This window comes from Streptomyces sp. NBRC 110028 (genome assembly GCF_001417735.1).
Classification (GTDB): domain Bacteria; phylum Actinomycetota; class Actinomycetes; order Streptomycetales; family Streptomycetaceae; genus Streptomyces.
In genome coordinates this window covers 1-57,671 of the sequence record NZ_BBUZ01000050.1, presented here as the reverse complement: position 1 = coordinate 57,671, position 57,671 = coordinate 1, and the positions used below count along the sequence as shown (strand labels likewise).

Genomic DNA, 57,671 nt, shown 5'->3' with positions numbered 1-57,671 from the left:
GAGGTGGCCCGGCTGGCTTTCCTGGCGTGCCTGTCCGAGAGCCAGTTGAACGGGCTGTCGCCGACCGAGATGGAGGAGGCGGTGGCGCAGGTGAAGGCGTCGATGCCTCCCGGCATGCTCGACCACTTCGACCTTGTCTCCCGCGTGGACGTCCGCGGCGACCTCACCGGCGTGACGGCCCCCACCCTCGTGTTCGCGCCGACGGGAGACCGTCTGGTGCTTCCGGAGAGTTCCCGCCGCCTCGCTGCGGGAATCCAGGGGGCCACGCTGATCGAACTGCCCGGAGCGGGACACATCCTCGACGCGGACAACCGGGCGCTCTGGCTCGGCCACGTACGCCGTTTCGTGGCGTCTCTTGGCCCTATGTCCGCATGACCACCAAGGACGTGCAGGGCCAGGCCGTAGCTCCGCGTGTTCCCATGGGAGAGCACCGCGGCGGCCTGGCGGTCCTTGCCCTGGCCACCTTCATCGTGGTCACCACGGAGATGCTCCCTGTTGGGTTGCTGTCCGCGATCAGCACGAGTCTGGAGGTGTCCGAGTCCCGGACGGGGATGCTGCTCACGGCCTATGCCTTCACGGTGGCAATGACTGCGACAGCGTTGACCTCTTGGACCGCGAGCTGGCCGAGGAAGCGCCTCCTTCTCGCGGTCGTGGGGATCTTCGCCGTGGGTGCGGTCCTCTCCGGTGCGGCGACGAATTTTGCGCTGCTGGCTGTTGCCCGGCTCGTCTGCGGTGCCGCGCACGGCGTGTTCTGGTCCATCGTGGCCGGTTACGCCGCAGCCCTCGCCTCTACGGAGCGACCGGGCAGAGCAACGGCGGTCGTCTTCGCCGGGAACTCGGGAGCATTGGTCCTCGGCGTGCCCCTGACCGCTGCGCTGGGCGGCACTGTGGGCTGGCGAGCGGCCTTCTGGCTGGTGGCCTTCGCCGCGCTGCTGGTGCTGACAGTGGCCATGAGGGTGCTTCCGCCGGTTCCAGGAAATCCACAACAAGCCGGCCGAGGCCCTCATGCACTGCGCCTGCCCGGTCTCCTCCCGTTGGTGATGACCACGATGGTGCTCGTGCTTGGCCACTTCACGCTGTACAGCTATGTCACCCCACTGCTCCACAGCACGGGGATACCGGACGGCGCCGGAGTGAGCGCGCTCCTGGCGACGTACGGTGTGACAGGGCTCGGCGGCACGTGGCTTGCGGGTCTCTGGGTGGACCGCGCGCCGTCTGCCGCCATATTCGGGACCACTGGGGCGATGGCGCTGGCGATCGGCCTGTTGGCATTCGGAGCTTCGCTGATACCCGTCACCGTGGCGGCTGTCGCCGTCTGGGGGATGGCCTTCGCAGCCGCACCGGTGTGCTTGCAGGCGACAGTTCTGCGCATCGCCGGCACAGCTCACGACACAGCCTCGTCCTGGTACGTCGCCGCCTTCAATCTGGGAATCGGTGGAGGTGCCCTGGCTGGTGGCGCTGTGCTTGCCAGCGCCGGAGTTCGAGCGCTCGGCTGGGTGGCGCTCGCAGCGGTCTCCATAGCAGCGGCGATAGCGTGGGGCTCAAGCAGACACTGGTGCATGCAGGACCGGAAGGTCGCGCCCTGACGTCGACGGGACATAAGGTGCGCGGATAGGGGTGCTCATGGGCGGCGGTTCGGGCGTTCGTCCCGGCGGTGGGTGGTCCATGCCCCGTAGCGCTCCAAAATGGCTTCACCGGGTTTGACCTGAGGCAACGCAACTGACCAGCAGGTATCCGGCATGATCAGTCCTCGTGCTGGTTCGACTTGTCTACCTCATCGGCACGCGAATCTTCGCGTGGCTGTTCCTGATGTCTCGATCTTCTGCGGCCAAGAATGAGGAGATACTGATCCTTCGGCACGAGCTCGCGGTTCTGCGTCGACAGGTCACCGCGCCCAAGCCCGGCTGGCCGGACCGCGCGCTGCTCGCCGTTCTGACCCGGCTGATCCCTCAAGCCCTGCGCGAACGCCGGATCGTCTCCCCGCGCACCCTGCTGGCGTGGCACCGGCGTCTGGTGAAGCAGAAGTGGACGCAGCCTGTGCCGCTCGAAAAGTCATCGCCGCAGGCGGGCGAGGTGTGGCCAGACCGCTGGGACCATGTCCGCGTGATCGTTTCCTTGCTGTACAAGGTGACCCGGAAGCTGCTGACCGTTCCAGCGGTGCTCCTCCGTCGCGGGACGACCGCCCGCCCCGGCCGCCATCAAGGCGCTCGTCATGCGGCTGGCCCGAGAGAATCCGCGGTGGGGGCACCGACGGATCCAAGGGGAGTTGACCCGACTCGGGCATCGGATCGCCGCCTCGACGGTCTGGGAGATCCTGCACGCAGCGGGCTTCGATCCGGCGCCACGTCGTTCAGGTCCCACCTGGCGCGAGTTCTTGACCGCGCAAGCCGAGGGCATCGTCGCCGCAGACTTCTTCCACATCGACACCGCGCTCGGCAGACGGCTGTACGCGCTGGTGTTCCTCGAGCAGGGGACCCGGCGGCTGCACATCACCGGGGTCACCGCCCACCCGACCCGGGACCGGGCGGTGCAGCAGGCACGGAATCTTACCGCCGACCTGGGCATACGCATCGAGACACTGCGCCTCTTGTTACGCGATCGCGGTGGCAAGTACGGGGGGCCTTCGACGCTGTCTTCCAGGCCGAGGAGATGGAGATCCTCGAAAGTGCCCCCCGCGCTCCCCGCATGAACGCGCACTGCGAGCGCATCATCGGCAGCATCCGACGCGAAGCCCTCGACCAAACCAGCTACCACCCGGCGCCCACGAACACCCCGCCGCGGCGCCTGGCCTCAGCACCGGCAAAGTCCTGCGCACCCGGATCCTCGGCGGCCTCATCAACGAGTACAGATACGCGGCATGACATGCAGCGATGACTTTTCGAGCGGCACAGGCTCGACCGTCACGCGAACCAGACGCAGAGCTCCGGCTCCGCCCCGCGTGTCCGGCCGGTGCTCACCGTGCTCATCGGAATCCTCGGCGGCTTCGTCGTCGGACCGACCTCGGTCGGCTCGGGCTCGGTCATCATCGCCCTGCTGCTGCTGGTCTACCCGACACTGCGGCCGAACCACCTCATCGGCACCGCCATGGTGCAGGCCATTCCACTGGTGGGCGCCGCCACGGTTGGCCACCTGCTCTTCGGCGAGGTGCAGTTCGCGCTGACCGGTTCGGTGCTGGTCGGCGGGATTCCCGGGGTGCTGGTCGGCTCGGCCCTGTCCGCCCGGATCCCGGCGACCGTGATCCAGCCCGCGGTGACGGCGCTGCTGTCCGCCGTCGCGGTCAGCCTGATCCAACCCGCAGCCGCTGCTCATGCTCGTGGTGGCCATCGCCGGAGCGAGCGCATCCCACCTGCTTACCGCGCCGCGCGGGGCCCGGCGCACATCCGAACCCCAGCCCGGCGACCCCACCCCGGAAGGCGGTTCTCGCCATGAGCGGATATTCCATGCTTCCGAATGAGCCCTGAAGCACGTCAGCCGCCATACGGACACCTTGTCTCGCATAGTGAAACTATGTTGTCTCGTGCGGCCCGATCGTCCAGTCTTCTCCTCATGTCGAGTCACCGCGTCTCCGAACACGCCGGCTTCCGCCTGGCGCTCATCGGTGTGCACGCGCATGCGGTGTCCGACGTCGACTGTCGCTGAGCCACGGGCTCGAAAAAGGGGCTGCCCGCAGCTCCGTTGTCACCCGTCGAGGTTGTCACCCGTCGAGGTTGTCACCCGTCGAGCCCGGTCCGGCACACCACTTCTCCCGTGTCGTCGGTGCGGTTCGCGCGGCTCAGCGTCCTCCTCCAGCTGCTTTCGATGCCTTCCGACGCACCCTCCGCCTCGAAAGGCATCCACACACCATGCGTAAACGCAGACCGGTATTCCAGCGCGCCAGCGTGGCGACCATCAGCCTGGTCGTTCTCGGAGGGCTCGCGGCGTGCTCCGGGCCGAAGGACAACGGAGCGAGTTCCGCAGAGAGCGGTGGGAAGGCCACCAAGGGCGGCGAGCTCACCGTGCTCAACTCCGAGACCCAGGCGAACTTCGACCCGGCCCGCCTGTACACCTCCGGCGGGGGCAATGTTCCCTCGCTCGTCTTCCGTACGCTGACCACCCGCAAACGAGCAGCCGGTGCCGCCGGTACGAAAGTGGTCCCCGACCTCGCCACGGGCCTCGGCACCCCCAGCAAGAACGCCACGGTGTGGACGTACACACTGAAGAAGGGACTGAAGTACGAGGACGGGTCCGCCATCACGTCCGCCGACATCAAGTACGGCGTGGAGCGGTCCTTCGCCGCCGAACTGTCCGGCGGGGCACCGTACTTGCGCGACTGGCTGATAGGTGGCGACACGTATCAGGGCCCCTACAAGTCCGGCAAGGGCAAGAAGACGCTCGACTCCATCGAGACGCCGGACGAACGGACCATCGTCTTCAAGCTGAAGAAGCCAGTCGGCGACTTCCCCTACCTGGCGACCCAGACCCAGTTCGCGCCGGTGCCCAAGGACAAGGACACCGGCACCGCGTACGAGAAGCACCCGATCTCCTCCGGGCCGTACAAGGTCGTCAAGAACACCAACGATGGCGAACGGCTCCAGCTTGAGCGCAATCCGCACTGGTCGGAGAAGGTCGACGACCAGCGCAAGGCCTACCCGGACACCATCGACGTACGCTCCGGGCTCGACGCGGCGGTCATCAACCAGCGGCTGTCGACCAGCTCGGGCGATGACGCGAGAGCGATCACGACGGACACCAACCTCGGCCCCGCCGAGCTGGCCCAGATCGGCCAGAACAAGGCACTGAAGTCCCGGGTCGGCATCGGCCACTTCGGCTACACCGACTACCTGGCGTTCAACCCGAAGGTGAAGCCGTTCGACAAGCCAGGGGTACGGCAGGCGATCTCGTACGCGATCGGCCGCAGCAGCGTCGTCAACGCCGTGGGCGGCTCCTCGCTCGCCGAGCCGGCCACCACCTTCCTGCCGAACCAGAAGGCCTTCGGCTACACGCCGTACGACCACTTCCCGGCAGGTAAGAACGGCAATCCCGCGAAGGCCAGGGAGGTACTGAAGAAGGCCGGCTACGGCAACGGGCTCACCGTGACCCTCACCCACTCCACCGAGGAGGGCGAGATGGGTCCCAAGGTCGCCGCGGCCGTCCAGCAGTCCCTGGCGAAGGCCGGCATCACGGTGAAGCTCAAGGGCCTGGAGGGCAACGCCTACAACGAGAAGCGCTGGGACGCCAAGGGCAGCCCCGGGTTCTTCCTCTCCCGCTGGGGCGCCGACTGGCCCGCCGGCTACCCGTTCCTCGCCCCGATCTTCGACGGGCGGCAGATCGTCAAGGACGGCGCCAACTTCAACCACGCCCAGCTCGACGACCCCGCGGTCAACAAGGAGATCGACGAGATCAGCGGACTCACCGACCTGGACGCCGCGGCCAAGCGCTGGGGCGCGCTGGACAAGAAGATCGGTGAACAGGCCCTCACGGTGCCGCTCTACCACCCGGTCTACCAGCGACTGGTCGGCAAGGACATCCGACACGTCGTCATCAGCGACTGGACCGGCGTCCTCGACATCTCACAGGTGGCGGTCAAGTAATGGCCGTGCAGGACGCGTTGGTCACCGGGGCGGGCGAACCGGCCGCCCCGGGCCCGGCGGCCGGGGCCCGCGGTGTGTGGCGCAGGCTGCGCACCCGGCCCTCGGCCGTCATCGCGGGGGCGGTGCTCGCCACGCTGATCCTCGCCGCACTCGCCGCGCCGCTGCTCGCGGCGCTCAGCGGACAGGACCCGTACACCTACCACGACGAGCTGGTCGACTCCGCGAGCGGCGGAGCCCCGCAAGGCTCCTTCGGCGGCGTCAGCGGCGCCCACTGGCTGGGGGTCGAACCGGGCACCGGCCGCGATCTGTTCGCCCGGCTGCTGTACGGCGCCCGGGTTTCGCTGCTCGTGGCGGCGGGGGCGACGCTGCTGCAGGTGCTGATCGGTGTGAGCGTGGGCCTGGCCGCGGCGCTCGGCAGCAGATGGGCGGACCGGGTCCTCAGCCGGATCACCGATGTGATGGTGGCACTGCCGATGCTGGTCCTCGCGATCGCGCTGACCACCGTGGTGCCCGAGGACTTTCCGCGCCCGTTGCTGCTCGTCTTCGTCATGGGCGTCCTCAACTGGGGCGGCACCTCCCGCCTGGTACGGGCCCAGACCCTGGCCCTGCGTCGCCTCGACTTCGTCGCCGCGGCCCGGCTGGGCGGCTCGGGTCCCTTGCGCGTGGTGCGGCGGGAGCTGCTGCCGTCGCTCGCGGCGCCCGTCATCACCTACGCGGCCATCCTCCTTCCGTCCAACATCGTGCTGGAGGCCTCACTGTCGTTCCTCGGCATCGGCGTGAAGCCGCCCGCGCCCTCGTGGGGCCAGATGCTGTCGACGGCGACCACCTGGTTCCGCGCCGACCCGGCGTACGTCCTGCTGCCGTCCGGGCTGCTGTTCGTGACCGTCCTCGCCTTCACGGTCCTTGGCGACGCGGTACGCACCGCACTCGACCCTCGTGAGGCGAGCCGCCTTCGGGTGGGCACCCGCAAGGAGACGACCCGTGACTGACCGTTTTCCGGGCCTGCGCTTCGCGGCGAAACGCCTGCTGGGCGCCGTACTCGTACTGCTGGTGCTCTCCGTCGTCCTGTACGCGCTCTTCTATCTCGTCCCCGGCGACCCCGCCCAGCTCGCCTGCGGCGAGCGCTGCAACCCGGCCCAGGTGGCGCAGGTGCGCGAGCAACTGGGACTGGACGAGTCGGCGTACGCCCAGTATCTGCACTTCCTGCAGGGCATATTCGCGGGACGCGACTACTCGACGGGCACTTCTGTGCAGCACTGCGCCGCACCCTGCCTGGGCCTGTCCCACCAGAACGACCAGCAGGTCACCTCGCTGATCGTGGCGGGGCTTCCGGCCACCGCCTCGCTCGCCTTCGGCGCGATGACGGTGTGGCTCGTACTGGGTCTCGGCACGGGTCTGCTGTCCGCGCTGCGCCGTGGCGGGGCGACCGAGCGCGTGCTGACCGTCCTCACGCTGGCCGGAACCGGCACCCCGGTCTTCATCCTGGGCCTGCTGCTGCTCATGGCCGCGTGCGCCTATCTGCAATGGCTGCCGTTCCCGTCGTACGTTCCGCTGGCCCAGGATCCCGAGCAGTGGGCCTGGAACATGCTGCTGCCCTGGTTGACACTGGGCCTCTTCGAGAGCGCGAAGTACGCCCGTCTCACCCGCTCCTCCACCCTCGAGGTCCTCGCGGAGGACCACATCCGCACCTTCCGCGCCTACGGACTGAGTGAACGCGCCGTCGTCACCCGGCACGCGCTGCGCGGGGCGCTGCCCCCGGTGATCGCCCTGACCGCCGTGGACGTAGGGCAGATGATGGGCGGCGCGATGCTCACCGAGCAGCTCTTCGGTCTGCCCGGCCTGGGCCGGCTCCTCGTCGACAGCGTGCACTCCGTCGACCTGCCGGTGGTCGTCGGTGTGGTTCTCGTGATCGGGGCCGCGGTGGTCCTCGCCAACGCCGTCGCGGACATCCTCTACGCCCTGGCCGACCGAAGGGTGGTCCTGTCATGACCCCGGAGCAGCCGGCGGGTCCGGCCGCCGAGACCGCTGAACCGCTGGTCGACGTCCAAGGACTGACGGTCGGCTTCCCCACGGGTACGGAGTCCGTGCGCGCGGTCGACGGCATCTCCTTCCGGCTCGGCGCCGGGCAGGCGCTCGGCATCGTGGGCGAATCCGGGTCCGGGAAGAGCACGGTCGCCGCGGCGCTGCTGGGCCTCCACCGCGGCACCGGAGCACACCTGACCGGCACCGTACGGGTCGGCGGCATCGACGTAGGCACCGCGCCCGTGCGGGAGCTGCGACGGTTGCGCGGCTCCGTCGCAGCGATGGTCTTCCAGGACCCGCTGTCCTCCCTCGATCCCTATATGGCCATCGGCGACCAGATCGCCGAGGTCCACCGGACACACGCCCCGGGCGTCTCCCGGCGAGCCGCGCGGCATCGCGCGGTGACCGTCCTGGACAGGGTCGGCATCCCCGATGCGGCACGCCGCTCCCGCTCCCGGCCGCACGAGTTCAGCGGCGGCATGCGGCAGCGTGCCCTGATCGCGATGGCGCTCGCCTGCGAGCCACGGGTGCTGGTGGCCGACGAGCCGACCACCGCCCTGGACGTGACGGTCCAGGCCCAGATCCTCGACCTGCTGCACGACCTTCGCGCGGAGACCGGCATGGGCCTGGTCCTGGTCTCCCACGACCTGGGTGTGGTGGCGGGCAGTGTGGAGGAGATGCTGGTCATGAAGGACGGACGCGCCGTCGAGCGCGGCCCGGTCGGCACGGTCCTCACGTCCCCGCGGCAGTCGTACACCCGGGAACTGCTGGCCGCCGTCCCCCGCATGGAGACCCGGCGGGCGCCGATGGCCGCCCTCGCCACTGGTGGCCCCTCGGCTTCCGGCGAAGACACGCTGCTGGAAGCGGTGCGGGTGCGCAGGGAGTTCGGACGCCGGAAGGACCGAACGGTCGCTGTGGACGGTGTGTCGGTGACCGTGGCGCCCGGTGAGACCCTCGGCATCGTCGGCGAGTCCGGCAGCGGCAAGACCACACTGGGCCGGATGCTGGTCCGTCTGCTGGAGCCAAGTGATGGCATCGTCCGCTACCGGGGGCGCGAGCTGACCGGCGTCCACAGCGACCTGCAGATGGTGTTCCAGGACCCGGTCTCCTCGCTCAATCCGCGCCGCAGCATCGGCGAGTCCGTCGCCGACCCGCTGCGCGCCACCGGAACTCTCACCGACGCGGAGATCACCCGCCGCGCACGGGAACTCCTGGAACGCGTCGGGCTCGACCCACGGTGGTACCACCGCTATCCACACGAGTTCAGCGGCGGTCAGCGCCAGCGCGTCGGCATCGCCCGGGCACTCGCGCCCGGACCCAAGCTCATCGTGTGCGACGAGCCGGTTTCCGCGCTCGACGTCAGCACCCAGGCACAGGTCCTGGACCTCCTGGCACAGCTCCAGCGCGACCTCGGGCTCGCTCTGGTACTGATCGCCCATGATCTCGCGGTCGTGCGGCAGGCCAGCGACCGGGTCGCGGTCATGCGCCGGGGCGCCGTCGTCGAGGAGGGGCCGTCGGACACGGTCTACGACTCCCCCCAGGACCCGTACACCAAGGCCCTGCTGGCAGCCGTCCCCGTGCTCGACCCGGCGGAGGCCCGGCTGCGCCGCGCGGCCCGCGCAAACGGAGACGGCGAGGCGCTCAGGGCCGCCGCAGGGTAGTCGGTGTTCTTCCGGGATCAGGGCCTCCACCCCGCCGCGTCGAGCTGCCGGGGTGGTCCTGTTCCCCGGCGCCGACCCCCTGCCACAGCGTACGGAGGCCCCGGTCGCCCGGGCGATGACTGCCGCCACCTGGCCATCGCCCCTCGATGCCACGCGACTACCGTGATCCATGCAGATCGACCCGCGCGGCCCCCGGTCCGCCGCCGCGCTCACCACCATCGTCCTGTGCTCCGCACTGATCACCGGCAGCAGTGCGCTGCTCGCCCTGCAAACCGTGATTTTCGCGGTCGGTGCGTTCGCCGGCCTGCTGTACTCTCCGTACGGCTGGCTGTACCAAGTCGCCATTCGTCCCAGGCTCTCCCCGCCGAACGAGCTGGAGGGACGCCAGGCCACCCCGTTCCGCCCAGGGCGTCGGCTTCGCCTTCGGCCTCGTCGGCACCGTCGGCCACCTCGCCGATGATCACTGGCTGGGCATGGCCGCGACCGGGCTGGCCCTGGCAGCGGCCTTCCTCAACGCGGCCTTCGGCTACTGCCTCGGTTGCGAGATGTACCTCCTCATCCGCCGCGTCCGAAGCGCCTGAGCACACGCGCCGGTCCGCAACCGTCCCGCCGGACGACGAGACTGCCGATGCGGCGTCGGCTCACCCCGCGGTGTCCGCCTCGCGGGAGGTGAGCAGGGCGTGTACCGCCTCGATGGTGGCGCGGGTCAGGGAAGGGTCGAAGCCGCTGCGGGCCCGGGCGCTGAGGCGGACCGGGGGGACGGCGGGGAGGTCGTGGCGTGGCGTGAGGCCGTCGGGGTACGGGCTGCCGGGGATGGCGAGCAGCGCGGCGCCGAGTCCGGCGCGGGCCGCGTCCAGGACTCCGGCGAGGTACCCGGCCTCGGCGACCACGGTGGCGGGTGTGTGGTGGGAGGCGAGCGCGGTCAGTGCGCGGCGGCGGATCACGCACGGGTCGCTGATGGCGACCAGCGGCAAGGGGGCGGGGGCGGCGGGTGGTTTCCAGCCCGGGGCGGCGTACCAGCGCAGGGGGAGTTCGCCCACCGGGGTACCCGGGGCCTGTGCCGCCTCGGTGACGTAGACGGCGAGGTCGAGTTCGCCACGTGCGACGGCGTCCGTCAGCCGTGCCGAGCGGTCTATGCGCACGCGGACCTCGGCGCCGGGCCGGGTGTCGCGTACGGCCGCGGTGAGTACGGGAAGGATCTGGTCGGCGCCGTGCTCGGTGGCGCCGATGGCGACGGGCGCTTCGTCGGGCCGGTCCTCCCCCATCAGCCGGCGGAGGGCGGCGTCGTGTGCGCCGACGATCTGCTGGGCTTCTTCCAGCAGTCGGGTGCCGTGGGCGGTGAACCGGGTTTTCCTGCCGTCGCGTTCGACGATGGGGCGTCCGAGTGTTTTCTCCAGCCGCCGAATGTGCTGGCTGACGGTGGATTGGCTGAGGGCGAGTGCGCCGGCGGCGCGGTGGAACCCTCCGTATTCGGCGACGGCGATGAGGCTGCGCAACGCCACGATGTCCAGTACCGGCAGCATGTGTGCAGGCTAGCACCGATCGATCGCGAACCACGATCGGTTTTGATGGCAAATCATCGTTGGACGGCCGACTCCGGGCTCGTGCATTCTGAGGTCATGCCACGCACACCGCTCGTGGCGGCCCGTAGGCCGCGCACGCACCGCACCGGTTCCGGGCCTTCGGCCGCCGGACCGGTGGTGTGCCGCGCCACGTGCGCCTGGCTGACCCGGCGACGCGTGGTCGACTTCGGCCGTACCGGCGCCATGCGCTGTCGCTGACCGACGGCTTCCCGGGCGCTCGCCGCCAGGCCTTCGCCCGTTCGCCGCCGCACGTTCGCCGCCGCACGTTCGCCGTCGCACGTTCGCCGTCGCATGTGCGTCTCCTCGCGCGTCGGCATGTGCTTCCTGCCTTCGCCTCACCCTTTCCCATTCGCGCCTCCGCGCCTCCGCACCCGCACGGCCGCTCCGCCTCGCTCGTTGGGGCGGGCGTCGCTGTCGATGAATCGAGTTCTCATGTCCTCTGCTCAGCCTGTCCGCTCATGGGACGAACCAGCCGGAATCGCCCCGCGTGGCACGCTCGTGCTCCTTCCGGGGCGGGGCGAACACGGCGGTGTGTACGAGCGGTTCGGCCACCGGATCTCCGCCGACGGCTATCGCGTCCGTGCCCTGGGGGACGCCTCGTCCGACCCGGAGGCCATCACCGAGACGGCCATCAAGCTGTTGCGCGACGAGACACTCCCCGGCCCTCGGGTACTGGTCGGCTCCGACACCGGGGCGTCCCACGCGGCGCGGCTCGCCGCCCTCGAGCCGCCCGGGCTGGACGCGCTGATCCTCGCCGGACTGCCGACCCGGCCGCACTCCACCGAGGTGGCCGCTTCGGACTGGGAGGACGAACTGGAGCGACGCACCGCCTGCCCCACGCACCGGGGCAGGCTGACCGCCGACGCGGACTTTCGGCGCGGCGCCCTGGCGGGCTCGTCGGCACCGGAGTCGCCGGTGCTGGACGGGATCTCCGTTCCGGTGCTCGGGCTGCACGGTGCCGAGGACACCGTCAGCCCCCTCGGTGAGGTCCGCCATGTGTTCCGCGGCCAGCCCGGCGCGGAGCTGGTGAGCCTGGCCGGCACGCGGCACGACGTCCTCAACGACGTGACCCACCGCACCGCCGCCGCCACGGTGGTCCTCTTCCTGGAGCGGCTGCGGCTGGATTCCGGTCTGGCACCCATCGCCGTCACAAAGGACCTCGTATGAGCGCCCCCGTCCTCACCACTCCGGCCGAGCTGTACTCCCGGCTGTTCCACGGTGATCCGGCGCCCGTCGTCCTGGACGTACGGTGGCGGCTCGGCGATCCGCACGGCCATGACCGCTACCTCGCCGGGCACATCCCCGGCGCGGTGTACGTCGACCTGGATACCGAACTCGCCGCTCCTCCCACCCCGGAGAGCGGCCGCCATCCGCTGCCGGACCCCGTCGCCTTGCAGCGGGCCGCGCGCAGCTGGGGACTCACCACCGGCCGGCCGGTGGTGGTGTACGACGACAACGGCAACACCGCCGCCGCTCGCGCCTGGTGGCTGCTGCGGTGGGCCGGGGTCGAGCGGGTCTCGCTGCTGGACGGGGCGCTGGCCGCGTGGCGCGCGGCCGGACTGCCCGTCGAGACGGGCGAGCCCGCCCCGCCGGCCGAGGGGGATGTCGTGCTCATCACGGGGCAACTGCCGGTGCTCGATGCCGACGTGGCAGCCGAGGTGGCGCGCACCGGCGTACTGCTGGATGCGCGGGCAGCCGAACGGTACCGGGGCGAGACCGAGCCTGTCGATCCGCGCGCCGGGCACATTCCCGGCGCCCTGTCCGCACCGACGGGCGACAACCTGGCGCCGGACGGCACATTCCACAGCGCGGAGGAACTCGCGCGGCGCTTCGCCGCGCTGGGCGCCGACGACACGACGAAGGTCGGTGTCTACTGCGGCTCCGGCGTCACCGCGGCCCACACGGTCGCGGCCCTGGCCCGCGTCGGCATCACGGCCGCGCTCTACCCCGGCTCCTGGTCCGCTTGGTCCGCCGACACCGCGCGCCCCGCGGCCGTGGGCGCGACGCCGGGCTGATCCGCCGCCCGCACATCTCCTGTGAACACTTCCCGACCGAGAGGCCGCATCATGCCCTCCCCGCACTCCCCTGTGTCCGGGGCCTCACCGCCCCCGCACACCTCCGCACCCCCACCCCCCGGTGCGGCGGAGGACTCGACTCCGCCCGCCGAGCCCGCCGTTGCGCGGACATCCCGCCCCGCCGCCAGGCGCACCCGGTCCCGGCCCCGCTTGCGGGTGCCGCGCGGGATCCGGCGGGCCTCCGGGCCCCTCGGGCTGCTGCTGCTCTGGTTCCTGGCCGCCGCTACGGGCGTGCTCCCCGAGTCCGTGCTGGCCTCCCCCATCGACGTCGTGCGGCGTGGGGCGGACCTCATCGGCACCGGTGAGCTGCCGCAGGCCATCGCCGCCTCCGGCCGTCGCGCGGCCCTCGGCTTCCTCATCGGTGCGGCCGTGGCGCTCACCCTGTCACTCACCGCCGGGCTGTTCCGGCTGGGCGAGGACGTCATCGACGCCTCCATGGGCATGTTCCGGGCCATCCCCTGGGTGGGCCTGATCCCGTTGTTCATCGTCTGGTTCGGCATCGACGAAACACCGAAGATCGCGCTGGTGGCGCTCGGTGTCACCTACCCGCTGTACTTCAACATCTACGGCGGCATCCGCTCCGCCGACGCGCAGCTGATCGAGGCCGGGCGGATGGTGGGCCTGGGCCGCATCGGACTGATCCGGTACGTGATCCTGCCGTCCGCGCTGCCCGGCGCGCTGGTCGGGCTGCGATACGCGCTGTCCACCGCGTGGCTGGCCCTGGTCTTCGCCGAGCAGGTCAACGCGGACGCCGGTATCGGCTATCTGATGAGCAACGCCCAGCAGTACTTCCAAACCGACGTCATCGTCCTGTGCCTGGCCGTGTACGCGGTGCTCGGGCTGCTCTGCGACTTCGCGGTGCGGCTGCTGTCCCGGCGGCTGCTGGACTGGCGCGCCTCGTTCGAAGGGGAGGGAGCATGACCGCGGTGAACGGCACGAACAGCGTGAAGGTCCGCGGACTGACCCGCGCCTTCGGTGACAAGACGGTGCTCGACGGGCTCGACATCACCATCCGCGAGGGCGAATTCGTGGCCCTGCTCGGCCAGAGCGGCTGCGGGAAGTCGACACTGCTGCGGATCCTCGCCGGGCTGGACAGCGAGACCGAGGGCGAAGTGGACGTACCGGAGCGGCGCTCGGTGGCCTTCCAGTCGCCACGGCTGATGCCGTGGCTGCGGGTGTGGCACAACGTCGTGCTCGGTCTGCCGCGCGGGGACCGCGCGCTCGCCGAGCGGTATCTGGCCGAGGTCGGCATCGAGGAGTACGCGGGTGCCTGGCCCCGGACGCTCTCCGGCGGTCAGTCCCAGCGCGTGTCCTTGGCCCGTGCGCTGGTGCACGAACCCGAACTGCTGCTGCTGGACGAGCCGTTCGGCGCGCTGGACGCGCTCACCCGCGGCAAGGCGCAGCGGCTGGTGGCCGATCTGTGGCAGCGGCACCGCTGCTCGATCCTGCTGGTCACGCACGACGTCGAGGAGGCGCTGCTGCTGGCCGACCGGGTGCTGGTGATGGACGGCGGGCGCATCGCCTACGAGGCGCGGGTGGGCCTCGACCGCCCGCGCGACCTCGGCTCCCCCGACTTCGTGGCATTGCGCGGCGAACTCCTGCGACGGCTGGGCGTCGACGACGCCTCGGCGCTTTCGCACCATCGGGAAGAGGTGACCGCATGAACCGCTTGACCTGCTTGAACGTTGGGAACCGCAAGGCTTCGGTCGCGGCACGCGCGCTCGGCGCCGCGCTGTCGCTCACCGCCCTCCTCGCCACCAGCGCGTGCGCGGGCGACAGCCGGGCGGCGTCCGAGACCGATCCGTCGAAGGTGACACTGACCCTCGGTGACCAGGCCAAGAACCTGAAGACGCTCTTCGACGCCTCCGGCGCCCTCAAGGGAACGCCGTACAAGGTGAAGTGGGCCGAATTCGAGGGCGCCGCACCGCTGTTCCAGGCCGTGCAGGCCGGGGCCGCCGACACCTCGTACGCCGCCGATCTGCCCACCCTCCAGGCACTCGCCGGCGGGGTACGCGTCAAGGCCGTCGGGGCGCTGCACAACGACGGCACCCACACCGGGATCGTGGTCCGCGAGAACTCACCGGTGAAGAGCGTCAAGGACCTCAAGGGGAAGAAGGTCGTCGTCTCCTCGGCCAAGGGGTCCATCGCCGAGTATCTGCTGGCGCACGCGCTGGAGCAGGCGGGGCTGAGCTACTCGGACGTCCGTGTGCAGTACCTGCTACCCACCGACGCACAGGCCGCCTTCACCTCCGGCAAGGTCGAGGCGTGGGCCACGTTCGGCGTGTACAAGACGGTGGCCGAGCAGCACGGGGGCCGTCTCCTGGTCAACGGGGCGAACGGGCGGGTCAGCGGCTACGGCTTCATCGGGGCCTCGGAGCAGGCCCTTGAAGTCCCGGCGAAGAAGAAGGCCATCACCGACTATCTGCGCCGGCTCGACAAGGCGCTGGCCTGGTCCCGCCGGCACCCCGCGGAATACGCCAAGGCCATCCAGCACACCAACGGAGCCTCGGCCACGGTGGCCAAGGACTTGGTCGACCAGGCCAACAGCGAACTGCTGCCGGTGAGTGAGCCGGTGATCCGGTCCGTGCAGGAGGTCGGCGACACCATGCACGGCATCGGTGTGCTCACCCCCGAGCCGACCCTCGCCGACCACGTCGACACCAGCCTCGTCAAGGAGTGACCGCAGCCATGCCCGTCGAGTTCATCAGCGCCGTCCACCCCAACCCCGCCACCGAGGGCGACCCCACCGCGGGTTCCGGGATCGATGTGGACTACGCCCGCCGCTACGCCCGGGCTCTGGACGACTCCGGCTTCGACTACACCCTGGTCACCTACCACTCGGCCGCCCCGGACGCGCTGCAGCTGGCCCAGTTCGTCGCCCATCACACCGAGCGCGTCAAACCGGTGCTCGCCCACCGCCCCGGGGTGGTATTCCCCACCCACGCGGCCCGCGCACTGGCCACGTTGGACCAGATCAGCGCCGGGCGGCTGGTGGTGCACATCATCTCCGGCGGCAACGACGAGGAGCAGCACCGCGAGGGCGACTATCTGAGCAAGAGCGAGCGGTACGCCCGATCGGACGAGTACATCCGGATCCTGCGCAGGGTGTGGGAGGCCGACGGGCCGATCTCCCACGAGGGCCCGTACTACCGCTTCGAGGGCTTCCGCTCCGATGTCGCCCCGTACCACGGCACCATCCCCATCTCGGTGGGCGGCTCGTCGAGGGACGCGTACCGGGTGGGCGGGCAGCAGGGCGACATCTTCGGGCTGTGGGGCGAGCCGCTGAAGGAGACCGCCGAGCAGATCGCCTCGGTGAAGGCGTACGCGGACGCCGCGGGCCGGCCCCGGCCGCGCATCTGGGTGTCCTTCCGGCCGATCATCGTCCCCACCGACGAGCTGGCATGGGAGAAGGCGCACCGCACCCTGGGCGCCGTGAAGGCCAACCACGCCGAGCGGGCCAAGCGCAGGCACTACCCGGCGGTCGGCCAGGGCACCCCGTCCAACGTCGGATCGCAGCGGCTGCTGGCCGTCGCCGAGCGCGGCGAGGTGCACGACCGCTGCCTGTGGACCGCACCCGCCGCGGCCACCAACGCCGCCGGTGCCTCCACGGCACTGGTCGGCTCCCCGGAGACGGTCGCCAAGGCGCTGCTCGACTACGTCGACATCGGCTGTGAGCTGCTGTCCATCCGTGGCTACGACCCGCTCAACGACGCCATCGACTACGGGCGTCATGTACTGCCGCTGGTCCGTCAGGAGCTGGCGCACCGCGCCGCCACCTCGGCCGTCTGACGTCCGGCCACCGTCTTCACCCCCTTCACCCCTTCACCCCTTCTCCTCGTTCTCACCGTTCTCCTCATGAAAGGCATCACCCGGATGTCCAGGCCACCGGCCCGCTCCCGTCCCCGGCGCGCCCGCTCCCGTCCCCGGCGCGCTCGCGCCCGTACCGCTCTCGGCGCCGTCGTGGCGCTGGCCGCCGGTGCGCTGAGCGCCTGTGGCGGCACCGCGGGCGCGGACGGGGGCGGGAAGGGATCCTCCGTCACCCTCCGAGTCGGTGCGACCGGCTGGAAGGAGGAGGAGGCGCTGCTGAAGTTCGCGCACTTGGACGACACCCCTTACCAGGTGAAGTGGAGCCTGTTCCAGGGCGGCGACAGGCAACTGGAGGCGGTGCGCGCCGGCGCCCTGGACGTGGCGAGTTCCAGCGAGATCCCGCCGGTCTTCGCGGCGGGCGGCGGAAAGCCGAACTTCAAGGTCGTCGCCGTGGAGCGCGGCAACACCCTCAACCAGGAGGTCGTGGCCCCCAAGGGGTCCACGATCACCTCGATGTCGCAGCTGCGGGGCAAGAGGGTCGGCTACGTCAAGAACACCACCGCCCACTACTTCCTCTACGAGCTGCTGAAGCGGGCCGGGCTCGGCTGGGACGACATCGAGGCCGCCCCGCTGGATCCCGACAAGGGGATCGCCGCGTTGAACGGCGGTTCCGTCGACGCGTTCGCCGGATATGGCAACGCGGTCATCACCGCCCATCAGCGGGGTGCCCGCACCATCGGTTCCGGCAAGGACATCCTCTCCGGCAACTTCCTGTGGACGGCCTCGGACGACACCCTCGGCGGCGCGGCCCGGCGCGGAGCGCTGGCGGATCTGCTGGCCCGCCTCGACAAGGCGTACGCCTATGTGCGCGACGGGCGCCAGAAGGAATACGCGAAGGTCATCGCCGCCGCCACCCACCAGCCGGTGGATCAGGCGCTGGAGGAGTTCACGGCGGGACAGGCCCAGCGCGGGACCGGGATCCGGCCGGTGAGCCCTGGGGCCACCGCCTCCGAGCAGAAGGTGGCCGACGCCTTCGGTGACCTCGGCGCGGTGAAGCGGAAGCTGACGGTGAGCGAATTCTGGAGCGACCGTCTGACTCCGCTGCTGCGCCGGGAACTCGCCTCATGACCGGCGACTTTCCGTTTCCCGTCCCGGATCTCTCCTCGCTGGCCTCCGTGACGCGACGGCTCGCCGCGACCGCGGCCGCGTACGACCGCGACGGCACGTTTCCGGCCGAGGGGATCCGCGCAGCGCACGAGGCCGGGCTGCTCACCGCCACCGTCGGCGAGCGGTACGGGGGCCCCGCCCTCGGGGTGGCGGACACCGCGCGCATCCTGCACGCGCTCGGCGAAGGCGATCCGTCGGTGGCGCTGATCGCCGCCATGAGCCTCGCCGTCCACCGCCGCCAGGCCATGCGGCCGCACTGGCCGGAAGAGCTCTACGGGCAGGTGCTGGCCGAGGCCGCTTCGCGGCCGGTGCTGCTCAACCACGTCCGTGTCGAGCCCGAACTCGGCTCGCCCGCGCGCGGTGGACTGCCCTCGACGGTGGCCCGGCGCACCCCCGACGGCTGGTCGCTCAGCGGCCGCAAGCGCTTCGCGACCGGTGTGGAAGGGCTGGACTGGCTGCTGGTGTGGGCCACCACGGACGAGCCCACGCCACGGGTCGGCACCTTCGTGGTGCCCGGCACCGCCCCCGGGATCGAGATCACCCACCGCTGGGACCATCTGGGGCTGCGCGCCAGCGGAAGCCACGACATCGCGCTGCACGACGTCGAGATCCCCGAGGGCAACGTCATCGACCTGGCCGGGCACGGCGCCGAGGCGGAGCAGGACAACCGCGCGGGCGCGGCCCTCCACCTGCCGCTCGCCGCCCTCTACCTGGGTGTGGCGCGCGCCGCCCAGGGTTACGTCCACCGCTTCGCCCACGAGCGGATCCCCGCCAACCTCGGCCATCCGGTGGCCCGTACCGAGCGCTTCCGGCGCGTGGCCGGTGAGATCGCTCTGCGGCTGGACTTGGCCGAACATCTGGTGTTCACGGGTGCGGAGCGGGTCGACGGCGCCGACGGTTCGTACGCCCCCGAACACGCGCTGGGCGCCCGGGTCCTGGCGGACCGGCACGCCACCGAGGCGGTCGCCCTGGGGTTGCGGCTGCTGGGGAATCCGGGGCTGTCCCGCGACAACCCCCTGGAGCGCCACTTCCGGGACGTCCAGTGCGCCCCGGTACACGCCCCACAGGAAGACACGGCGCTGCTCGCCATCGGCGCGGCCGCGCTCGGCACAGGAAGTGAGAGGCCGACATGACCGTTCCGCTGTCCGATCCGGACACGGCCGACCGCGCGGGCGGCGCACCCACGCATGCCACCGATACGGATGCCTCCGCCGCGCTGCTGACGGCCCTGCGCCGCGACCTGCCGGACGAGGCGCTGGCCACCGGTTCCGAGGCCACCGGCCGTTACGCCACCGACCGCTCCGGCAGCAGGCCGGATGGCGTCCCGCTCGCGGTCGTCCACGCCACGCGCACCGAGCACATTCAGGCGACTCTGCGGCACGCCCACGACCTACGGGTACCGGTCGTGCCGCGCGGGGCGGGAACAGGGCTGTCCGGAGGGGCGAGCGCGGGGGCGGGCAGTGTCGTCCTCGATCTGTCACGCATGAACCGCATCCTGGAGCTGAGCCCCGAGGAGCAGATCGCCGTCGCCGAACCGGGCGTCATCACCGCCGAACTGGACCGCGCGGCAGGCGAGTTCGGGCTGCGCTACGCACCCGACCCGGCGAGCGCGGCGATCTCGACCATCGGCGGGAACATCGCGACCAACGCGGGCGGGCTACGCTGCGCCAAGTACGGGGTCACCAGGGACGCGCTCCTGGGCCTGGACGCGGTGCTCGCGGACGGGACACTCGTACGGACCGGACGGCGCACGGTCAAGGGCGTCACCGGCTATGACCTGACCGGCCTGCTCACCGGCTCCGAAGGCACCCTCGGGGTGATCACCGCCGCTACCCTGCGGCTGCGTCCAGTGCCCGAGGAGACGGTCACGGTCGCCGCGTACTTCGCCACGTTCGCTGAAGGCGCCGAGGCCGTCTCCGCGCTCACCGCCGCCCGTGTCGAGCCCGCCATGGCCGAGCTGCTCGACGGCCCGGTACTGGGCGCGGTGGACGATGCCCAGGGCACGGCTCTGCGGTCGCGCGGGGGCGCGCTGCTGCTCCTGCAGTGCGATGGGCGGGGCGCGGCGGCCGAGGCCGAGGCGGCCGTACGGTGCTTGCGCGGACGGGCGACTTCGGTCGAGGTCTCAGGGGATCCGGCCGAGGCGGATCGGCTGCTCGCCGCGCGGCGGCTCGCCCTGCCCTCGCTGGAGCGGCTGGGCCGGGTCCTGATCGAGGACATCGCCGTACCCCGGAACAGGCTGGCCACCGCCGTGCGCGAGATCGACGCCGCGGCCGACCGCCACGGGGTGCGGATCTTCACCTTCGCCCATGCCGCCGACGGCAACCTCCACCCCATTCTCGTTCTCGACCCGGCTCTCCCTGGCATCCCGGACGCCGTCTGGCGGGCCGCGGGTGACATCTTCAGCGCCGCCCTCCGCCTCGGCGGCACGCTCACCGGTGAACACGGCGTGGGCACCCTCAAACGGCGATGGCTCGCCGACGAGCTCGGACCGGACCAGCACCGGCTCCAGCACCGCATCAAGGCGGCCTTCGATCCGCACGGCATCCTCAACCCGGGCAAGGCGCTCTGACTGTTTCCCATACCCCGCACCGACGATTTCGAGGTGACCCTCCATGTCCACCGTCCTGTCCGTCTCCGGAAGCCCCTCCGCCACCTCCCGCACCGCCCGTCTCCTGCGCGGGCTGGACTCCCGGCTCGCCGCACAGGGGCACCAGGTGATTTCCTTGGACGTCCGCACGCTTCCGGCCGAGGCCCTGCTGCACGCGGACTTCGGGCATCCGGAGATCGTCCGCGCCACGCAGCTCGTCGCACGGGCCGACGCCGTCGTCATCGGCACCCCGGTCTACAAGGCCGCGTACTCGGGGCTGCTGAAGTCGCTGCTCGACCTGCTGCCGCAGTACGCGCTGGAAGGCAAGACCGTGCTGCCGCTGGCAACCGGCGGCAGCACCGCTCATGTGCTGGCCATCGACTACGGGCTGCGGCCGGTGCTCGCCTCCATGGGGGCGGCACACATCACGCCGGGCTGGTTCGTGCTGGACAAGCACATCGAAGCCCGGGACGAGGGAGCTGTCGTGGTGGACGCCGTCGCACGTGCAGGACTCGAACAGGTCGTCGACCAGTTCTCGGCGGTGCTGAGCGGCCCGGGTTCCGCCGACGCCGTCGCCGCGTGACCGTGGAACGGCGCGGCTCGTCGTACCCGGCTCAGCGGCGTCGCCACTCCTCGGCGAGCAGTTCGTAGGAGCGCACCCGGTCGGCGTGGCGGTGGGTGATGGTGGTGATGAGCAACTCGTCCGCGCCGGTGGCTTCCTGGAGTCGTTCGAGTTCGTCGGCGACGCGCGCGGGCGAGCCGACGAACTGGGTGTCCACGCGGTCGGCGACCAGCTCCCGGTCCGCTTCGGACCACACGTGGGCGCGGGCCTGTTCGGGGGTGGGAAAGGGAATGGCTCCCTCGGCGGTGCGGATGCTGCGGACCCACAACCCGTAGCCCGTGGCGAACTCGCGGGCGGTCGCGTCGTCCTCGGCCACCACGACATCGGCGGAGACGCTGACGTACAGCTTGTCGAGGACTTCGGACGGCTGGAACGCGGCGCGGTACGCCTCGACCGCCTCCAGGACGGTGGCCGGGCTGACGTGGTAGTTGGCGGCGAAGCGCAGGCCGCCCCGGCCCGCGACCAGCGCGCTCTGCCCGCCGCTGCTACCGAGGATCCACACCTGCACGTCGGCGCCTTCGCCGGGGATCGCGTGTGCTTCGACATCGTCGGCCGACCGGTAGTCGCCGCGCAGCAGGGCGAGGATGTCGTCGATCTGTTCGCCGTAGTCCTGGGCTTCGGCGCCCGGCTGCTGGAGGAGTTGCCGCTGGAGCGCGATACGCGGCGATCCGAGCAGTCGCTGGAAGGAGAACTTGGGCGGGATGCGCAGGCCGCCGGGGGTACGTCCGTCGACGACGGGTGTCGTGGTGGGCGGCGCGTCCGCGCTCCGGTCGACGGGGCGCCCGAAGGAGCGGCCGAGCCCCAGGTCGAGCCGTCCGGGGTGCAGGGCGTCGATCAGGCCGAACTCCTCCACGGTGGACAGAGCGGTGCGGTGGCCGAGCTGTACGGCTCCGGAGCCGAGGCGGATCGTGGAGGTGGCGGAAGCGGTCAGGGCCGGGCCGGGACTGTAAAACGTTCGGTGTAACTCCCGATCATGGAAGATGCATCGATGACCAGTGAGAACGTGTCCGGCTCCGAGGCTGTCGAGCCCGTGGAGGCTGTGCCGGCGAAGGCCGTGGACGACCAGTTGATCGACGAGCTGGTGGGCCGGGCTCAGGCCGAGGGTCTGCAGTTGACTGGTGAGGGCGGGTTGCTGCAGCAGCTGACCAAGCGGCTGCTGGAGTCCGCCCTGGAGGGCGAAATCACCGACCACCTCGGCTATGACAAGCACGACCCGGAGGGCAAGAACGGCGGCAACTCCCGCAACGGCAAACGCTCCAAGACAGTCCTGACCGACGTCGGACCTGTGGAGATAACCGTGCCCCGCGACCGCGACGGCTCCTTCGAGCCGAAGATTGTTTCAAGAAGCGGCAGAAGCGGCAGAAGCGTCTGACCGGCGTCGATGAGATGGTCATCTCGCTGGCTGCGAAGGGCCTGACCACCGGCGAGGTCCAGGCCCACCTGGCGGAGGTCTATGGTGCCGAGGTCTCCCGCCAGACCATCTCCACCATCACCGACAAGGTCCTGGAGGTCCTGGAGGGCATGGCCGAATGGCAGAGTCGCCCCCTCGACGCCGTCTATCCGGTGGTCTTCATCGACGCCATCCACGTGAAGATCCGCGATGGCGCGGTGGCCAACCGGCCCATCTACGTGGCCCTGGCCGTCACCGCCGAAGGCCGGCGGGAGATCTTGGGGCTATGGGCCGGCGACGGCGGCGAGGGCGCCAAGCACTGGCTGCACATTCTCACCGAAATCAAGAACCGCGGCGTCAGTGATGTGCTCATGCTCGTCTGCGACGGGCTCAAGGGCCTGCCCGAGGCAGTGGAGACCGTCTGGCCGCGGACGATCGTGCAGACCTGCGTGGTGCACCTGCTGCGGAACTCCTTCCGCTATGCCGCCCGCCAGGACTGGGACAAGATCGCCAAGCTTCTCAAGCCCGTCTACACCGCGCCGACCGAAGAGGCCGCCCTGGAGCGGTTCGCCGAGTTCGCCGACGCCTGGGGCCGGAAGTATCCGGCGATCGTGAAGCTGTGGGAGAACGCCAGGGAGGAGTTCATCCCGTTCCTGCGGTTCGACACCGAGATCCGCCGCATCGTCTGCACCACCAACGCGATCGAGTCGGTCAACGCCCGCATCCGCCGGGCGGTCAAGGCCCGCGGTCACTTCCCCAACGAGCAGGCCGCCCTGAAGTGCGTCTACATGGCGATCACGTCCCTCGACCCCACCGGCAAGGGCCAGGCACGCTGGACCATGCGTTGGAAGACCGCGCTGAACGCCTTCGACATCACCTTCGACGGCCGCCTCTCCGCAGCCCGTCAGTAACCCATCAGCCCCAGTTACACCACTCGTTTGACAGACCCAGTACCCGTTGAGTCCTGGCGACGTGGTTACGATGCGAGGTCAGCTTCCACCTTGCTCAAGGTGCAGGGGAGCGATGAACCGCATGGTCAGGGAACTGGGAGTGTCAGTTACATATGAATGGTCCGGGGCCAAAGGCGCTGGAACCTGGGCGGCACGAGGGGGCATGAGGAAATGAGATTGACCGCCACAAACGTCGGCTTCTTCGAGGACTACGAGGACGAGGAGGTTCTCGAGGTAGCGATCGCCGGGGTCGATGACGCGGGCTCCAGGAGGTCAATCTCAATCCAGCGATCCACCTACGAGCCTGACGAACAGGAAGTCCAGTCTGGAATGGACTCCTACAACATCTCGACAGAACGGGGCTTCACGGTTTATGGATGCCTGCACAGCGTACGGCTTACCGATTCACTACTCACCCTAGAATTCACAGCCGAGGATGCGGAAATTCTTGAAATCCCCACTCCCGTGGAAATAGATCTACGCGAATCAGGGACCACCAATGCAGATCTGCGTAACAAGCTTCGCGCAATCTTGGATTGGGGATCTCACGAGAAGCGGCCGCAGATGATTGGAATGAGCATTTCCGATCCACCACCTGGAGAGTGACTGACTGACCGCAGGCGTTCACCCCAGGAACTCTGCCTGCGGGGTTCCAGAACTCGGCCCGGCGCGATGACCAGCGGTAATGAGTGGAGTAGCACTCGCTGGGAAGGACTCGGATTGTGCCGCTTCGCCTGCTCTATTTGATCTTCACCCGGCTGCTCGGCTGGTGCGTGCTCCTCTGCCGTTCCTCCACATCCAAGGACATCGAGCTGCTCGTTCTGCGGCACGAGGTAGCGGTGCTGCGCCGCACGAACCCCAAGCCGCGCTTTACCTGGGCCGACCGCGCGTACCTCGCCGTGCTGATCCGACAGCTGCCGCGGCGACTGCGACGGCACCGTCTGGTCACACCCGACACGATTCTGCGGTGGCACCGCCGACTGGTGACGAAGAAGTGGACGTACCCGAACCGAACCGGCCGCCCGCCGATCGACCGGGCGATCGCCAGGCTCATCGAACAACTCGCCCGGGAGAACACCTCGTGGGGATACCAGCGCATCCAGGGCGAGCTGCTCAAGCTCGGCCACCGCGTGGGCGCCTCCACCATCCGCAGAGTCCTCAAACGCCGGAAGATACCCCCGGCACCTGAACGGCAGTCCGACACAACGTGGCGGCACTTCCTCCGCACCCAGGCCCAGGCCACACTCGCCGTCGACTTCTTCCACGTGGACTGCGCCGTCACCCTGCGGCGGCTGTATGTGCTCTTTGCGATGGAAGTCGGCACCCGGTACGTGCACGTCCTCGGAGTGACCGGCCATCCGGACGACCCCTGGACCACGCAACAGGCCCGCGAGCTCCTGATGGACCTCGGCCACCGCGCATCCGAGTTCGACTTCCTCATACGCGACCGGGCCAGCCAGTTCAGCAGGTCGTTCGACATGGTCCTCGCCAGCGAGGGCATCAAAGTCGTAAAGATCCCTCCGCGGTGCCCCCAAGCGAATGCGTACGCGGAGAGATTCGGACGCACCGTCCGTTCAGAGGTCACCGACCAGATCCTCATCTTCGGTCGACGCCACCTACGCACCGTGCTGAACGAGTACATCCAGCACTACAACGGACGAAGACCCCACTGCGGACAACAACTCCACCCGCCACGGCCCGACCACCCCATCGCCGACCCTTCTCACGAGCGGATCAAGCGCCGACAGCGTCTCGGCGGCCTCATCAACGAATACGAGCGAGCGGCGTAGAAACGCATGTCATCACAGGTGGCCGTGTTGTGGAACCCCGCAGGGCACGGTTCATGATCCGGGACAGGGACGGGAAGTTCCCCAGCCTCTTCGATGCCGTCCTCAAGGACGCGGGGATCGACGTCGTGCTCAGCGGCATCCAGATACCGAGGATGAATTCGATCATGGAGCGCTGGATACAGACCTGTCGCCGCGAGCTCCTGGACCGGACATTGATCTGGAACCAGCGACACCTTCTCCACGCCCTGCACGAGTTCGAACAGTTCTACAACGGACACCGACCACACCAGGGCATCGCGAACGCCACGCCGCTACAGACCTTGCCCCCGCCGATCGACGACCCGGACACATTAGTTAGCCCGCCTCAACATACGTCGACGCGATCGCCTCGGCGGCATCCTCCACGAGCACCGAAATGCTGCTTGACCTGCACGGATGAGGTTTCCGGCAAGGGCACGACGCCCCGCAGCAAACGAACCCTGTCGTGTTCGTTTATCGCCCCAAACTACCCCATCGATCTCGAAGCCGACGACCGAGACCAACGAACCGTCACCCCGAAGACCTCAGTCTCCGCAGTACGGAGACTTCTCGGGCCCCATGTTCCACGGCTCGCTACTCACCACGCGCAAGCCTTTGGGTGGTCGACCCCAGTCCCCTACTCGAGCGACAAGCCCTCCGCTGTCCCGGCGCCAGACTCTGCCATTCGGGTCTCGGAGCTCAAGCTGTAGTCTACTCAAGTCTCCGTCCGTAAGATGCTTCGCCACCCTTGGCTCTTTGGCCGACATCGCGCTCTTGAGCAGTCCAGTGGGAATGTCGAACTGCTGGCATGGCGGGAGGGCCTGAAGGTCCCACCACACGTCAGGCTTTCTCAGGACGAGGCGCATGTCCATGACCCGGGAACTACCGTTGATGATCGTCAGCGTTGACATGTGTTGATAGAAATCCACACGCCGCGCGTACGCCGACTTGTCACGCACGCTTGCTTCCTTTTCCTCGTTGACGGCTCGGCTTTCTTCCTTGGTGGCCCGTTGCTCAGCCCTGATACCGAGAATCAGGCCGCCGAGAGCTGCGAGGACGGTGATAAGTGTTCCCACGATTGTTCCCAATCGGGCAACGTCCATCACTGGTGGTTCAGAAGAGGCATCCGACTCCCCCGATTCTCCTCCGCCGCGTACGGGAGCAGAGCCCGCCGCGTCCCGTTCACCGCCTGAGCTCCGTCCTTGCTCGTCGGCATCGGCAGCTGGTCCGGATGGCCTGTCGCTGACATCCGCAGTGTCAGCGCGACGCCGACCTTCGTCATCGCCGGCCGGCCCCGCCGTGTTCGCGCCATCACCGGGCCTACCGCCCTCTGCCTCACTAAGTTCAGCCACAGCTCATGGTTTTCCTGAATCTCCATCCCCCAATCACCGGTGCAGGGGCGAAAGCGCCAATGTTGCCCGGGTACGGCACCGTGCTGTAGTGATGGGAAGTGCTGTCCGCTCGGATCCCCATCGTCACCGCAGGCTGCGGCGTTGCTGCAGCAACTATTCACGGCCCAGTGCTGGCACATTCGAATCAACTGTTCGATTCCACACGTTAACCGACGTCTGAAAATCAGCAGTCGCCCGCCAACTCGCAGATGGTTGAAGCCTTCATGTAGGAAACCAACGACAACGTGGACCGGCAGCCATGGTGAAGATTCGCCCGTCTATCGGACGCCTACTGGATGTTGCCCGACTCTGCGGGTGCCGATAAATCATCCACGCAGGTCGGGGGCCTGATCACGGATCTTCGGTTCTCCTCGACATTCGCCCAAGTGCCTTCACCCGCAAAGGGCCGGGGCGGCATCATGATCTGTCGTGCTGCTGCGCCTGGCCTACCTCGCCACGACCAACGCCCTGGCGTTCCTACGCCTCCTGCCGATGAGCGACCGAGACAAGGACATCGAGATCCTCGTCCTCCGGCACCAACTGCTGGTCCTGCAGCGTCAGGTCGGCAAGCCGACCTTCACCGACAGCGACCGTGCCATCCTCGCCGGCCTGCTCCACCACCTCCCCAAAGACAGACTGCGGCACCTTCTGCTGCTGGTCCGCCCCGATACCGTCTTGCGCTGGCATCGCGACCTGCTCAGGCGGCGCCATGCCGCAACCTGCGTACCCAGGCGACGCGGACACCCGCGCACCCTACGGTCGATCCGCGCCCTGGTCCTGCGCCTGGCCAGGGAGAATGCCTCGTGGGGGTATCGCCGGATCCACGGCGAACTCGCGGCGCTGGGGATCAAGGTCGCTGCCTCCACGGTCTGGGAGATCCTTCGCGATCACGGCATCCCACCCGCCCCCGAACGGCAGAGCACCACCTGGGCCGACTTTCTCCGCAGCCAGGCCAAGGCTCTTCTCGCCTGCGATCTTTTCGAAGTCCGCACGCTGACGGGGGCGCGCCTGTACGTCTTCGCCGTCATCGAGCACACCACCCGTCGTATCAGGGTCCTCGGCGCCACGGCACACCCCACCGCGGAGTGGATCGTGCAGCTCGGACACGACCTCCTCATGGACCTCGAAGACGCGGTCAGCAGGGCACGGTTCCTGATCCGCGACCGCGACTCGAAGTTCACAGCCGCCTTCGACGCCCTCATGACCGATGCCGGTCCCAAGGTCGTCACCACCGGCATTCGGATACCACGGATCAACTCACTCATGGAGCGCTGGATACAGACCTGCCGCAGGGAACTTCTGGACCGGACCTTGATCTGGAACCAGAACCACCTTCTCCACGCCCTGCGCGAGTAGGAGGCCTTCTACAACGAACACCGCCCGCACCGGGCACTGAAAAACGCCGCCCCATGCCTGTGCCGTTCGGAATCTCATCGCTGCTGCTCGGAGCGGGTCTGGCGTTCCATCACGGTCTGCTGGAACCCTGTCCGGGTGATCGTCTCTCTGGTGTACCAGGTGGCTCGGAAGCTGCTCGCGTTCACGGCGTTGCTGTTGCGTCGGGATGCGGCCAAGGATGCGGAACTGCTTGTGCTGCGACACGAGAACGCGGTGCTGCGCAGACAGCTCACGAGGCCTGTGCGATACGAGCCGGCGGATCGGCTGTGGTTCGCGGCGCTGTCGTCGCTGATCCCCCGGTGCCGGTGGGCGAACGCGTTCCCGGTGACGCCCGCGACGCTGCTCGCATGGCACCGCAGGCTGATCGCTCGGAAATGGGACAACAGCAAGCACCGGGCCAGGCCCGGGAGACCGCCGACCACGCGTGTGGTGAAGGCGCTGGTGCTGCGGCTGGCCAAGGAGAACCCGCGGTGGGGCTGCCGACGGATCCAGGGCGAACTCATCCGGCTCGGACACCCGGTCGGCTCGACGACAGTATGGGAAATCCTCACAGCGGCGGGCATCGATCCAGCCCCACGCCGGGGAGGCCCGACGTGGCGCGAGTTCCTGACCGCGCAAGCCGAGTCCATCATCGCCTGCGACTTCCTATACATCGACCTGATCGACCTGCGCCGCGTGTACGCGCTGGTGTTCCTTGAGCACGACACACGCCGACTGCACATCGCCGGCGTGACAGCCCATCCCACCGGCCCCTGGACGGTGCAACAGGCGAGAAACCTCGCCATCGAGTTGGGTGTGCGGGTGGACTCGCTGCGCTTCCTGATTCGCGACCGGGACGCGAAGCACACCGAGTCCTTCGACGCAGTCTTCGCAGCCGACGACATCGAGGTCGTGCCGACAGCGCCTCGAACGCCCCGGATGAACGCGCAACGCGAACGGGTCATCGGAACCCTGCGGCGCGAGGTCCGATACGCCGCCTGACCAGCAGCGACGAGTTTCCGAACGGCACAAGGATGAGAGCGAGGTAGGAACTGCCGGGCTCCATCAGCGTGCGGATCAGCATGCCGACGCCGGCCACCAGGAAGCCCGAGGTCATCAGCAGACGCGGCTGGACGCGGAACATCAGCCGTCCGCTGATCTGGGTGGAGCCGATGATCATGCAGGCCATCAAGGGCAGGAACGCCAGACCGGCCACGACCAGGCTGTATCCCTTGACGATCTGGAAATAGTACGTGAGGAAGAGGAACAGGCCGAACATGCCGACGACCGCGAGGCCGAACGACAGGTACGGACCGCCCCCCGAGCTCAAAACCCATGAGGGTCACGAGTGGCTGTACGTCCTGGCCGGCCGTCTGCGGCTGGTCCTGGCCGACCGCGACCTGGTACTCGCCGCAGGTGAGGCGGCGGAGTTCGACACGCGACTGCCCCACTGGTTCGGCAGCCCTGACGGAGCCCAAGCAGAGATCATCAGCCTTTTCGGCCACCAGGGAGAGCGCATGCATGTGCGAGCCAGGCTCAAGCGGTCACAGGACGGATGACATCGGCCGCGAGATGGCGCCGCGCAGAGGAGCAACCGAGGACTCCGCCAATGCGCCATGGCCCCGCTGCCGAATGGGTCGGGCGACCGCCGCACAAGACCGGACCCCCGACGCCTACCGCAGCCCATCCCTGTCAGGACTCCGCCAGCACCTCGACATTGGGCGGCACATTACCGATGCTTCGTCCCTCAGCATTCAGCAGTCGACCCATCTGCTTGACGGTGTGAAGGCAGGTGGCCCGATCGACGATGGTCACATGGGGGGAACGTTCGGCGATCAGCGCCTCCAGCCGCGGCAGATCGCCGAGCGTCCGCAACCAGACCATCAACAGCAGGTTCCGGCGCCCTGTCAAGCCGCAACATAGCCGGACGTCCTGGAGCGCGGTCAACGAGCGTGCCGCGGACTCCAGATGCTGCGGCGGGACGCTCGCCCAGCACACCGCGGTCACCGGCGAGCCCGATATGGACTGCGCCACCTCGCAGCGTAGCCGCAGCAGCCGACTCGCGAGCAGCCGTTTGACGCGGCGGCGCGCGGTGGGCTCGCTGATCCCGGCACGGTCGGCCAGCACGGTGAACGGCATGCGGCCGTCCTCGTGCAGCAGCCGGTACAGCTCCTGATCCGTGGCATCCACCCGCGCCCCGCCCGCTGCCGCGGGCAGCGTCCCGAGCGACTCGAGCACGTGCTGCTGCGACCGCTCCAGACTGCGCAGCCGCCACCGGCTCGCCTCGCTGTATCCCACGGTCCGCATCTCCATTCGGGACGACCGCACACCGGGCAGACGGTCGATCGTGTGGCGCAAGTAGGCGGACACCGCCGCGGGCGTCCGCAGCGCGATCACGACCAGTAGGCCGTACGCGCCCGTAATGTGGTGGACATAACGGACAGGATGCTCGGCACTGAGCGTCGCCGCCACTGCCTCCAGCTGCCCCGGACCGCACTCGATCTCGATGTAGGCCATGCAGAAATCACCGTGCAGTGCCGGCCCGGCGACACAGGTGACCCAGGCCAGTCCGGTGCCGCACAGGCGCCCCCAGCGGCGCGCGACCGTCATGGGGTCCAAGTCCAGGGCCTGCCCCAGTTGAGCCCAGGAGGCGCGAGGGGTGACCTGCAACGCGTTGACCAGCGCCAGGTCTCTTTCGTCGACGATATCCTGCACCACACCACGTCTCTACCACATGGATTCCTGGGCGCCTACCCACGTTCAACGTGCGGACGTGACGTTTTCCCGCGCATGTGACGACTTCTCGTGGATTTCCTCGACTCTGGTGCATGCCACGGGTGCTTCACAGGAGGTCGCGGTCGACATGTATGCGCACGACGACAAGAACAGCGGGAAAGGACGAGTCAGCAGCACGGGCGGGTCCGGGACGTACCGCCGGGTCGATCCCGGCCGGCGCGACGGGGTCGTCCGCGAAGCGGTCCGCGCAGGTCTGATCGGTGCCGATCACCTGGTCGCGGGCTTCTTCGACGCCGACGGCGTCCGGGAGTCCGTGCGTGATCTGCGGGAGGCGTTCGGTGATGCCCCCGTCCTGCACACCTTCGCCGCCAAGGCCGCGTCCTTGGTCCCCGTGCTGCGGCTGCTCGCTCGGTCCGGCATGGGATGCGAGGTCGCCAGCCCGGGTGAGCTGGCGCAAGCCCTTGCCGCGGGTTTCTCGCCGGAGCGGATCGTTCTGGACTCACCCGCCAAGACACAAGCCGAGCTGGCGCGCGCGCTCTCCCTGGGCGTAGCGGTCAACGCCGACAACTTCGCCGAGCTGGACCGGATCGGGACACTGCGCTCGGCAGGTGACAGCTCCTCGGTGTGCGGTTTGCGGATCAACCCGCAGGTCGGCGCCGGGTCGATCGACGCCATGAGCACCGCGTCGCTGAGCTCCAAGTTCGGTGTTCCGCTACAGGACACCGGAGCCCGGCGGCGCATCCTCGACGCGTTCGCCGCGCGCTCCTGGCTCACCCGAGTGCATGTGCACGTGGGATCACAGGGATGTTCCCTGGAACTGATCGGCGAAGGGGTGCGCGCTGGGTACGAACTCGCGGAGGAGATCAACACCGCTGCAGGTCGGCAGCAGGTCACCAGCCTGGACATCGGCGGCGGCCTGCCGGTCAACTTCGACGACGACGAGATCCGCCCTTCCTACGCGGACTATGTCGAGCAGCTGAGGACCAGTGTGCCGGGGCTCTTCGACGGACGGTATTCGCTGGTGACGGAGTTCGGGCGCTCGCTCGTGGCCAAGAATGGCTTCATCGCCGCGGTCGTGGAGTACACCAAGGACACCGGCGGCCGCCGGATCGCGTTGACGCACGCCGGAGCCCACGTCGCGACCCGCACCGTCTTCATGCCACAGGCATGGCCACTGCGGGTCGGGGTGTACGACGCCGAAGGGCGGCCCAAACGCGGGACGCCGCGTGCGCAGGACGTCGCGGGACCATGTTGCTTCGCCGGTGACCTCGTGGCCCGCGGAGTCGAACTGCCCGAGCTGGAACCGGGGGATCTCGTGGTGCTCCACGACACCGGCGGCTACTACTTCTCCACGCCATGGTCGTACAACAGCCTCGCCCGGCCCGCCGTGCACGGCTTCACCACTCAGGGACCGGCCATACGGTTCGCCACGGTCCGCCCGGAGCAGTCCCTCGAGGAGATCCTCGCCGAGAGCGGCGCCGACCAGGCGGACGCCCTCCTCTCCCTTGGTAGGCCGGACGCCACGACACCGGTCGCCGGCCCACCCGTCTCCTTGACCGCTCCCCCCAGCCCGCCAGGGCCCACGATCAACGACCGCGATGACCACGAGGTCCGGAGCGCACCATGTCGATGACCAAGAACCCCCTCGCTGCCGCGGCCGCGCCCCGGCGCGGACGCTCGCTGCTGACCGTCACGCAGTACGCCATCGCGGGAGCCGGCCTGATCGCCGCGCTCGTGCTCGGCTTCCTGGTGCACACCCCGACGATCTGGGGTCTGCTCCCGATCGTCCTTTACGCGGTGCTCTCGCTGTGCGGCATGAATCTCCTGCTGGCCACCGTGATCTCCCTGCTGGCCGGGGTCGTCCTCGCGCAGCGTCCGCCCACGGACGTCGGCATCCTCCTCGGCAGCGCGCTCGGTGACACGGTGACCGTCATCGGTGTCATCTGTCTGCTGGGCTCCGGCCTGGGGGAGGTACTGCGGCAGACAGGAGCCGCGGACCTCCTGGTCCGCGGCGTCATGCGCGTCGTACGGCGGGACAGCCAACTGGCGATCCAACTCGGCGTGATGATGTCCTGCCTGGTACTGGTCTTCGCGCTCGGCACGCTCGCCGGCGCGCTGGCGATCGCCGCACCGATCCTCATCCCCATCACAGCACGTGCCGGTTTCACACGCTCAGCGACGGCCAGCATGATGTTCCTGGGCGGCTGTGCGGGGCTGGCGCTGGCCCCCTTCGCCGGGGCGAACATCGCAATCCTGGACGCCTCCGGAGTGGAGTACGGGACCTATGTCCTCGTCGCCGCGGGTCCCCTCGCCCTGCTGTCCCTGCTGCTCTCCATAGTCGTCGTGCCGCGTGTGCAGCGCCGCTCGGCACCTGGCGGCGACGACTTCTACGAAGACGACCTGACCGAAGCGGACGAGCAAGCCCCTGGGCCCCGTACCGTGCGCGCCACCTGGGCATTCTCGGTAGTCCTCGTGGTCTCGGTGGCCTACGCCACGATGAGCAAGGGAGGCACCGCCTTCCCCCTGTTGGCCCTCCCAGTGATGGCCGTGGTCACCGCCATGGCCGGCGGGTTGTCCGTGAGGGACACCATCGACGCGCTATGCCGCGGCGCGGGACGGATGGTGGAGACCTTCCTGCTGTTCTGGATACTCGCCGCGTTCTTCCAGATGGTCAACGAACTCAAGCCGTACGACGTCCTCCTGGACTCGTTCGGCCCGCAGCTGCACGACCTGCCGGTGCTGTCGTTCGCCGTAGCGGTGGCGCTGCTCGGTTGGCTGGGCGTCCCGGGCGCTACCGCGGCACACGTGGTGCTGCTGAACAACGTGTTCGGTCCACTCGGCACCAGCATCGGGCTCACCCCCGCCACGTGGGCTGTGACCTATCTGTGGGGTTCCAAAGCCGACACCTACGGCCCTTTCCCCAACCCCAACATGATGTCCGCCCTCGGCTTCGCCGAAGCCACCCGCCTCAGGACACTGCTCTCGGTCGGCTGGCAGGTGCTCATCCCCGCCGCGGTCATGTACGGCCTGATCCTGACGTTGCTGGTCTGAGACGCACCTGCCCGAGTCCTGCATCACACGTCGCATATGGAGGAGAAGAGTTGCTCGAGCTCGATGTGCTCGCCGTCGGGGGAACCGTCGTGGACGGCACCGGAGCGCCCGGACGGCGCGCGGATGTCGGCGTCCGGGGCGGCAGGATTGTGTTCGTCGGCGACGCCCCGTCCGGCGCCACCGCCCGCGAGGTGATCGACTGTGCCGGCCAGGTGGTCACACCGGGCTTCATTGACCTGCACTCGCATGCCGACTTCACGATACGTGACGCGCCCGCTGCCGAATCCTGCATCCGGCAGGGCGTGACCACCATCGTCACCGGCAACTGCGGCACATCTCCCTTCCCGATCAACCCCGCGCGGCGCCACGAACACGACACGACGCTCGCCCGCGGAGGCAGCAGCAGCGCCGAGATGCCGTGGGAGGACTTCGACGGCTTCGCCCGCGAAGTGGAGGCGGCCGCCCCGCGCGTCAACCTCGCGGCGTTGGTCGGCCACGCGACCCTCCGCATCGCCGCCCTCGGTACGGAGCTGCGCCCCCCGACATCCGAAGAGACGGCCACCATGCACAAGCTGCTCGCCGAAGCCGCCGAGCAGGGCGTGTTCGGCCTCTCCACCGGACTGATATACGCCCCCGGATCGTTCGCCGACACCGACGAGATCGTGCTGCTCGCCACCGAGGCGCGACGGGCTGGACTGCTCTACAGCACCCACATGCGGGACGAGGGGGATCACCTCATCGAGGCCGTTGTCGAGGCCCTCGAGACCGCCCGCCGCAGCGGCGTTCGTCTGCAGATCTCACACCTCAAGGCGATGGGACCGGCCAATCACGGCAAGGTGCACGAAGCGCTCACCCTCATCGACTCCGCAGTCGCGGAAGGTCTGGACGTGGCGTGCGACGTCTACCCGTACGCGGCGTCCTCGACCCGGCTCACCTCCCGGCTGCCCGACTGGGCGCTGGATGGCGGCATGGAAGCGCTGCTCGCACGACTGGAGGACCGGGAAACACGCGAGGCGATCGCCGCGGAACTGCGCGCCAAGATCGGACGCACCTTCCTTCCCGAGGGCACCGTCCTCGCCGCCATGGTTCCGGGCCGCTACTCGGAGTGGGTGGGCTCCTCCATCCGGGAGATCGCCACCGCCGAGGGTCGTCACCCTGCTGAGGTCTCCCTCGACGTGCTGCGCGGCCACGGAGGGGAGGTGTGGATCGTCAACCACGCGATGTCCGAGGCCGACGTCGAGACCGTGCTGCGTCACCGGAACAGCGCTGTCGTCAGCGACGGATGGGAACTGGACCTGACTGGCGGCGGACACCCGCACCCGCGCCACTTCGGAGCTTTCGCCCGCGCCCTGGCGCGGTATGCGCGGGATCGCGGTATCCTCACTCTGTCACAGGCCGTGCGCAAGATGAGCGCACTCCCTGCCGCACGCCTCGGCCTCACCGACCGCGGCACACTGGCCGAGGGCATGGTCGCCGACATCACGGTCTTCGACCCCGCGACGATCACGGACACCGCCACCTACGAGGCACCGCTCTCCTACGCCCGCGGTGTGCGCCATGTCCTCGTCAATGGCAGTCCAGTGCTCCGTGACGGCGTGTTCTCGGTGAACCGGCCGGGGAAGGTGCTACGGAAGAAGCCCCCGGCCGCGCACGTGCCCTGAGGTGCGGCGCCGCAACGGGCGGCAGATCGGCCGACGGCCGGTACAGCCACTGCCCTTGCCGGAAATCTCATCCGCCCTGGTGGGGACCGCTTCTTCGGGTTCCCGAAATCTTGGCCGCGGTCGCTCGGTCCGACGCTCTGGCGCAGCTGCTGTCAGCGCGTCATGATGATTGATCGTGCTGCTGCGACTGGCTTACCTGGGTGTGTCGAACGCGTTCGCGATGCTTCGCCTGCTGCCGATGACCGACCGGGACAAGGACGCGGAGATCCTCGCCCTGCGCCACCAGATCACCGTGCTGGAACGCCAACTCGGCAAGGACAAGATCCGGTTCACACCCAGCGATCGGGCGTACCTGGCAGCGCTGCTGCACCGGCTGCCCCTGCACGTCCTGCGACGGTTACGGCTGCTCGTACGCCCCGACACGGTACTGCGTTGGCACCGCGACCTCGTCGCACGCCGCCATGCCTCCTCCTGCCGACCCAAACGCCCGGGACGACCGCGCACCGTGCGCTCGATCCGCATCCTGGTGCTGCGGCTGGCGAAGGAGAACCCGAGCTGGGGGGTACCGGCGCCTGCACAGTGAGCTGCTCGTGCTGGGGGTGGAAGTGGACGCGTCCACCGTCTGGGACATCTTGAAAGAGGCTGGCATCGCCCCAGCACCCGAGCGGAACTCCCGTACCTGGGCCACCTTCCTTCGCGCACAGGCTGATGCCCTGCTGGCCTGTGACTTCATGGAAACAGTCACGCTGTCGGGGATGCGGATGTACGTGCTCGTGGTGATCGAACACGGCAGTCGCCGGATCCGCGTCCTGGGCGCCACCGCGCATCCGAGCGCATCCTGGGTAGCGCAAACGGCGAAAAACCTCGCCATGGACCTCGAAGACCTCGGCCGCCGCGCACGGTTCATGATCCGGGACCGGGACAGGAAGTTCCCCGCCCTCTTCGATGCCGTCCTCAAGGACGCGGGGATCGACGTCGTCCTCAGCGGCATCCAGATGCCACGAATGAACTCGATCACGGAGCGCCGGATACAGACCTGTCGTCGCGAGCTCCTGGACCGGACATTGATCTGGAACCAGCGACACCTACTCCATACCCTGCGCGAGTTCGAGCAGTTCTACAACGGACACCGACCACACCAGGGCATCGCCAACGCCAGACCTCTGCACCCCCTGCCCCCCCCCACCGATCGACGACCCGGACACGTTAGCCCGCCTCGACATACGTCGACGCGATCGCCTCGGCGGCATCCTCCACGAATACCAGAATGCGGCTTGACCTGCACGGATGAGGTTTCCGGCAAGGGCAGCGTCATCGCTGGACAGGGATGACTGACAATCGCTCGCTATTTGCTCCCCGGTCTGCCTCATGGCCGTATCGCGTTGCCCTCAGGCTGTGGAGCCGTCCTCCGGGTGCACCGACGTCCATGGAGCGCCCTCGCCCGGCAACGGCCCCCATACCAGTGCGCCCCGGTGAAACCCGGGTGTAGCCTCGGCCATCAACGGGCCGGTGCCTTGAGTGAGGGCTTCAGCAACAATGTCCAGGAACTCGCTGAGGGATCCGTACCCAGGAGAGGTGAGCGGTGCCGACGGCGGCTCACCGCCGTCCTGGCTGAAGATGGCGAGGCGGCCTTCGACGTCGATTGCCAGGCCGCCCCACGGGGAAAGGGAGTAGTCGGTGACGGCGAACGGAACCCACAAGCCCCAGAACGGGTCGGTCTTCCCTCTGCGGCCCCGGACTTGCGCGATTTCCTCAAGCGGTAGCAGATGATGCTGGGCGAGGAACAAGCCCGGGTCGTACTCGTCGGGGTCTCGGTCAAGGGCTGAAGCATCCACCGTTCCGTCGCACACCATCAGCAGCGTCACCAGGTCGACGGGCAGGCCCATTCCCAATGCGTCCTCGGCGGATCGAACGTCTGCGACGGCAGCGCCCGGCCGTAAGGTGGCGTGCGAGGCGGGCGCGTGCACCGCCAGCCAGTCGGTGATGGCGGTCCAGGCGAGCAGAACGTCGCTCATCGTGTCCTCCATTGACGTAGGCGAGGGGAAAGAGGGGCACGCCTACCCGATGTCCACCAGGTGGGCGTGCCCCCGCGTTGCCGGACCGCACAGGTCAGGCCATCCGAACCTGCACGATGCAGCGACCGGTCACTTCATCGTGCACTTGATCTCGTCCTTGGACGGGTCGCAGTCCGCGAAACGGCCATTGGCCGGGTCGACCCAGTACTCGTCGTGGTCCAGCAGCCGAAACTGCTTGGCGAAGCTTACGCCGAATGGCTGCATCGACTGAGTATTGATGTAGTTCGACATCGACGACCGGCCGCACAGCGCGGGCCACTTGGGGTCGTCGTAGGTGGTGTCGTTGTACAGGTGCTCACGCGTTCCGTCGCCCTTCGCCACCACCGTCTGCACGCACTCCAGACCGGCGTAGTCGGAGTTCTTGGCCGGGTTCAGGCCGCCGTCGGCCGCAGGGAATCCGGGAGACTCGTATGTCGCCGCGAACGGGAACTCGTCACACGAGATCGGGTCGGGGTTGCCGTTGGGGGTCGCGATCGTGGCGGTGTCGTTGTGCTTGCGGAACGCGCGCCCGCACACCGCCTTACGGTTCCCCGGCTTGCCGTTGTCCAACTTGTTCTCCGGCTCTTGGCTGGGTGCGTTGCGCGCCTTGGACGGCAGATAGTGCAGCGGCGTCTGCGGGGATTTGCCCAGCTTCTTCGCGTGCTTGTTCTGGATCAGCCAGATGTGCGCCGCCGCGCCCGGGAACGCCTCGGAGTTGATGGTGTACCCCGGCTTGTACGACGGGAGCACACACCCCGGGTCCTTGCCAGATATCACCTTGTCGCAGCGGGCCACCGTTGGCGGCGACACTATCTCGTCCTCGCCAGTCGGATCAGGGACACCCGGAATAGTCGTACCCCAGTCCATCCACCACCGCAGTGGAAGTTTCCTGGAGAGGTCCTTGTCCTTGCTCCCAGAGGAGTTGTTGACGCTGCCGTTCCACTCGAAGTCGGCGACTCCGGTGATGATGTGCTGGTCCTGGTTGCCGCTCCACCTGGACCGACCTCCGTAGAAGTCCCAGTCCTGGGCCTGCTTGTCGCAGCCGTCGGACTGGCACCACGACTGGACGTCAAGCAGAATCATCCCGTTCGCTCCGCCGGGGAACGGCAGCTTGGGTGCAGGGATCGCCCAATCCCTCGGGTCGATCTGCATCCACGTCTTGATCTTGTTACTCTCCGGATCGGTCTTCAGCATGTACAGCACGTCGAACATCTGCTGGTACACCTTCGGCGGCTGGGACGCCAGATCCGTAACCTCAAAGGTCACCTGTGTCGGCAGACACGCCTCCGTCCGCGTCATCTGTGCCTTGATGTTCACCAGCGTCGGGTCACACCAACCGCCCGTGATGATCGGGTCCGGGTATTCGGGCAGTCGCAACTGCCGCCGTGCCCTCGCCGCATCCTCCGGACTGCGCTTCAACTCCGCCAGCGGCTTCAATGTCACCGTTGAACGGCTCTTCGGACCGGTACTGCGGTACACCTGCGGCTTGCCGCCCCTGACCATGCCGTTTTGCTGCACGGTGGCCCAATCCCACGCGGGCTGCGGCTCATCGTGATACCCGGGAGCGGTCGCGCCGATGTTCGGCTTGGGAAGGTTGATATCGATCTTCTTGGCGCGGCCCGTGTCGGTGCGTCTCGGCGACGCGAAGCCGTAGACGCGGGTCGCGCCCGTGTTGTCTGCCCGGTCTACTGACCGCACCTCCGCCTGATGGTTGCCGTCGTCGGCAGGGGCGGCGTAGAACGAGGCCTTGGCGGCGAAGCCGTTGTTGGTCGTCGGGGTGCGCTGCCATCCATCAGTGCTGGTGTTACCGCTGTTACCGTCGTCGTCAGTGTCGGCCGGCCCGATCCGGTACTCCACGTCGCGGGCGTCATCGACGCCGGTATCGATGTCGAACCGGCCCTGCTCCCCCACGGCACCGCCCGGCAGGTTCTCCGGGTACGTTTCCGACACGACGCTCTTCGGCACACCGGGGGCGGTAGTGTCCACGACGAACTCCCGCCACGGCGAAAAGTTCAGGTTGTAGTGGGTACCGTCGTAGGCGTTCGTCCGGAACTTGTACGTCTTGCCGTCGACCAGTTGCCCGGCCGGCACCTTCACGCTCGCCCACTCGCCGGGCTTGACGAACTCGGAGACGATCAAGCCCTCTCCGGCCGGGGTGGTGATGGGCTTGTTCGTCGCCGCGTCGTAGACCTGGAAGGTGCCATTGACGGTGTCACCGTCCGCATCCGAGAACTTGTCCCGCAGAGTGGGGGTGGTGGTGTTCACGGCCCACAACCCAGCGTAGGACTTGAAGGGCGGGCCGGCCCTGCTGCGCGGTGCCGTCCCCAGGGCGGTAGTTCCAGGTGACGTTCAGCTTCGGCGGGTTGGACGTGGCGTTAGCGGAGTTGACGCGCTTCCATGCCTTGACGTCGTCCGTGGCCGCGCGCAGCCCCATGTGGCCCTTGCCGTCCAGAGCAGAGGACCAACTCTGCACCAGAGTCGTGACGTCCGCGCTGATCCAGCCGTCTGGGGCGTTGGTGCAGGCAGAGTTGCCCTTGGTCTGGGTGGACGAGTGGTACTGCCGTTGCCATGTCGGCTGTTTCGTCCACCGCGAGGCGGTGGAGGAGGCGGTGGTGTCCCAGATGGTCCAATCGTACGCCTTGCAGTCGTCGTTGCCGGAGTGGAAGTTCCACAGGCTGACGTCCGCGTTCGTGACCAAGGCGTCCTTGAACGCCGCGGTGTTCCAGGTGATGAACGACCTGGCGGTACGCGGCGTGCCATCGCTGTTGGTGGTGCCGGGGTTGCCGAAGTCCAGCTCGACGTCGGTGGACAGGTCCCCGGTCTCGCCCTGCTGAACGTAGGTATCGAAGACGTTCGTCAGGTTTGCCGTCGAGGGGTCGACGGTGACCGGGTACTGGGTCGCCGGGTCTGCCAGCCAGGCCCTGTCGGGGGTGACAACAAGGTCGACGTCGCCGTTGCCCCTGTCGACCACCTTCATGTTCACCGGGTGCCGGTTTTCATGCTTGCCCGACACCTTGTCCACGGACGCGTCCCACATCACCGGAGCGGGCATTACGGCCCGCTCAGCGCCCGTCTTCGCGTCGGTGAAGAGAACAGAGCCGTCCGTCCGCGCAGCGGCTTTCAAGCCCTTGGCTTTCAGCGGCATCGTGTAGCTGTAGGCGTCGGTGGGGCGCTGGTCCAGCTTCACGTACTGTTCGAAGCCGGTGCGGGTGGCCTCGACGATCACATCGGTGCCGGGCAGCGCATCCCTGTAGGTGGCACGGGTGCCATCCAGGTCGGGTTTGGGCAGGCCGCCCTTCCACTGCAGGGTGACCTGCTCGGTGCCCTCACCGAGAGTGACCAGGGTCGCGGGCCGTGGCCTCATCGGCGGCCTTCAACGACTTCATGGGCGTGCCGCCCCCGCCACTGAGCTCCAGCCCATTCGGGTGCGCTTTCGCCTTCACTCTGCCGTCCGCGGCCGTCGTCAGCCTGGCATTCACGTCCACCCACCGGCCGTCCTGCTGAATGCGGGCCGGACCGGCGGTGAGCTCGGAGGTGAGCGTGCCGTCGGGGTTCGCATGGGTGATGGATGTCGCCGTGGTCTCGTCGGAGACGAGCTTCTTCTTCCCCGTGTTCTTCGCCTGAGTCAGGGCCCAGGGGATGCCGCTCTTACTGTGTTTGACCGCCCACTCGAAATCGGCTGCGCGGACCTTGGCCTCGCTCGGGTCCGCGGCGCGGGCAGATGCCCTGTCGGTTGCCGACGGGGCGGCGTCCGCCGTCGGGACGATCGCTATGGCCGTGCCGCTAGTGGTCAGCAGCACAGTGCCTAAAGCAATGGACAGTCTGCGTCTTGTTCTGGATAACCCAGACAACGTTATATGTCCCCCTCCGCCCGCCTCATGTCGCGGGGCGGGCTGATAGATCGAATTCATCGAACTATTACATCGGGAACATTTCTACGATGGTCGCTGACGGGCAAGGGCCGCGAACTGGGGCGATCTATCCTTAGGTCACAGGCCGGACGTGACTCTTGTGACGTTTATCCGGGGTTGCGGCGCAGATTCGACATGATCTGGCCCGATTGCAACCGTTCCTCTACGCACCGACAAAGCTGCAACTGAGCGGCGACATGGCGGGGCGATACCCGGGGCAATGGGTGGTATCGGCTGAATACCGCCACACAAGCCCTGCCCCTGTGGGTGCCGGAAAATAGGCATTGCAAGCTTTTCTGAGTCTGTCGCTGATCTGGGAGCCGTGGATCGGCAACCGAGGACCACCTGGTATGGACGAAACGGTACGTGTGGCTGATCTCCTCTTTGAGCGGTGCCCGGCCGACCGTCCCATCGCCAGCCGACGTGTGCCGATAAAGCTGCGGGCACGACGCCTCGTCTGAGAGAACGCCTCCTGCATCCACAGGATGTTTGTTGAACAGACACGGGCTGACTCGCCGCCACGTCCGCCGGACGCAGTCCCTCACCGTCCTACTCACCGAGGTGGCGCTATTCCTGGGCTGCCATCCAGAAAGCCGCCCGCCCAGGCGAGTGTCCATCTCGCCCTGCGAGGACACACTACTTCGGCTGATCCGCGCACTATCCGACCCGGAGCCGGTCCCCGTCCCGGTCCTCGGTGTCGACCGGTTCGTTATGCGGCGCCGCAGGACCTACGCGACGATCCGAGCACGGCACCCGGCAGCTACGCGACGGCCTCATCAACCAGTACGGACATATGGATGACCTGCGCAGTGATGACTTTTCAAGCGGCAGACGGGCTCGACCGGCCTGCCACATCGAGTCATGGGCAACTGCCCTCGCTCACGGAGGACGTGCAGGCAAGCCCACCCAGTCACCGGTGCCATCTCGACAGGCCGGACCGCTTCCGCTTGCCTCCAGAAGAGGAAACGGGAAACACCCGTGTTCGCCTTGTCCGTCCGATGAGCTCTGCCGCAGTCTGTGGTGCGGCATCCACGCTCGCCGGACGGACGGGTACGGAGGTGCGTGTGAAGATGCCGTCCATTCCGTTCGCTCAAGAACTCCGGCAGCGACGCCTCAATGCCGGCCTGACCCTCACGGAACTGGCCCTGAGGGTCCACTACAGCAAAGGGCAGCTGAGCAAGGTCGAGCGTGGGATCAAGGCTCCCAGTCGTGACCTTGCTCGTCTGTGCGATGCCGCCCTCGAGGCCGGAGGCGCACTTGTGGCACTACTGCCGGACCCGTCCACCGACGGCCTTAATGAGGAGCCAGATGGTTTCGATGAGGAGGTATGGCTGATGCAGCTGTCCACTGACGGCGGGAGCTGGTTCAAGCCCGTGCCCCGCAGGCAGGTGGTGAGCGCGGGCGCCGCCTCGCTGGTGAGTCTGGGTGCGGGCGGTTCGGAGGCCTTGGCCACACCGGGTGGCGCACAGGTGCTGGAGGTGTCCCGTTCGCTGTTCGACCACTATCGGCGCCTCGGCCAGACGGTCGGTCCGGGGTTCCTGCTCCCCGGTCTCATCGCGCAGACGCACACATTGCGGGAGACGTCCGCCCACGCCGACCCTCGGACCCGCCAGCAGCTGCTCGCGCTCGGCTCCCGGTATGCCGAGTACGTCGGTTGGCTGGTGCAGGAGTCCGGAAACGAACGGGCCGCGTTGTGGTGGACCCAGCGTGCCGTCGACCTGGCGGCCGCTGGTGGTGACCGGCATCTGGCCGGGTACGCCCTGGTGCGCCGGGCCCTGATCACGCTGTACCGCGAGGACGCGAAGGAGACCATCGCGCTGGCGCGGCAGGCCCAGAACAGCAGCCTTCCCCCACGCATTCGGGGGCTTGCCGCCCAACGTGAAGCCCAGGGACATGCGATCGCCGGCGACCGAGACGCTTGTCTGCGCGCCCTCGACCGAGCCCGCGAGCTGCTCGACCGCCATACCCCGGACTCCGGCACCCCCGTCATCGGAACCATGCATCTACCCGATCCGGTAGGCATGATCACAGGCTGGTGTCTTTACGACCTGGGGCGTCCACGCGAGGCAGCCGAGGCCCTGGACCAACAGCTGGCGCGAGTTCCCCCACACGCCTTGCGCACTCAGGTCCGCTACGGGGTGCGCCGCGCTCTCGCGCATGCGGCGGCTGGTGACATCGAGCATGCCTGTGACCTGGCAGCCCAACTGCTCGGTGGTGCCGTCGCGGTGAGTTCCGCGACCATCTCAGCCGATCTGCGCCGTCTCGCACACACTCTGGGCCGCCACCCACGCAATCCATCAGTCCGCGCACTGGCACCGCAGCTCGGCACTTCCTTACGTCTCATCACCCCATGAGAAAGGGGCCACCATGGCCGAGGTATTCATCAACTACCGTACGGGAGACGGGGAGAAAACGGCTGCCCTGATCAAGAGGGAGCTGTCATACCGCTTCGGGGAGAACAGTGCATTCCGTGCCTCGGAATCCATCCCACCCGGCGCGCGCTACCCCGAGGAGTTGCTCCGAAGCGTTCGACGCAGAGCGCTCTGTTGCTGGCTGTGGTCGGGTCCGCGTGGACACGTTTCGCCGAGCTGCGTAGGGCGGACGACTGGGTCCGCAGGGAAATCCTTGAGGCGTTCGAGTGCGGAGTGCCGGTCGTCCCCGTACTCGAGGGACGGAAGACGGAACGGCTGAATGGAGCCGATCTTCCACCCGAGCTGGAGCGGCTCGCTGAGGTGCAATCCGTCCGGCTGGACATGCAGAACGCGGTGGCAGATCTCAGGCGCCTCGGCGACGTGGTCGCCGACATGGTGCCATCACTCAAGGCACACGAGCGCCACGAACGGCTCTCCCCTGGCGCCGGCGCGGTGAGCAATGCGACGGGGGAGGTCAACGGCCCGGTGATACAGAGCCGGGACATCACCGGGGATGTGGGCACCGTGATCAAAGACAGCTCGGGCCCGGTTCACACGGGGAAAGGCGACATCTACAACAACTCACGCCACATCTCCGGCGGGCGGCACTTCTCCGGCGACGGTATGACGTATTTCGAAGGGGACAATCAGGGAGGCATTCACCAGCGCGTCGGTGATGGCTCCCGCCGCGAGGACGACGACCGGTGAGCGATTCCGCCGAATCACAGATCCACGACCCACGCGGCCCGGTCCAAAGTGGCCTCGGAGACCAGATCAACCTCATCTTCGAAGCGTTCGGGAAGGACCGCCAAGGCCGCAACCCACGGCGCCTCGCCGAAGACCAACTTCTCTGGCTCTGGCAGCGGTTCGTCTATCCGAACGGATTCGGCGAGGCACGCCACATGCTGGCCGAGACCAGCACCGTCCTGCTCGATGGCGCCCCCGGTAGCGGGAGAACGTCAGCGGCCCGCGTCCTTCTTCACGAGCTACGCCGCGATGTCGGCTCATTCCACGAGCTGCTGCCCGGTGAGGAAGGCGAATCCCTCCTCGACCCCGGCCTGGTCGGGGACGAGGACCGACTGCTGCTGGACCTGGCAGCCGCGGACGAATCGCAATGGACGGAAGTGCTAGAGGAGCTTCCGTCCTTCCGCAAGACGGTAGTCGACCACCGCGCTCACCTCGTGGTCGTCCTGCCCTTGGGTCGGACGGACCGCTTGCCGGTGGAGCTCGATCGGCACCGCGTAGAGATTTTTCGCCCGCGAGGCATGGAGGTGCTGCTGCGCCACCTACGCCAAGACGGCCTTCAGTATGCCGACCGGGCCCATTCGGCTCCGGCCGTGTCCGACTTCCTGAACACACCACGACCGATGAGGGAAATCGCCGAATTCGCCAGCTTGATCGTGCGGGCACGGGCAGCCGCTCCAGCCGGGGAAAGCTTCATCGACTGGTGTGAAATCGCCCGCGCAGCCATGGCCGACCGAGGTCCGCAGGTCGCGAAGCATGTCGCCGCCATGACCGGAGGACCGCAGCGGGCACTGCTGCTGACCACGGCCATGCTGCACGGAGCCCACGCCGATGCTGTACACAGCGCCACCACCCTCCTGCTGCGTGCCGTCGACCATCCCAAGGACGACCGCCCGCTGCTGGAACACGCGGACCTGGCCATGCGGCTGGAAGAAGTGTCCGCCGGACTCACCCAGCACGGGGCGGTGCGCTTCAAGGAACTCGAGTACGACACCGCGGTCCGAACCCATTTCTGGGACCACAGGCCCGACCTCCGCGAGCACCTGCGTACCTGGGTGGGACGGACCGTAGAACTCACCGACCCGGTGCTGTCCCCGGACGACCGCCGCCACGTGGTACAGCACCTGTCGGACCAATACTTGCGCACCGGCCGGTGTGAGGAGCTGGCGACACTCGCGGAGCAGTGGACCGCGGTGCCCACCACCGCGCGGCGGTTGCGGTCAGCCACACAGGCGCTGGAACGCGGTCTTCTCGACGAACGGCACGGCCGCTCCTTCCGGGACAAGATCTATGACTGGTCCAGAAACAGCCGACTGGGCGAACCACTCGCGCAGGTCCTCGTCGAGGTATGTGCCGAAGTGATCGCGGTACAACACCCAGACCAAGCGCTGGTCCGCCTCCATCACCTGGCCAGGCGGGAGCGCCGCACCACTCGCGCACGTGATGCTCTGTGCCGACTGATGCAGGAGGACCACCGCTTGCGCCGACGCATGCTGCACCGGCTCGTCAACAGGCCCACCTCCTGGTCGGCGGACATTGACCTCTTCCTGCAGACTTCTGATCCCGCAGCCCTGACGCACCTGGGCGGACGCGCCCACTCTCTCCTCGGTGAAACCGTCGTCCGTGATCAGCTGATCGCGGGATGGGGCACGGTGTTCGGCCAACTCCCGTTATCCACTTGGGAGAAGCATGTGCGGCACTGGCTGCACACCGCGTGCTCCGACGAACATCACACAGACCCACTCCTCGACATCCTGGTCAGCGGCGCAGCCGGTCGAGGAGAGGTGTTCGGAGCCCTGTACGCGACCGCACGAAGGGCAGAACTCACGGCTCCCGGTGGCAGAAAACACGGCTCTGCCCTCACCGATCTTCTCCTGCGGAAGATCTCCACAGCTCAGGGCATACGGCAGCAGCCACCACGACACAATCCCGAGGAACCAACATCATGACATCCGGCGCCAAGACAGTGACCGTCTTCCTCACCATCCTCTGCGGCCTGCTGCTCACCATCGTCGCCATATGCGGCAACTGGCCATGGTGGGCCTGGTCCGCACTGGTTGCCCTGCTCCTCAGTGTTCCTCTGCTGATCACAAAGATCGCAGGCATCCGCCGTCGGTCCTTACCCCCCGAGCTGACGCCCTACCTCCCGCCGGTGCCCGTAGAGCGCAGGGAGGAGCAGATCTCGCATGTCTCACTGCCGAGCGCTTGGGATGACTACGACTTCCTGTTCTCTGCCACCGCCCGCTGGTGCCCGACGGGCAAACCAGCGGAAGAACCGATCGTCAACCCTGCCGGGCTGGCGGTCGAAGCAGTCCTCAAGCGCGCCCGTGCGATAACCAAGGATCGTGAACCCGGTTGGGCCTCGTTCGTCCAGCACGAACTCAGCGGTGCGCTGAGCAGGATGCAACCGGAGCCCATGGGAAACCTCCAAGCCATGGCCGAGGCCATCACCCTCACTCTCTCCGAACACGATCAGGAACGTCTGAGCAGTCTTGCCTCGGTACGCAAGGACAAGGCCGTCTGGGAGCACCAGAGGAAGTACGAGCAGAGTAAACGCGAATACCTGGGCGACGACGTGCTCAAGGACACCGGCAGCGCCGTCGTGTGGTGGCTGGCCAAGAACGACGATCAGGTGCACAAGGCCGTGGAGGACCTTGGCCTTCTCGCCCAACTGACCTCAGCGGCCAATGACACCGACGTTCCTGAGCGCCTCCTGCATCTCCTCTCACCGCCGAATGCCGAAGACGCGGAACCTGAAGAAGCAGACGGCCTTGGAACAGCCGACCAGCCGCTGGGACATACAGGCTCCACGGCAGACCACTTCGACGCGTTTCTCCAGGGAATGGGGCTAGATGCTGGCGATGTCCGGCGCGGAATCCTCACTCGGCAGATCGCTGAAATCCTCGTCACCCAAGGTCGCAACGAAACGGCGGAAGAGTTATTACGTCGCTTCGACGCGCCCGCGACCCCCTTCAACGATGACTTCGACATGGACAGCGCAACAGAGGACGGTTCCGGGCCCTAAGTGTCGATTCGCGCAACGGGCCCCATTTGCATGACGATCCAGGCATACACGGAGGACTGCGGGTGCCGATAAATCATCCGTGCAGTTCACGCCGCGTGCTGGTATTCGTGGAGGGTTCCGCCGAGTCGGTCTCGTCTACGGACTGCCAGGTGGGCGAGTTGGGCTTGTTGGGCCATGGGTGGGGGTAGCGGGCGGCATGGGGCCGCCTGCTCCAGGGCCCTGTGCGGGCGGTGCTCGTTATAGAAGGATTCGTACTCGCGCAGGGCGTGGAGAAGGTGGCTCTGGTTCCAGATCAAGGTCCGGTCCAGCAGCTCCCTGCGGCAGGTCTGTATCCAGCGCTCCACGAGCGAGTTCATCCGCGGTATCCGAATGCCGGTGGTGACGACCTTGGGACCGGCGTCGGTCATGAGGGCGTCGAAGGCGGCTGTGAACTTCGAGTCGCGGTCGCGGATCAGGAACTGTGCCCTGCTGACCGCGTCTTCGAGGTCCATGAGGAGGTTGCGTCCGAGCTGCACGATCCAGTCCCCGGTGGGGTGTGCCGTGGCGCCGAGGACCCTGATACGACGGGTGGTGTGCTCGATGACGGCGAAGACGTACAGGCGCGCCCCCGTCAGCGTGCGGACTTCGAAAAGATCGCAGGCGAGAAGAGCCTTGGCCTGGCTGCGGAGAAAGTCGGCCCAGGTGGTGCTCTGCCGTTCGGGTGCGGGTGGGATGCCGTGCTCGCGGAGGATCTCCCAGACGGTGGAGGCGGCGACCTTGAACCCCAGTGCGGCGAGAGCGCCGTGGATCCGGCGATAGCCCCACGAGGCATTCTCCCTGGCCATGCGCAGGACCAGGGCGCGGATTGACCGTAGGGTGCGCGGGCGTCCGCGTCGCCTGGGTACGCAGGTTGCGGCATGGCGCCGCCTGAGCAGTTCGCGATGCCAGTGCAAGACGGTCTCGGGGCGGACCAGCAGCAGAAGGTGCCGCAGTCTGTCTTTGGGGAGGTGGTGGAGCAGGCCGGCGAGGACGGCACGGTCGCTGTCGGTGAAGCTCGGCTTGCCCACCTGACGCTGCAGAACCAGCAGTTGGTGCCGGAGCACCAGGATCTCGACGTCCTTTTCTCTGTCGCTCATCGGCAGGAGGCGTAGGAACGCCAGGGCGTTGGTCGCGGCGACGTAGGCCAGGCGCAGCAGCACGACAGATTATGATGCCGCCCCGGCCCTTGCGGGTGAATGCACTTGGGCGAATGTCGAGGAGAACCGAAGATCCGTGATCAGGCTCCCGACCTGCGTGGATGATTTATCGGCACCCGCAGGCGCCAGATACAGGCCCACCACGTCGCGGACCTTGTCGATCAGCAGTGGGTCCGGGGAAATCTTGAAGGTCTCCGTCCGCCAGGGCTGCAGGCCGAACGCGTGCCAGATGCGCAGCACGCTCGTGGGCGAGATACCCACCCGCCTGGCCAGTTCCCGCTTCGACCAGTGCGTGGCCCCCTCGGGTGTCTCCTCCAGGGTGCGCACCACCACCTCCTCCACCTGGGCGTCGGTGATGGTGCGCGGCACCCCCGGGCGCGGATCGTCGGACAGCCCGTCGAGGCAGTCCCGCAGGAATCTGGTCCGCCAGCGGCGCACTGTCCCCCGATCGGTGTCCAGGCGGGCCGCCACCGCGGTATTACCCAGTCCCTGGGCGCACATCAGCACGATCCGCGCCCGCTTCGCCAGACCCTGCGCGGTCGTCCGGCGCTTGGCCCACCCCTGCAATGTCAGCCGCTCGGCCTCGGACAACACCAGCGGCTCCAGCCTGCTGTCCCCCATACCGACCAGCAGACCGCACACCACCAGGCCCTGTCACCACCCAGACCCATGATCTGAAACAGAGCACCACTCACGCACGACCGGCTCACTAGGCGACGGCGCGCAGCTTCACGGGGAGTTCCTGGTGACCGTTGCTGATGAGGGTGGGTATCGGACGCAAACCGTCGGCCGGTACCGCGAGCGACATGGTCGGGAAACGCTCGAAGAGCTGTCGCAGGGCTTCTGCGACTTCGAGACGGGCCAGGGGAGCGCCGAGGCAGAAGTGCACGCCGTGGCCGAACGCCAGGTGGTCCTTGACCTTGCGGGTGGCGTCGAAGGTGTCGGCGTCGGGCCCGTGCCACTCCGGGTGACGGTTGGCGGCGGCGTACGCGGCGAGGATGGGGTCCCCCGCGGAGATGGTCTGCCCGTCGGGCAGGTCTACGTCGGTCACGGCGAAGCGCATCGGGAAGTACTTGATGGCGGGCTCGATGCGCAGGGTCTCCTCCACCACGTCATCCCAGGTGGCTTGGCCGGTGCGGACGAGGTGAAGCTGGCCGGGCGAGGTCAGCAAGGCGAAGACGGCCTGGTCGATGACGTTGACGGTCGTTTCGTACCCGGCGTTGATCATGAGAATCAGCGTGTCGCGCAGTTCCACATCGGTGAAGCCCGAGCCGTCCGATTCCTCGTCGCGGGCCGCGATGAGGAAAGAGGTCATGTCGTCACCGGGGTTGCTGCGCTTGGTGGCGATCAACTGGTCGGTACTCTCGAAAAGACGCGCGGTATTGGCCTGGGCCTGCTCAGCCGTGAGCGTACTGTCGAAGACGTTGTCGACGAGCTGTCGGAAATCGCCCCGCTGGTCTTCCGGCACGCCCATCAGGTGGACCATCACGTTGATGGGCAGCGGGTAGGCCAGTCGCTCGCGCAGATCTACCGCCTGGCCGGCGGGCACCGAGGCAAGGTCGTCGATCAGTTCGGTGACCATGGCCTCTATGGTCGGCTTCAGCTTGGCGATGCGACGTGCGCTGAAGGCGGGGGAGACCATCCGCCGTAACCTGCGGTGGTCCGCGCCGTACGCCGTGAGCATGCTCTGCACCTCGATCCACAAGGCGAGCGGCCACGTTTTGGTCGTCTCCTCGAAAGCTGGGTAGTGAGCGCGGCCGTCCTTGGAGACATCGGGGCTGGTGAGCAGGGTCTTGAGGAGGGCAGGGTCACTGACCGCCCAGGCGGACAGGCCGAGTATGTCCACGCGGGTGGCCGGACCACGAGCCCGCAGAGCCTGGTATTCCGCGTGCCGGTCGGCACCGTTGGGATCGATGACGAACGGGAGGGGCAGAGACATGTGTCTTCTCCTTCAGGCCGTGGTAGCGAGGTGGAGGGGGCCTAATGAGCACGCTCGCCCGCGCTGGCTGATGCGGAATGGCGGGCTCAGGGCCGCTTCCGGGTGATCTGGTTCCAGCCGGCCTGGCCGCGCTGGCAGGCCCCGGCAGGCTGCCGGTTGATGACGTCGATGCGGTTGCGGGTATTGATGAGGGAGATCAGGGCGATGAACTGGTCCTCGTCGGTCGGGTTGAGTCCGAACCTACCTTGTCTGCCGAGTTGATGTGCTTCACCACCTCTCTCCCGAAGGGGTGGCCGAAAGTGTTGGGACACGATTCTACGGTGATCTCCTCGCCGTGTTGGGGACACACAGTGATGACCGGGACAACCGGCTGTGTGTGACAGGAAGTCGGGCGTGACGTGTCTCTCATCCGGCCTGTCCCCGGCGGAAGGTGAAGCTCGGCATGAGTCAGGAAAAAGAGGCCTGATGGCCCGTAACGACTGGTCCTGACAGGTGCCCGCGCGTCGCGTGGTCGAACGCGACGACAAGGCACCATCCTTGGGTTGACCGGCCCTGACCGGCCCTGAGCGCCGAGGGAGCCCTCAAGGAGCGAACAGGCGGTCGGCCGCACCTGTCACAGATTCACAGTGCACTCGGTCATGACTGCGAAACGGTTGTGGAACCTGCGTGCCCGAACACGGCCTTCGCCGGATGGCGTGCCGGTCTCATGGCAGGACGGGCCTATGGAATGGACAGGGCGGGCGACTGCGTGGGACTCGATGACGTTGCACACGGCTGCCCTCTGCATGTGCCTCGCCGTGCGGTTCCAGCGCATGGGGCAATCAGACGAGGGAGAAACGATGAGGAGCGTCCTGGTGGTTGGCGGGGGCTTCGCAGGCGTGTGGGCTGCGGCGGGGGCAGTACGAGCCGCACGTGAGTCCGGCAAGGCCGGTGAGGAACTACAGGTGACCCTGATCAGCGGCGGTGACGACCTGGTGGTGCGTCCCCGTCTCTACGAGGACGACCCGGAGAGCAAGCGGGTGCCCTTGGACCGTGTCCTTGGCCCGATCGGCGTCCGTCGCGTCACCGCGACGGTGACGGACATCGACACCCAAGCCCATACCTGTGGGGCTCGAAAAGTCGTCGCTGCAGGTGACGTCAGGTATTCGGCCTCGGCTGAGAGCATGTCCGCGTGACCGTCTCACTGGTGTACAAGGTCGTGCGCAAGCTACTGTCCATCCCCCGGGTACTGCTGCGCAGCCAGGCCACGAAGGACGCGGAGTTGCTCGTGAAGAAGCTGCTGCCGGATCAGGGACCTTGCGTGTTTGCGGATTGGGTGGGATCGCCCGGTGATGGCCGGTCATGGCAGGCAGGTCCGGATGCAGGTGCAGGCACGGTCTCGTTGATCATGTGAGTGTCGAGTTCACGTGACCACAGCCGAAGACCGTGCCTGCTGTCTCATCCTCTCCCATGCCGTCGGGCCTGGAGGAACTGGCCCGTATCCCGTCGCCGCAGCCGTTGCCCGATGCGGTGTGCCTTGTCCGGTTTCTCGCCGGGCTGCCCGACCCGCGTGACCGTCGTGGCCGGCGCTTCCCGCTGACGGCGCTCGTTGCGGCCGCGGCCGCTGGTGTTCTGGCCGGCGCCCGGTCCCTGACCGCGATCGCCGAGTGGACCGCTGACGCGCCCCCGTGGGCCCTACGCGCCCTCGGGTTCACTGTCGACCCGTTCACCAGATCGGTCGCTGTCCCGCACGCCACCACGGTGATGCGGCTCCTCGGCCGTCTCTACGGCGACGCCTTCGACAACGTGATCTGCACATTCCTGCAGGCCAGAGCCCATAACCGGCAGAGCGGGGAATCCCGCCGGTGGCGGGCGGTGGCCGTCGACGGGAAGCAGCTGCGCGGATCGCGAGCGGGCGGCGGGAAAGCGGTGTGGCTGCTGGCCGCGATGGACCACGCCGGGACTAGGGCTGCAGCGGAGCGATCAGTCCCCGCATATAGGCCAGTGCCGACTCACGCGGCTCCGACCTGTTGAAACGGTGCACGAACCGCTCGTGCACAGCGTTCAGTTCACTCGCCCACAGCCTGACATCAGCAAGGTCCCCACCCATAACCACACCAACGACCGACCTGGTCAGCAGTCACGGCAAGCACCGTTGCAGTACTAAGACCGTCGCCTTCCGGCACCTCGACTACCCGGGCGCCCGCCAGGCCCTGCGCGTGATGCGCTGGCGCATGAACCTGACCAGCAAGAAGATCACGATCGAACGGCTCTACTTCGTCACCAGTCTCCCGTCCGGAGCCGCCACCGGCGAACAGATCGCCGACTGGATCCGAGGGCATTGGAAGATCGAGAACCAGCTCCACCACGTCCGCGACACGACCTTCGCCGAGGACGCCTCCACCACTCACACCGGCAGCCTGCCCCGCGTGATGGCAAGCCTCCGCAACCTCGCGATCAGTGTGTTCCGCCAGGACGACCACACCAACATCGCCGCCGCCTGCCGCCACACCGCACGCGACCCACAACGACCCCTGACAGCCCTCGGGATCAGGTGATCAACCAGACAGATCGACTACACGCAATGACCCTGATACATTGACGGATGGTCAAGCAGCCGGAAAAGGCACCATGACCATGTGTGCAGAAAACACGGCCACACGGAGAATCATGTCTGTAACCCAAGAAGCTGCTGGAGCACTGACCGCGCCCCCGGAAGAACCCCTGGCTCCCTGGCTTTTGGGCCTCTTCGGCCTGCCAGATGTCCAGGCGGCGTCACGCACACTGCTGGAGTCCGTTGAGGCTGAGGTGCCGCGGAGAAATCCGTTCACGCCGCCCCGGACGGTCAGCCTGGCACTGTCAGGCGATGAGGGTGCAAAGTTGGATGATGTTCTCGCTGAGGTGCGTGACACGTTCGTGCGGCATGCCGTAGATACGCGGCATCCTCTTTCGATGGCGCATATGGTCCCGCCGCCGCTCGGTATATCTGTGCTTGCGGACCTGTTGATCGGTGCCACGAATCAGTGCGCTTTCATCTACGAGGAAGCACCGCTTGCTGCCACGCTGGAAAGGCAGGTCGTGGACTGGCTCTGTGCCCGTGTCGGGTATGGGGCTGGTGCGGGCGGCATGCTCACCTCTGGCGGCACCATGAGCAACCTCCTTGCGTTGCACCTGGCTCGCGAGCGGGCCGTGCAAGAGGGCCGGGATCTGACGGCGCTGCGTATCGTGGCCAGTGACCAGGTTCATGTTTCGCTGGACAAGGCCGCTTCGCTGGCCGGACTGGGCCAGGACACGATTGTCCGGGTGCCTACGGATGTGACCGGCCGGCTGCGTGACGGCGCGGTCCGCAGGCTGGCCGACGAACTGGCGGGTGAGGGTCTGCATCCGTTCCTGTTTGTCTGCACTGCGGGTACCGCCAACGCCGGTGTGGTGGAGCCACTGCCTGAGTTCTTGGCCTCGGCCCGCAGCCACGGGGCGTGGTGTCACATGGACGCGGCCCTGGGAGGCATGCTGACACTGACCGATCCGGCTGCCACGTCTGACTGGTGCGAGGCAGATTCCGTTTCCTGGGACCCGCACAAAACGCTGTACGCGTCGTATGCGGTGGGTTCCCTGCTCCTGCGAAATGATCACGAATCCGACAGGCTGCGTTTCCATGCCGAGTACGCGCTCAAGCGAAACTCGGATCAAGACGCCGGCGACCGGCGGCTGGAAGGCTCGCGCAGGCTCGAAGCGCTGAAGCTGTGGATGTGCATCCGGCATCTCGGGACTGCCGGATACACCCAGATCCTGCGCCGGGTGCGTGAGCGCACCATGTCCTTTGCCGAACGCATCCACAAGACCCCGGGAGTGGAACTGGTCACGGAGCCGGACACCACCGTCGTGTGTTTCAGGCTGGTTCGGCCAGGTCTCTCACAGAAGGACGTGGATCTCTTGCACGAGCGGGTGCAGCAGGCTCTGTTCCAGTCCGGACGGCTTCTGCTGTCCACGACCCGGGTGGGCGGGAACACCGTTTTGCGCACCGTACTGCTCAACCCTTTGGTAGGGCCCGAGGACCTGGACCAGGCACTACGGTATGTCGCGCAGGAAACGGACCGTCAGGCCGCCTTGCTCTGAGGTTACTGAGCGTTTTCAGCGGTGCTTCTCCAGGGTGAGGACGGCCTTGGTGATGACGCTCATGCGGTTGGGGCTGATGCGGGATCTGCGGAAGATCTGCCAGGACTTCAGCCGTGCCATGCCTCGTTCGACAGGTGCCCGGGCCGCGGACAGGGCCCGGTTCTCGGTCCGCTCGGTGAGGGTGAGTTCACCTGTGCCTTTCAGAAATGCGTCGCTGCAGGTCGTAGGCGGTCTGGCGGGATCTGCGGGCTCGTTGGGACCATGTGCAGGTGATCGTCTCATTGGTGTATCAGGTCACGCGGAAGCTTCTGTCGGTCCCAGCGGTGCTGCTGCGTCGGCGGAGGCCACAGACGCTGTGTTGCTCGTGCTCCGGCATGAGAACGCGGTGCTGCGCAGGCAACTTTCGAGTCCGGTGCGGTATGAGTGGGCGGACCGGTTGTGGTTCGCGGCGTTGTCTTCGCTGATACCTCGGCGTCGCTGGGCGCAGGTGTTCCGCGTGACACCGGGGACCTTGCTCGGCTGGCATCGGCGTCTCGTTGCACGCAGATGGGACTACAGTGCGTGCCGGAGCAAGCCGGGCCGGCCAGCGACGGCGGAAGTTGTGAAGGAGTTGGTGCTGCGGCTGGCGCGGGAGAACCCGCGCTGGGGCTGCCGCAGGATCCAGGGAGAGCTCGCCCGGCTGGGCCACGGGATCGGCGCGTCTACGGTATGGAAGATCTTGACGGCAGCCGGGGTCGACCCGGCTCCCCGCCGCGGCGGGCCTACATGGCGTGAGTTCCTGACATCCCAGGCCGAGGCCATCATCTCCTGCGACTTCCTGCACATCGATCTGGTGGATCTTCGCCGCGTCTATGCACTGATCTTCCTCGAGCACGGCACACGCCGCCTCCACATCGCCGGGGTAACCGCGCATCCGACCGCACAGTGGACGACCCAACAGGCCCGCAACCTTGCGCTTGAAGTGGGCGTGCGCCTGGAGTCGTTGTGCTTTGTGATCCGCGACCGGGACGACAAGTACACCGACTCCTTCGACGCGGTTTTCGAAGCTGAGGGCATCAAAACCCTCAAGACCGCCCCGCAGTCCCCGCGGATGAACGCACACTGCGAGAGAGTTATCGGGACGCTACGGCGCGAGGCCCTCGACCACCTGTTGCTCTGGAGCGAGCGCCACGCTCTCCACGTTCTCAGCACCTACGCCGGACACTACAACGGGCATCGACCGCATCAGGCCCGAGAGCAACTACCTCCACTCGCCGATCACCACACTGCGCCGCTGAGCGACTTGAAAACCCCAGGACGGCTACTCCAGACCCGTATCCTCGGTGGCCTGATCAATGAGTACAGATACGCGGCATGACCAGCAGTGACGCGTTTCTGAACGGCACAGGTCCGGGAGCCATCAAGGGGTTCTTATGCCTCTCGATGGCGAGGACATCCATACCGGCGGGGTGACCTTGGCGGCCTATGGTTGACGACGGTGCACAGTGGCGCCATACCGCGCGGCAAGTCGACCGGATCGGGTGACGGACAAACCGGGCGGGATTGACACCGCGGGGAGTTGGGAGCACGAGGGCTCCCAGAGGGCTCCCCATCGCTCCCAGCCCAGACACGACAAAGGCCGCTTCCGCTACCCGCGGAAACGGCCTCCGACCTGCGAAAACGCTGGTCGGGACGACAGGATTTGAACCTGCGACCCCTTGACCCCCAGCAATGCCGCCGATCACCGCATCGAGGCTGCTCAGAAGCCCTGCAACGCCGATCACTAGCCGTACTGCGCTATTCAGCGCAGTACCAGACTGTTCAACCACACCAGAGTGTGGGCGCGTGTAGCGGCGAAGTCATCTATATCATTGGGGGGCGCAGCGACCAACTGGGAGGATGCCATGAGCACAGCACATGACCATCCCGTGGGACCTTCTTCCTCCGAGCCAGCCCATCCACTTCGTACCATCCGTGACATCAGAGAGGCTCTCCCCGCCGACCAGGTCGCCCACTTCGACGCCGAACTGGCCGTGACTGATCTTGACGACCTCCCCGCCATGCTCACCCGCTGGGCCACGACCGCACACGACGGCTTTGTAGACTTCCTCCAGCAGGCCCCCTTCGAAGATCTTGAGTTCGGCACTCGATCGTACGACGAGGCTCAGGGACCCGAATGATCTACCTGCTCGACACCAACGTCGTCGCTGAGCTCACCACCCGCCCCAAGCCAGATCCCCACGTCATCGCATGGTTCCACTCCACGCCCAGCCCGAACCTCTACCTCAGCGTGGTCACTGTGGCCGAGATCGAAGCCGGCGTCGCCGCTACCTCCGATCCACTCCGCCAAGCCCGCTACCGCCAAGCCCTGACCACGCTACGGAGCGAGTACCGCCACCGCATCGCCGCAATCGGCGAACCAGAGGCGACCGCCTACCTCACCCTCCACAAGGCCCTGAAGTCCACCGGCCAACCCATCGACCCACTCGACGCTCTCATCGCCGCCACAGCCCTGGCCAACCGCTGGACCCTCGCAAGCCGCAACACCAAACACCTGACCCGTACCGGCGTCGAACTGGTTAATCCTTGGCACTATCAGGGATAGGCAGGGGTCTATCAGGAATCAGGTCACCGCGAGCACATACCTCCGCGCGCCGGACAGGGTCCGCTCATTGCGCCTGCCGGAAAACCCATCCGCCCTGGTGAGAGGCGGTGTGGAGATTGCGGGTGCCGATAAATCATCCACGCAGGTCGAGGCCTGATCACGGATCTTCGGAGCCCCTCGACGTTCACCCCGGGGTCTTCACCTACGCAGGGCCCGGCGGCATCATGATCTGTCGTGCTGCTGCGTGTGGCCTGTGGGTGCCGGGAATTATGTCACCC

Annotated in this window: 45 protein-coding genes and 14 pseudogenes (1 of these 59 running past the window's edge); 43 read left to right on the top strand and 16 right to left on the bottom strand. The window is 67.7% G+C overall.

Annotation, left to right across the window (positions count from 1 at the left end; translation table 11 throughout):
• Window positions 1–375, top strand: partial view of an alpha/beta fold hydrolase gene (locus tag ASC60_RS35090; protein ID WP_055557767.1) — the end only. Its footprint begins 435 nt before the window's first position; the window shows 375 of its 810 coding nt (coding positions 436–810); its start codon lies off the left edge, out of view; it ends in the stop codon at window positions 373–375.
• Complete coding sequence (locus ASC60_RS35085; protein WP_199831132.1) at window positions 372–1,586, top strand: MFS transporter; 1,215 nt, start codon at window positions 372–374, stop codon at window positions 1,584–1,586. Before ASC60_RS35090 ends, ASC60_RS35085 begins: the two co-directional genes overlap by 4 nt.
• 157 nt (window positions 1,587–1,743) lie before the next feature.
• Here the strand turns inward: ASC60_RS35085 and ASC60_RS42430 are convergent, their stop codons facing one another.
• Window positions 1,744–2,004, bottom strand: coding sequence for a hypothetical protein (locus tag ASC60_RS42430; protein WP_199831134.1), 261 nt, complete (start codon window positions 2,002–2,004; stop codon window positions 1,744–1,746).
• Between ASC60_RS42430 and ASC60_RS35080 the strand changes: the two are divergent.
• From ASC60_RS35080 to ASC60_RS35050, 7 genes and pseudogenes are all read left to right on the top strand, one after another.
• A pseudogene (locus ASC60_RS35080) lies at window positions 1,921–2,861 on the top strand (integrase). The gene ASC60_RS42430 and the pseudogene ASC60_RS35080 overlap by 84 nt on opposite strands.
• A 70-nt stretch (window positions 2,862–2,931) precedes the next feature.
• Window positions 2,932–3,429 (top strand): annotated as a pseudogene (locus ASC60_RS35075) (sulfite exporter TauE/SafE family protein); the annotation flags it as partial.
• A 413-nt stretch (window positions 3,430–3,842) separates the two neighbouring features.
• Window positions 3,843–5,570: an ABC transporter substrate-binding protein gene (locus ASC60_RS35070; protein WP_055557748.1), complete on the top strand. Its 1,728-nt coding sequence runs from the start codon at window positions 3,843–3,845 to the stop codon at window positions 5,568–5,570.
• Entirely contained in the window at window positions 5,570–6,559 is a 990-nt protein-coding gene (locus ASC60_RS35065) for an ABC transporter permease (protein ID WP_079038826.1), read from the top strand. Before ASC60_RS35070 ends, ASC60_RS35065 begins: the two co-directional genes overlap by 1 nt.
• On the top strand, window positions 6,552–7,559 hold the full coding sequence (locus tag ASC60_RS35060; protein ID WP_234357261.1) for an ABC transporter permease: 1,008 nt from the start codon (window positions 6,552–6,554) through the stop codon (window positions 7,557–7,559). Before ASC60_RS35065 ends, ASC60_RS35060 begins: the two co-directional genes overlap by 8 nt.
• Window positions 7,556–9,253, top strand: coding sequence for an ABC transporter ATP-binding protein (locus ASC60_RS35055; RefSeq protein WP_055557747.1), 1,698 nt, complete (start codon window positions 7,556–7,558; stop codon window positions 9,251–9,253). The genes ASC60_RS35060 and ASC60_RS35055 overlap by 4 nt, the downstream gene beginning before the upstream one ends.
• A gap of 169 nt (window positions 9,254–9,422) precedes the next feature.
• Window positions 9,423–9,834 (top strand): annotated as a pseudogene (locus tag ASC60_RS35050) (DUF4395 domain-containing protein).
• A gap of 60 nt (window positions 9,835–9,894) precedes the next feature.
• Here the strand turns inward: ASC60_RS35050 and ASC60_RS35045 are convergent.
• Window positions 9,895–10,776, bottom strand: a complete 882-nt coding sequence (locus tag ASC60_RS35045; RefSeq protein WP_055557746.1) for a LysR family transcriptional regulator — start codon at window positions 10,774–10,776, stop codon at window positions 9,895–9,897.
• 492 nt (window positions 10,777–11,268) lie between these two features.
• Here ASC60_RS35045 and ASC60_RS35040 point away from each other — a divergent pair, with 492 nt between their 5' ends.
• The 10 genes from ASC60_RS35040 to ssuE all read left to right on the top strand — a co-directional run bounded on the left by ASC60_RS35040 (window position 11,269) and on the right by ssuE (window position 21,055).
• Window positions 11,269–12,003, top strand: a complete 735-nt coding sequence (locus ASC60_RS35040; protein ID WP_055557745.1) for an alpha/beta hydrolase — start codon at window positions 11,269–11,271, stop codon at window positions 12,001–12,003.
• Complete coding sequence (locus tag ASC60_RS35035) at window positions 12,000–12,851, top strand: sulfurtransferase (protein ID WP_055557744.1); 852 nt, start codon at window positions 12,000–12,002, stop codon at window positions 12,849–12,851. The genes ASC60_RS35040 and ASC60_RS35035 overlap by 4 nt, the downstream gene beginning before the upstream one ends.
• Before the next feature lie 51 nt (window positions 12,852–12,902).
• On the top strand, window positions 12,903–13,832 hold the full coding sequence (locus ASC60_RS35030) for an ABC transporter permease (protein WP_055557743.1): 930 nt from the start codon (window positions 12,903–12,905) through the stop codon (window positions 13,830–13,832).
• The gene (locus ASC60_RS35025; protein WP_055557742.1) at window positions 13,829–14,575 is read left to right on the top strand and encodes an ABC transporter ATP-binding protein; all 747 of its coding nucleotides are present in this window, start codon (window positions 13,829–13,831) and stop codon (window positions 14,573–14,575) included. Before ASC60_RS35030 ends, ASC60_RS35025 begins: the two co-directional genes overlap by 4 nt.
• Entirely contained in the window at window positions 14,572–15,591 is a 1,020-nt protein-coding gene (locus tag ASC60_RS35020; protein WP_079038825.1) for an ABC transporter substrate-binding protein, read from the top strand. The genes ASC60_RS35025 and ASC60_RS35020 overlap by 4 nt, the downstream gene beginning before the upstream one ends.
• Before the next feature lie 8 nt (window positions 15,592–15,599).
• On the top strand, window positions 15,600–16,700 hold the full coding sequence (locus ASC60_RS35015) for an LLM class flavin-dependent oxidoreductase (protein ID WP_055557740.1): 1,101 nt from the start codon (window positions 15,600–15,602) through the stop codon (window positions 16,698–16,700).
• Between the two features lie 66 nt (window positions 16,701–16,766).
• Complete coding sequence (locus ASC60_RS35010; RefSeq protein WP_079038824.1) at window positions 16,767–17,846, top strand: ABC transporter substrate-binding protein; 1,080 nt, start codon at window positions 16,767–16,769, stop codon at window positions 17,844–17,846.
• The gene (locus ASC60_RS35005; protein ID WP_234357260.1) at window positions 17,843–19,018 is read left to right on the top strand and encodes an acyl-CoA dehydrogenase family protein; all 1,176 of its coding nucleotides are present in this window, start codon (window positions 17,843–17,845) and stop codon (window positions 19,016–19,018) included. Before ASC60_RS35010 ends, ASC60_RS35005 begins: the two co-directional genes overlap by 4 nt.
• The gene (locus ASC60_RS35000) at window positions 19,015–20,454 is read left to right on the top strand and encodes an FAD-binding oxidoreductase (protein ID WP_079038823.1); all 1,440 of its coding nucleotides are present in this window, start codon (window positions 19,015–19,017) and stop codon (window positions 20,452–20,454) included. Before ASC60_RS35005 ends, ASC60_RS35000 begins: the two co-directional genes overlap by 4 nt.
• 43 nt (window positions 20,455–20,497) lie before the next feature.
• On the top strand, window positions 20,498–21,055 hold the full coding sequence (ssuE, locus tag ASC60_RS34995) for an NADPH-dependent FMN reductase (RefSeq protein WP_055557738.1): 558 nt from the start codon (window positions 20,498–20,500) through the stop codon (window positions 21,053–21,055).
• A gap of 31 nt (window positions 21,056–21,086) precedes the next feature.
• On the opposite strand, the pseudogene ASC60_RS34990 reads toward ssuE, so the two are convergent.
• A pseudogene (locus ASC60_RS34990) lies at window positions 21,087–22,028 on the bottom strand (LLM class flavin-dependent oxidoreductase); the annotation flags it as partial.
• A 54-nt stretch (window positions 22,029–22,082) separates the two neighbouring features.
• On the opposite strand from ASC60_RS34990, the pseudogene ASC60_RS34985 reads away from it, so the two are divergent.
• From ASC60_RS34985 to ASC60_RS44260, 5 genes and pseudogenes are all read left to right on the top strand, one after another.
• Window positions 22,083–23,395, top strand: a pseudogene (locus ASC60_RS34985) (IS256 family transposase).
• Between the two features lie 61 nt (window positions 23,396–23,456).
• Complete coding sequence (locus ASC60_RS44265; RefSeq protein WP_107097248.1) at window positions 23,457–23,609, top strand: hypothetical protein; 153 nt, start codon at window positions 23,457–23,459, stop codon at window positions 23,607–23,609.
• Window positions 23,606–24,040: an Imm10 family immunity protein gene (locus ASC60_RS40215; protein ID WP_079038828.1), complete on the top strand. Its 435-nt coding sequence runs from the start codon at window positions 23,606–23,608 to the stop codon at window positions 24,038–24,040. Before ASC60_RS44265 ends, ASC60_RS40215 begins: the two co-directional genes overlap by 4 nt.
• A gap of 116 nt (window positions 24,041–24,156) precedes the next feature.
• Entirely contained in the window at window positions 24,157–25,224 is a 1,068-nt protein-coding gene (locus tag ASC60_RS34980; RefSeq protein ID WP_055557737.1) for an integrase core domain-containing protein, read from the top strand.
• Window positions 25,225–25,277: 53 nt separating this feature from the next.
• Window positions 25,278–25,475, top strand: a pseudogene (locus tag ASC60_RS44260) (integrase); the annotation flags it as partial.
• A gap of 312 nt (window positions 25,476–25,787) precedes the next feature.
• On the opposite strand, the gene ASC60_RS41910 reads toward ASC60_RS44260, so the two are convergent.
• Window positions 25,788–26,318, bottom strand: a complete 531-nt coding sequence (locus ASC60_RS41910) for a hypothetical protein (protein WP_159043378.1) — start codon at window positions 26,316–26,318, stop codon at window positions 25,788–25,790.
• 744 nt (window positions 26,319–27,062) lie between these two features.
• Here ASC60_RS41910 and ASC60_RS34970 point away from each other — a divergent pair.
• A pseudogene (locus tag ASC60_RS34970) lies at window positions 27,063–27,986 on the top strand (integrase); the annotation flags it as partial.
• A gap of 138 nt (window positions 27,987–28,124) precedes the next feature.
• Window positions 28,125–28,994, top strand: a pseudogene (locus tag ASC60_RS34965) (integrase); the annotation flags it as partial.
• A 43-nt stretch (window positions 28,995–29,037) separates the two neighbouring features.
• On the opposite strand, the pseudogene ASC60_RS34960 reads toward ASC60_RS34965, so the two are convergent.
• Window positions 29,038–29,325 (bottom strand): annotated as a pseudogene (locus tag ASC60_RS34960) (MFS transporter); the annotation flags it as partial.
• Between ASC60_RS34960 and ASC60_RS34955 the strand changes: the two are divergent.
• Window positions 29,318–29,566: pseudogene (locus ASC60_RS34955) on the top strand (cupin domain-containing protein); the annotation flags it as partial. The pseudogenes ASC60_RS34960 and ASC60_RS34955 sit on opposite strands and share 8 nt — an antisense overlap.
• 133 nt (window positions 29,567–29,699) lie before the next feature.
• On the opposite strand, the gene ASC60_RS34950 reads toward ASC60_RS34955, so the two are convergent.
• Window positions 29,700–30,725, bottom strand: a complete 1,026-nt coding sequence (locus ASC60_RS34950) for an Lrp/AsnC family transcriptional regulator (RefSeq protein WP_107097247.1) — start codon at window positions 30,723–30,725, stop codon at window positions 29,700–29,702.
• Between the two features lie 145 nt (window positions 30,726–30,870).
• Between ASC60_RS34950 and ASC60_RS34945 the strand changes: the two genes are divergently transcribed.
• The 4 genes and pseudogenes from ASC60_RS34945 (at window position 30,871) to ASC60_RS34930 (ending at window position 36,733) form a co-directional block, all read left to right on the top strand.
• Window positions 30,871–32,376, top strand: coding sequence for a diaminopimelate decarboxylase (locus tag ASC60_RS34945; RefSeq protein ID WP_079038821.1), 1,506 nt, complete (start codon window positions 30,871–30,873; stop codon window positions 32,374–32,376).
• Window positions 32,367–33,794, top strand: coding sequence for a Na+/H+ antiporter NhaC family protein (locus ASC60_RS34940; protein ID WP_055557734.1), 1,428 nt, complete (start codon window positions 32,367–32,369; stop codon window positions 33,792–33,794). The genes ASC60_RS34945 and ASC60_RS34940 overlap by 10 nt, the downstream gene beginning before the upstream one ends.
• A gap of 50 nt (window positions 33,795–33,844) precedes the next feature.
• Entirely contained in the window at window positions 33,845–35,455 is a 1,611-nt protein-coding gene (locus ASC60_RS34935; protein ID WP_055557733.1) for an amidohydrolase family protein, read from the top strand.
• Between the two features lie 175 nt (window positions 35,456–35,630).
• Window positions 35,631–36,733, top strand: a pseudogene (locus tag ASC60_RS34930) (integrase core domain-containing protein).
• Between the two features lie 110 nt (window positions 36,734–36,843).
• Here the strand turns inward: ASC60_RS34930 and ASC60_RS34925 are convergent.
• From ASC60_RS34925 to ASC60_RS43485, 4 genes are all read right to left on the bottom strand, one after another.
• Window positions 36,844–37,470 (bottom strand): hypothetical protein, encoded by a 627-nt coding sequence (locus ASC60_RS34925; protein ID WP_159043377.1) that lies wholly within the window; start codon window positions 37,468–37,470, stop codon window positions 36,844–36,846.
• A 129-nt stretch (window positions 37,471–37,599) separates the two neighbouring features.
• Window positions 37,600–39,774 (bottom strand): hypothetical protein, encoded by a 2,175-nt coding sequence (locus ASC60_RS43495; protein ID WP_234357258.1) that lies wholly within the window; start codon window positions 39,772–39,774, stop codon window positions 37,600–37,602.
• Complete coding sequence (locus ASC60_RS43490) at window positions 39,722–40,873, bottom strand: DNRLRE domain-containing protein (protein WP_055557731.1); 1,152 nt, start codon at window positions 40,871–40,873, stop codon at window positions 39,722–39,724. The genes ASC60_RS43495 and ASC60_RS43490 overlap by 53 nt, the downstream gene beginning before the upstream one ends.
• Complete coding sequence (locus ASC60_RS43485) at window positions 40,836–41,309, bottom strand: hypothetical protein (RefSeq protein WP_055557730.1); 474 nt, start codon at window positions 41,307–41,309, stop codon at window positions 40,836–40,838. The genes ASC60_RS43490 and ASC60_RS43485 overlap by 38 nt, the downstream gene beginning before the upstream one ends.
• A 1,181-nt stretch (window positions 41,310–42,490) precedes the next feature.
• Between ASC60_RS43485 and ASC60_RS34905 the strand changes: the two genes are divergently transcribed.
• From ASC60_RS34905 to ASC60_RS43480, 4 genes are all read left to right on the top strand, one after another.
• On the top strand, window positions 42,491–43,774 hold the full coding sequence (locus tag ASC60_RS34905; protein WP_055557759.1) for a helix-turn-helix domain-containing protein: 1,284 nt from the start codon (window positions 42,491–42,493) through the stop codon (window positions 43,772–43,774).
• Window positions 43,775–43,966: 192 nt separating this feature from the next.
• The gene (locus ASC60_RS34900; protein WP_234357257.1) at window positions 43,967–44,539 is read left to right on the top strand and encodes a toll/interleukin-1 receptor domain-containing protein; all 573 of its coding nucleotides are present in this window, start codon (window positions 43,967–43,969) and stop codon (window positions 44,537–44,539) included.
• Window positions 44,536–46,524: a hypothetical protein gene (locus tag ASC60_RS34890; protein WP_063787269.1), complete on the top strand. Its 1,989-nt coding sequence runs from the start codon at window positions 44,536–44,538 to the stop codon at window positions 46,522–46,524. The genes ASC60_RS34900 and ASC60_RS34890 overlap by 4 nt, the downstream gene beginning before the upstream one ends.
• Complete coding sequence (locus ASC60_RS43480) at window positions 46,521–47,600, top strand: hypothetical protein (protein WP_234357256.1); 1,080 nt, start codon at window positions 46,521–46,523, stop codon at window positions 47,598–47,600. Before ASC60_RS34890 ends, ASC60_RS43480 begins: the two co-directional genes overlap by 4 nt.
• Before the next feature lie 86 nt (window positions 47,601–47,686).
• On the opposite strand, the gene ASC60_RS34880 is transcribed toward ASC60_RS43480, so the two are convergent.
• The 4 genes from ASC60_RS34880 to ASC60_RS41285 form a co-directional block, all read right to left on the bottom strand.
• A complete protein-coding gene (locus tag ASC60_RS34880; RefSeq protein ID WP_055557727.1) occupies window positions 47,687–48,778 on the bottom strand; it encodes an integrase core domain-containing protein in 1,092 nt (363 codons plus the stop codon).
• 6 nt (window positions 48,779–48,784) lie between these two features.
• Window positions 48,785–49,396, bottom strand: coding sequence for an IS630 family transposase (locus tag ASC60_RS34875; RefSeq protein ID WP_234357255.1), 612 nt, complete (start codon window positions 49,394–49,396; stop codon window positions 48,785–48,787).
• An 88-nt stretch (window positions 49,397–49,484) separates the two neighbouring features.
• On the bottom strand, window positions 49,485–50,714 hold the full coding sequence (locus ASC60_RS34870) for a cytochrome P450 (protein WP_055557726.1): 1,230 nt from the start codon (window positions 50,712–50,714) through the stop codon (window positions 49,485–49,487).
• A gap of 86 nt (window positions 50,715–50,800) precedes the next feature.
• Window positions 50,801–51,025, bottom strand: a complete 225-nt coding sequence (locus tag ASC60_RS41285; protein ID WP_107097246.1) for a hypothetical protein — start codon at window positions 51,023–51,025, stop codon at window positions 50,801–50,803.
• Between the two features lie 633 nt (window positions 51,026–51,658).
• Between ASC60_RS41285 and ASC60_RS41905 the strand changes: the two genes are divergently transcribed.
• The 3 genes from ASC60_RS41905 to ASC60_RS34860 are packed head-to-tail and all read left to right on the top strand — an operon-like array spanning window position 51,659 to window position 52,727.
• The gene (locus tag ASC60_RS41905; protein ID WP_159043376.1) at window positions 51,659–51,889 is read left to right on the top strand and encodes a hypothetical protein; all 231 of its coding nucleotides are present in this window, start codon (window positions 51,659–51,661) and stop codon (window positions 51,887–51,889) included.
• Window positions 51,886–52,107 (top strand): hypothetical protein, encoded by a 222-nt coding sequence (locus ASC60_RS42425; protein WP_199831131.1) that lies wholly within the window; start codon window positions 51,886–51,888, stop codon window positions 52,105–52,107. The genes ASC60_RS41905 and ASC60_RS42425 overlap by 4 nt, the downstream gene beginning before the upstream one ends.
• A 56-nt stretch (window positions 52,108–52,163) precedes the next feature.
• Window positions 52,164–52,727 (top strand): transposase family protein, encoded by a 564-nt coding sequence (locus tag ASC60_RS34860; protein ID WP_055557724.1) that lies wholly within the window; start codon window positions 52,164–52,166, stop codon window positions 52,725–52,727.
• On the opposite strand, the pseudogene ASC60_RS41280 reads toward ASC60_RS34860, so the two are convergent.
• A pseudogene (locus ASC60_RS41280) lies at window positions 52,663–52,803 on the bottom strand (IS701 family transposase); the annotation flags it as partial. The gene ASC60_RS34860 and the pseudogene ASC60_RS41280 overlap by 65 nt on opposite strands.
• Window positions 52,804–52,927: 124 nt before the next feature.
• Between ASC60_RS41280 and ASC60_RS34855 the strand changes: the two are divergent.
• Together ASC60_RS34855 and ASC60_RS34850 are read left to right on the top strand one after the other, a co-directional pair.
• Entirely contained in the window at window positions 52,928–53,251 is a 324-nt protein-coding gene (locus tag ASC60_RS34855) for a hypothetical protein (protein WP_055557723.1), read from the top strand.
• Window positions 53,252–53,363: 112 nt separating this feature from the next.
• Window positions 53,364–54,809, top strand: a complete 1,446-nt coding sequence (locus ASC60_RS34850; protein WP_159043375.1) for an aminotransferase class V-fold PLP-dependent enzyme — start codon at window positions 53,364–53,366, stop codon at window positions 54,807–54,809.
• Window positions 54,810–54,824: 15 nt separating this feature from the next.
• Here the strand turns inward: ASC60_RS34850 and ASC60_RS40190 are convergent.
• Window positions 54,825–55,001, bottom strand: a pseudogene (locus tag ASC60_RS40190) (transposase family protein); the annotation flags it as partial.
• A gap of 77 nt (window positions 55,002–55,078) precedes the next feature.
• On the opposite strand from ASC60_RS40190, the pseudogene ASC60_RS34845 reads away from it, so the two are divergent.
• The 3 genes and pseudogenes from ASC60_RS34845 (at window position 55,079) to ASC60_RS34835 (ending at window position 57,393) form a co-directional block, all read left to right on the top strand.
• Window positions 55,079–56,166, top strand: a pseudogene (locus tag ASC60_RS34845) (integrase core domain-containing protein).
• Window positions 56,167–56,692: 526 nt separating this feature from the next.
• Window positions 56,693–56,968 carry a hypothetical protein gene (locus ASC60_RS34840; RefSeq protein WP_055557721.1) on the top strand — a complete coding sequence of 92 codons (276 nt, stop codon included), beginning with the start codon at window positions 56,693–56,695 and terminating at the stop codon, window positions 56,966–56,968.
• Window positions 56,965–57,393: a PIN domain-containing protein gene (locus ASC60_RS34835; RefSeq protein ID WP_055557720.1), complete on the top strand. Its 429-nt coding sequence runs from the start codon at window positions 56,965–56,967 to the stop codon at window positions 57,391–57,393. Before ASC60_RS34840 ends, ASC60_RS34835 begins: the two co-directional genes overlap by 4 nt.
• Window positions 57,394–57,671: the final 278 nt, after the last annotated feature.

Excerpts from the sequence above, each read along its gene's own strand:
- ASC60_RS35085 (WP_199831132.1), top strand. The coding sequence starts at position 372 with ATGACCACCAAGGACGTGCAGGGCCAGGCCGTAGCTCCGCGTGTTCCC.
- ssuE (WP_055557738.1), top strand. The coding sequence starts at position 20,498 with ATGTCCACCGTCCTGTCCGTCTCCGGAAGCCCCTCCGCCACCTCCCGC.
- ASC60_RS34860 (WP_055557724.1), top strand. The coding sequence starts at position 52,164 with ATGCCGTCGGGCCTGGAGGAACTGGCCCGTATCCCGTCGCCGCAGCCG.
- ASC60_RS35000 (WP_079038823.1), top strand. The coding sequence starts at position 19,015 with ATGACCGTTCCGCTGTCCGATCCGGACACGGCCGACCGCGCGGGCGGC.
- ASC60_RS35070 (WP_055557748.1), top strand. The coding sequence starts at position 3,843 with ATGCGTAAACGCAGACCGGTATTCCAGCGCGCCAGCGTGGCGACCATC.
- ASC60_RS34905 (WP_055557759.1), top strand. The coding sequence starts at position 42,491 with ATGCCGTCCATTCCGTTCGCTCAAGAACTCCGGCAGCGACGCCTCAAT.
- ASC60_RS34945 (WP_079038821.1), top strand. The coding sequence starts at position 30,871 with ATGTATGCGCACGACGACAAGAACAGCGGGAAAGGACGAGTCAGCAGC.
- ASC60_RS35020 (WP_079038825.1), top strand. The coding sequence starts at position 14,572 with ATGAACCGCTTGACCTGCTTGAACGTTGGGAACCGCAAGGCTTCGGTC.
- ASC60_RS35005 (WP_234357260.1), top strand. The coding sequence starts at position 17,843 with ATGACCGGCGACTTTCCGTTTCCCGTCCCGGATCTCTCCTCGCTGGCC.
- ASC60_RS35065 (WP_079038826.1), top strand. The coding sequence starts at position 5,570 with ATGGCCGTGCAGGACGCGTTGGTCACCGGGGCGGGCGAACCGGCCGCC.
- ASC60_RS34925 (WP_159043377.1), bottom strand. The coding sequence starts at position 37,470 with ATGAGCGACGTTCTGCTCGCCTGGACCGCCATCACCGACTGGCTGGCG.
- ASC60_RS35030 (WP_055557743.1), top strand. The coding sequence starts at position 12,903 with ATGCCCTCCCCGCACTCCCCTGTGTCCGGGGCCTCACCGCCCCCGCAC.
- ASC60_RS40215 (WP_079038828.1), top strand. The coding sequence starts at position 23,606 with ATGAGATTGACCGCCACAAACGTCGGCTTCTTCGAGGACTACGAGGAC.
- ASC60_RS35025 (WP_055557742.1), top strand. The coding sequence starts at position 13,829 with ATGACCGCGGTGAACGGCACGAACAGCGTGAAGGTCCGCGGACTGACC.
- ASC60_RS35015 (WP_055557740.1), top strand. The coding sequence starts at position 15,600 with ATGCCCGTCGAGTTCATCAGCGCCGTCCACCCCAACCCCGCCACCGAG.
- ASC60_RS35010 (WP_079038824.1), top strand. The coding sequence starts at position 16,767 with ATGAAAGGCATCACCCGGATGTCCAGGCCACCGGCCCGCTCCCGTCCC.
- ASC60_RS35035 (WP_055557744.1), top strand. The coding sequence starts at position 12,000 with ATGAGCGCCCCCGTCCTCACCACTCCGGCCGAGCTGTACTCCCGGCTG.
- ASC60_RS34855 (WP_055557723.1), top strand. The coding sequence starts at position 52,928 with ATGAACCTGACCAGCAAGAAGATCACGATCGAACGGCTCTACTTCGTC.
- ASC60_RS34840 (WP_055557721.1), top strand. The coding sequence starts at position 56,693 with ATGAGCACAGCACATGACCATCCCGTGGGACCTTCTTCCTCCGAGCCA.
- ASC60_RS34940 (WP_055557734.1), top strand. The coding sequence starts at position 32,367 with ATGTCGATGACCAAGAACCCCCTCGCTGCCGCGGCCGCGCCCCGGCGC.
- ASC60_RS34875 (WP_234357255.1), bottom strand. The coding sequence starts at position 49,396 with ATGGGGGACAGCAGGCTGGAGCCGCTGGTGTTGTCCGAGGCCGAGCGG.
- ASC60_RS43490 (WP_055557731.1), bottom strand. The coding sequence starts at position 40,873 with ATGAGGCCACGGCCCGCGACCCTGGTCACTCTCGGTGAGGGCACCGAG.
- ASC60_RS35040 (WP_055557745.1), top strand. The coding sequence starts at position 11,269 with ATGTCCTCTGCTCAGCCTGTCCGCTCATGGGACGAACCAGCCGGAATC.
- ASC60_RS35045 (WP_055557746.1), bottom strand. The coding sequence starts at position 10,776 with ATGCTGCCGGTACTGGACATCGTGGCGTTGCGCAGCCTCATCGCCGTC.
- ASC60_RS34850 (WP_159043375.1), top strand. The coding sequence starts at position 53,364 with ATGTCTGTAACCCAAGAAGCTGCTGGAGCACTGACCGCGCCCCCGGAA.
- ASC60_RS34835 (WP_055557720.1), top strand. The coding sequence starts at position 56,965 with ATGATCTACCTGCTCGACACCAACGTCGTCGCTGAGCTCACCACCCGC.
- ASC60_RS35055 (WP_055557747.1), top strand. The coding sequence starts at position 7,556 with ATGACCCCGGAGCAGCCGGCGGGTCCGGCCGCCGAGACCGCTGAACCG.
- ASC60_RS34870 (WP_055557726.1), bottom strand. The coding sequence starts at position 50,714 with ATGTCTCTGCCCCTCCCGTTCGTCATCGATCCCAACGGTGCCGACCGG.
- ASC60_RS43480 (WP_234357256.1), top strand. The coding sequence starts at position 46,521 with ATGACATCCGGCGCCAAGACAGTGACCGTCTTCCTCACCATCCTCTGC.